We start from the raw sequence: 57,671 nt of genomic DNA, 5'->3' as shown, positions 1-57,671 counted from the left end.
TTGGGGTATTGCTTTTTTAATTTTTCTAGAAAATGTCTTTCCGCCTATACCGTCTGAAATTATTTTAACTTTTGGTGGTTTTATGACTACTAAATCTGATTTAAGTTTTATTGGTGTGACCATTACGTCTACAATTGGTTCAGTTGTCGGTGCAATCGTCTTATACGGAATAGGAGCTTGGATTGGTGAACGCAATTTATATCGTTTTGTTAATCGATATGGAAAGTTTCTTCGTGTAAAAACGAAGGATATTGATAGAACAATACAGTGGTTTGATAAATATGGTTATTGGACTATTTTCTTCTGTCGTTTCGTGCCTTTGTTGAGAAGTTTAATCTCTATACCTGCTGGTTTAACAAGAATGAATCTACCATTATTTATGCTATTTACAACGATAGGAACATTAATATGGAATATTGTTTTAATTTATTTAGGTCAAGCAGTCGGCGGTAATTGGCATGCAATTGTGTACTATATGGATATTTATTCTCGCATTATATATATTGTACTGATTATCCTCGCCATTTTCATTATATGGAAATGGTTTAAGCGCCAACGCAAACATAAGTAAAGATGATAACTTAAGTTTATGAATTGCAATCATTGTTTAAAATGAATGCGTGTTATAATTTAATTGAGATATAAATTGCTTGATTAAGGGGATGTTTTTATGACCAAAAAGAAAATTTCCATAATAGGTGCTGGTAACACAGGCGCTACATTAGCATTTATTGTTGCGCAGCATGAGTTAGCTGATGTAGTGCTCATTGATCGACCAGATAACGAAGGACAAGTGAAGGGTAAGGCGCTAGATATATTCGAAAGCAGTCCGGTATATGGTTTTGATGCGAAAGTGACGGGTTCCGTGAATTACGCTGATACAGCCGATTCAGATATTGTTGTGATAACTGCAGGAAGTCCTCGTAAACCAGGTATGAGTAGAGATGACTTAGTACAAATTAATGAAAAAGTGATGTTCGATGTTACGAAGGAAATTGTAAAGTATTCACCGGATTGCAAAATTATCGTACTTACTAATCCAGTAGATGCGATGACCTATTCTGTGTTAAAAGCGTCAGGTTTTCCGAAAGAACGCGTGATTGGACAGTCTGGTGTATTAGATACTGCACGATATCAATCCTTTATTGCAGAAGCTTTAAATGTGTCAATAAAAGATATTAGAGGGCTTGTATTAGGCGGCCACGGTGATACAATGGTACCTTTAGTAAATTCAACCAATGTCAATGGTGTCCCTTTACATCAATTGTTGAATCAAACGCAAATAGAGCAAATTGTAGAACGTACAAGAAAGGGTGGCGCTGAAATTGTTGCTTTGCTTGGCAATGGTTCTGCATATTATGCCCCTGCGTCTGCAGTTTTTGAAATGATTGAAGCAATTCTAAAGGATCAACATCGTTTATTACCAAGTATCGCATTGTTAGAAGGAGAATATGGATTTTCTGATATCTGTTTAGGTGTACCAACTGTTTTAAGTGAAAAAGGTATCGAAAATATTGTTGAACTAGCACTTTCAGACAATGAACAGGCACAATTGCGCATCTCTGCAGACTCTGTAGAAGAAGTGAAACAAGCTTTGAAAAATCAATGATAAATAGATGACGTACATTAAAATAGAAGTATTTAGACAGCAGTTAAGTAGTAGCAAGTGTAGTATTTTACAGCATCAATTGCGTCTTTTATTGAGAATAAGATTTATTATCTAAGTCATATAAATAACTCCCGTTAAAGTTGACATTGAAAAATGAAAACTTAGACGGGAGCTTTTTTATATCAGTATTTTTAACTAGCACCTAAAAGTAGGCGAAATATCTATTTATATCTCAGACACGTATACTTAATCCTTAGCACATGTAATATTAGAACTGATGATACAATTCATTAACTGTTTACTATGTAAACGATAAATGATTACATTCTAAAGATACAAATGTATAGCGCAACATATTCGAAGAAAGTGAGTATATACATGTATTTTAGTCTGATCTTAACATGGATGGGTATATTCCACTTAGGGAAGCGACGCTCGTAATAAAATAATTGTAGGTAAAACAAACCGATTCCTAAGGGAAGGCACATCAAGATAATGCTGTGCGTATATGAGAATCCTACATCATGTAATAGATGACCAATGATTAGCTGCAATAAAATGAGTATAATAATTAAAATAATAATATTGAAAGTCATTTTGCACTACGCACTCCTTTCGCAAATGCATATATGATAATTTGCAATGCTACAAGTAATAAAATGAAGCACAAAGTATCAAATTTCAGGCTTGCCGCAACTTCATTAAAAATACGGAGTGGTTCATTAATAAGATAAACGGAATGTAAACGCAAGAAGCGACCGATGTAAATACCGAGTCCATTAAGGAACATCATTGCTACGATGATGAGTCGATTTAACCACATACGGTGTGTAAATTGCTCAATTTCTAAAAACATTAAAATTAATAGATACAGTGCGAGTAATACGGCTGCAACTAAAAATGCGAAATAGGCCCATTCAGTGATTAATAAACCCTGATAAAAATTAAATCTAAATTGATTTAAATGGATTAAGTCTGTAACCATATATAATGTATTAGGAACCATAAATACAAAAATAAGTGCAAATATAATAAAGAGCGGCCATTCGTATTTATAAATAGGTTTAAATAAATTCAAGAGTAAGCATAGTTCAAATGGCACATATGCTAGAAATAAATTTAATGTCATAAACGGAAAATAATGATTAAAAAATATTGAAATAATGATTAGAATAAGGAACACAGTTCTAGCAATATATCGAGCCGACATCAATACACCTACTTTCTTTTTAGTATGTCGTTGCTGATGAATGTATTAGTTTAAATGCTTATTATATACAATAATAAATATATCTCTACCTTAAATCGCATAACTTAAGAGAGATGTTAGTTCAATTTGTTGAAATACAAGACTACATGATACATTTTTTGAAAATAAAATTCAACGAAAGTACAAGTTGGATTCATAAAGATAAAATGTATAATTAAATAGTTGGAGAATGAATTCATATAAATTAATTAAACACCATAACATAGCAACTTATGACACGGTTGGATTAAAGCAGTAACGGTTAAATGCTAAATCATGTTTAAATCATATCCCAAATCATCATATTATATATTATAAAAGTAAAGTGAATTTTAATATTAACAAGATCTAAGTCAATAGAGGAGCACATTGCGTATTTTCTGAATTTACACTTTTAAGTGAATTTATGTAAAATAAATGGAAATACAGTTTATAAAAATACGTGTAGTTCAGACAACTACTCCTTAATGGATAAAAGAGTCTGAGGCAGCTATTTATGTCTCAGACTCAAATTAAGCATAATGAATAGTTGCGTATAGCACTTACATTCTTATTGGGTTGCATAGTTAGTGAATGATTTAAAAATAAAGGTAAGCACATTTTATTTATAAATCTAACAGATTCAAACCAATGGTTTCATTGTGTTTACGATTGATGTCTAGATTAGTCATTGTAATGATAATTTCAGCAGTTGCAGATACAACGGCTTTTGTTAAATGACCACTAAGTGTTTCATATTGATTGGTTCCAAATGTTGCGTGTAAATGTGCAAAGGGCTGTTCATCAATATGAGAAATGTTGCCCATTAAACCGATTAATTCAAATGGTTCATCAATTAATTTCTTCTCATATGTTTGTGTTTCTAGATTATAAAAGTTGAGCTCTGCGCTTGAACAAGCGCCAATACCACTGACTGTGCCAAACTTACCATTTTGTTCTCTAGCAATATCAGTTACAGCTTCTACAATATCTTCACCCTGTTCCAATACTAAAACAATCGTTTTGCCGTCTACTTGATAAATCATAAGAAACCTCCGTTCTGAAAATGGATTACACCACTATTATACAAGTTCTTATTAAGAGTTTGTATAATAGTGTTTATAGTAAATATTTTTTATTGTCATTTGCTATAGAACTGTTATAGAATGTTGTAATATTAAGGTTTTATCAATGTTATAAATAGCCAGCAATTTATATATTAAAAAAGAATGGAGTGAGAAACGTGAATAAGCAATTTATTATATTATATTTTAATATTTTTCTTGTCTTTTTAGGTATTGGTTTAGTTGTTCCGGTATTACCGGTTTATTTGAAAGACTTAGGCTTAAAAGGTAGTGACTTAGGTATACTCGTTGCTGTCTTTGCTTTAGCACAAATGATTATTTCACCATTTGGTGGTACGCTGGCAGATAAATTAGGTAAAAAACTGATTATTTGTATAGGTTTGGGTCTTTTTGCTATTTCAGAATTCTTATTCGCTGCAAGTCATACGTTCTCACTTTTAATCGTTTCTAGAATACTAGGTGGATTTAGTGCTGGTATGGTTATGCCGGGGGTAACAGGAATGATTGCTGATATTTCTGTAGGTAGAGATAAAGCGAAAAATTTCGGCTATATGTCAGCAATTATTAATTCGGGATTCATTTTAGGACCAGGGATGGGTGGATTTCTAGCAGAATTTTCACATAGATTACCGTTTTATGTGGCTGGTTTTAGTGGATGTGTGGCATTAATCTTATCGATTGCATTAATCAAAAATCCAAAGAACAGTACGCAAGATGGTTTCACTCAATATCAACCAGAATTACTATCAAAAATTAATTGGAAAGTATTTCTGACACCAATTATCTTGACACTTGTACTCGCTTTTGGCCTATCTGCTTTTGAAACGCTATTCCCATTATACACAGCAGATAAAGCACACTATTCACCATTAGATATTTCATTCGCGATTACTGGTGGTGGGATAGCCGGCGCAATATTCCAAGTGTTTTTCTTTGATAAATTCATGAAACATTTCAAAGAGTTAACATTTATCACTTATGCATTACTTTATTCTGCTATCATTTTATTGGCACTGACATTTGTTCATAGCTATTGGTCAATTATGATTATTAGTTTCATCGTGTTTATCGGATTCGATATGATCCGACCAGCGATTACAAACTATTTTTCTAATATTGCTGGAAATCGACAAGGTTTCGCAGGTGGGCTGAATTCTACATTTACCAGTATGGGCAACTTTATCGGGCCTCTTGTAGCAGGCACATTATATGATATCAATTTCGAATTTCCCTTATATATGTCAGTATTAGTAATGGTATTAGGTATGTTCGTTATATTTATAGAAAAAATGATTAGATCACGCTTCAGTAATATTTAAATTTTAAACAAGAACAAGTTGAATATGCAGATGTACCCTTCAGAGTTGACGTTAAAAAGTGGAAACTGTGAAGGGTTTATTTATGTAAAAAGGGGATAGTGAATGACTGTTTTCAGAAATAAATCATTTAAGTGTTTATGTCATAAGGCTAATACTAAAAACTGAAAACGAATATGACACTTGTATTAAATAAGCTAGACTTACGTAATATTCATGTAACAAAGATTACATTTGTTTTAAATTGTGTTCTATTTAAGTGTTTATAGAATAATCTGTGCTAACATGATAAGAAAAGTAATAAATGTAAGTAAGGGGATGAACTTGAAAAATTTAATGTTAACGATTATGGCGTTCCTTCTTGCTTGCTGTTTAGGTTTTCTTCTTTTTATAGCTACAAACCAACAAGCGCTTGCAAAAGTACATGAAACGATTTCTAGTATTTCAGTTGGAGAACAAAATGCTGAAGCTAAGGACAAAGCAAAACAAAAAGATAAGAATTCAATTAAGGCAGCGATGAAAGAAGAAAAAAATGAAGCGCCATATAATACAACAAACTATCAACCTATTGCCAAATTAACGACGCACGATTTAAAAGAGAACGAAACGGGACAAGCGAACTTACCGCAATTTTCTAAAGCACTAAATAAAGCACAGACGCTTGTGAATCATGACAATCATAAATCTAATCCATATAACGATTATGGTATCGATAGCACTTGCCAAGGTGTATATTATTATATTTTTACATTTAAAAATGAAGCAAAACCAAATACGTATTACAGAGTAACTGTAAGTGAAGACAATCAAGCGAGTATATTTGATAAATCGTATGTAGTGAATGACAATCAATCACCGTTACATTCGAGTATCTCTCCTCAAGAATCTGAAGTGATTGCACAAAAGCATGCTGTAGATAACCTAGGGGAAAATGTCGTTTTGAAAAAGGTTAAAGAATCTAAGGACGGCATGTACTATACTTTTCATGAATATAAAACACAAAGAGATTATAAAGTTGTTGTTAGTAAATCCGGGGATGTTATACAGCAACCTTCATTAAATTAAATATAGAAGTCTGGGACAAATATATATCTCAGGCTTTTTTCATTTAGGCAGTAGATGACTGAATTGAAAATGTAAAGTCCCACTTCTTTAAAGAACTACTTTTTTAATTTATGAAAATTAGTAGTTCTTATGCATGTGCTTTAGCTCAAGTAAACCATTACCATAGTCACCCTTGTCTTGTTTACATAGGTAGGACTACGAATTCTCAATTAAAAAATTTGTTTTCTGTCTCACTTCCTTCTATATTAGGGAAATCAGTATAAAGACACTCATATCAATGTTATGATGATAGTAATGAATAAAAAATAAATTGGATAGTTTATTTTCTGGTAGTAGTCATAAATATTAATAGGAAAAGGATGAGCGTTTTGAGAAAAATAAAGAAAGCAATCATACCAGCTGCTGGATTGGGTACACGTTTTTTACCAGCTACGAAAGCGATGCCCAAAGAGATGTTGCCTATTTTAGATAAACCTACGATTCAATACATAGTAGAAGAAGCGGCACGAGCAGGCATCGAAGATATTATTATAGTGACAGGTAAACACAAACGTGCCATTGAAGATCATTTTGATAATCAAAAGGAATTAGAAATGATTCTTCAGGAAAAAGGTAAAACAGATTTATTAGAAAAAGTTAAATATTCTACAGAACTTGCAAACATTTTTTATGTTCGACAAAAAGAACAAAAAGGACTAGGTCATGCAATATATTCGGCAAGACAATTTATTGGTGATGAACCATTTGCTGTCTTATTAGGTGATGACATCGTTGAATCAGATAATCCAGCTATTAAGCAACTGATTGAAGCTTATGAAGAAACTGGGAAATCTGTCATCGGTGTTCAAGAGGTGGATGAAGCACAAACACATCGTTATGGTATTATTGATCCACTACAAAAGTTTGGTAGAAAATATGAAGTGAATGAATTTGTAGAAAAACCAAAACAAGGCACTGCGCCTTCTAATTTAGCTATTATGGGGCGTTATGTTCTAACGCCTGATATTTTTGATTACTTAGCTACGCAAGGCGAGGGTGCAGGCGGAGAAATTCAACTCACTGATGCCATAGAACGCTTGAACAGAGCAGATCAAGTCTATGCATATGATTTTGAGGGCGACCGTTATGATGTTGGTGAAAAATTAGGTTTTGTAAAAACGACGATAGAGTACGCTTTAAAAGATGAATCAATGCATGATGAGTTAGTTGAGTTTATAAAAAAACTGAAGCTAAATTAAATGACGATGAATTTAAAAAAGCATTAGCTAAAAAGTTTAATGTAATGACGTCTTTTTAAAAGTCATATGGAGTGATTGATAATGAAGCAAAAGAAAACCAATGCAATGAGAATGCTTGACCGAAGTAAAATACCGTATGAAGTTAATACTTATGAAGTTTCAGAAATACATATGGATGGCGAAAGTGTAGCTGAAAAGGTAGGCGTGGATCCCGGTCTTGTATATAAAACCCTTGTACTTGAGAATACAAATCACGCTCATTTTGTGTTTGTTATTCCAGTTCGCGAATCTTTAGATATGAAAGCGGCAGCGCACGCGGTGGGAGAGAAGAAACTGCATTTAATGCCACTTGATGATTTGAAAAAAGTTACTGGATATATCAGGGGTGGTTGCTCACCTATTGGTATGAAACGCGCATTTCCAACGATAATAGATCAACAAGCAATGGACATCGATACCCTTTATGTAAGTGGTGGTGAACGTGGCACACAGATTAAAATAGATGTTAGAGACTTAATTAATGTGACGAAGGCAAAGGTCGTCGAAGTCATACATAAATAAAAGCATGTAATAACAAAGGGGCAGACAGGAATCTGATTATATATAGATTGCTGTCTGTCATTTTTTGTATATAAGTATTTAAGATAACTCAATTTGCAACCACATGATGAACTACAAACGAGTATTAGGTTTTAGATGAGCAAATAGCATGTTTGTTCATATTATACAAACGATAAAAGATTAAGTTTGCGATGATAAAAATTAACGTAGTGCTTTATTTGCTAATAACTAAAAATGACAATTAATAGAACTTTTAAGGTTGTATATGACTGTTTTTGATTGTTTTTGACGAAAAATGATTGAAAAAAGAAAGCGTAAACATTATAATGACATTGAGATGAGGTGAAGCGATGATAACGGAAAAACGCCATGAACTAATTTTGACTGAATTGTCAAAACAAGATTTTTTAACTTTACAAGAATTAATTGAACGCACAGGTTGTAGTGCTTCAACAATTCGGCGTGATTTATCAAAATTGCAGAAATTCGGGAAACTCAAAAGAGTACATGGAGGTGCAACGCTAAATCAATCATCTGCATTAGAACCTAACTTGGCGGATAAAAGAAGTACCAATTTAAGGGAGAAACAAGAAATTGGTAGGCTGGCAGCAAGTCAAATTGAAAATCGAGATTGTGTGTTTTTAGATGCCGGTTCAACAACATTGGAAATGATTCCTTATATCAAAGCGAGTGACATTATTGTTGTTACAAACGGCCTAACACATGTTGAAGAACTATTAAAACATGGCATCAGAACACTGATTATCGGTGGGGAAGTCAAATCTACAACATTTGCAACCGTTGGTGCGAGCGCTTTAGAAACATTGCGTCGTTATCGATTTGATAAAGTGTTTTTAGGAATGAATGGTATTGATTTGAAATATGGTTTGACGACACCAGATGAACAAGAAGCAATTATAAAGCATCATGCCATGCAATTAGGCACACAAGTTTATGTATTGATAGACCACGATAAATACGAAAAAGTTTATTTTGCACATGTACCTTTAGAAGAAGGGGTTTCAATCATTACTTCCAAAAAGGCACAATCACTTAAACAATTTCATCTGTTTGCTGGTCAATATAATTTTATTGGAGGCACATTATGATTTATACGGTAACTTTTAATCCTTCTATTGACTACATTATGTTCGCAAATGATTTTGAACTTAATGGATTAAATCGCGCCATGGAAACATATAAATTTGCAGGCGGTAAAGGCATTAATGTATCAAGAGTGCTTAAAACACTTGATGTATCATCAACGGCACTTGGATTTGCGGGTGGTTTTCCTGGTCAATTTATCGCAGAAACATTAGCTAAATCAGATATAGGTACGAACTTTGTACAAGTTAATGAAGATACAAGAATTAATGTTAAATTAAAAACTGGGAAAGAAACAGAAATTAATGCACCTGGACCGCAAATAACAGATGAACAGTTCGAAACATTGTTAACACAAATTAAAAAAACCACAAAAGAGGATACGGTTATAGTTGCTGGGAGCATTCCGAAAAGTGTACCGAATGATGCATATGAACAAATTGCTCAAATCACTAATGCAACGGGAGCCAAACTAGTGGTTGATGCAGAAAAAGATTTAGTTGAATCGGTATTAGGGTATCATCCTTTATTTATTAAACCGAATAAAGACGAGTTAGAAGTGATGTTCAACACTACGATTGAGACTGATCAAGATGTAATCAAGTATGCGACTGAAATATTAACAAGGGGTGCGCAATCGGTCATTATCTCGTTAGGCGGTGAAGGCGCAGTTTATGTCGATGCACAACAGAGCTTTAAAGCCATTGTGCCTAACGGTCACGTAGTTAATACAGTAGGATCAGGAGATAGTACGGTTGCTGGTATGGTTGCCGGTCTTGAGGCTGGATTGCCAATTAAAGAAGCATTTAAACAAGCAGTGTCTGCTGGAACCGCTACAGCATTTAACGAGGATTTGGCTACAGCAACTGCGATTGAAGATATTAAAAAGCAAGTCGTTATTACGACATTAGGTGGGAGTGAGTAATATGAGAATTACTGAGTTATTAACAAAAGATACAATTGCTATGGATTTATCAGCTTCAGACAAAAATGGTGTTATCGATGAATTAGTCAATCAGCTGAATCAGGCAGGTAAATTGAATGATTTAACAAGTTTTAAAGAAGCGATTCATAATCGTGAATCCCAAAGTACAACAGGTATTGGTGAAGGTATAGCGATTCCACATGCTAAAGTAGCTGCAGTTAATACACCTGCAATCGCATTTGGTAAGTCTAAAATAGGTGTGGATTATCAAAGTTTAGATATGCAACCAGCACATTTATTCTTTATGATTGCAGCACCTGAAGGCGGTGCTCAAACACATTTAGATGCTTTAGCTAAATTATCTGGAATTCTGATGGATGAAAATGTCAGAGCATCATTATTACATGCGGAGTCACCAGAAGAAGTCCTTAACATTATCGATAAAGCTGATGATGAAGCAACGGAAGAAGAAGCCGCAGAAGCACAAGGCACGCCTGCTTCAACTACGGATTCAAACGAGCCATACATTTTAGCTGTAACAGCGTGTCCAACCGGTATCGCGCATACGTATATGGCACGTGATGCTTTGAAAAAACAAGCTGAAAAAATGAACGTTAAAATAAAAGTAGAAACAAATGGCTCAGGTGGTATTAAGAATCACCTGACTGACGAGGATATCCAAAACGCAACAGGTGTCATCGTAGCAGCGGATGTACATGTTGAAACAGATCGTTTTGATGGTAAAAATGTCGTGGAAGTACCTGTAGCAGATGGGATTAAACGTCCAGAAGAATTAATTCATTTAGCGCAAGATACTTCGCGTAAACCATTTGTAGCTAAAGGTGGTAATACGGGAAATAAAGGCGCAGCAAGTAATGAAAAACAAGGTGTAGGTAACACAATATATAAACACTTGATGAATGGTGTTTCTAATATGTTACCACTTGTTATTGCTGGTGGTATCTTAATGGCGATTGCTTTCTTATTTGGCGCAAATTCATTTGATCCAAAGAGTTCTGAATACAATGCCTTTGCTGAGCAATTGTGGAATATAGGTAACAAGAGTGCATTCATGTTTATTATTCCTATTCTTGCCGGTTACATTGCACGTAGTATTGCGGATAAACCAGGTTTTGCATCAGGACTTGTAGGTGGTTTGCTTGCTAGTACAGGAGATTCTGGATTTATCGGTGGTATCATTGCAGGTTTCTTAGCAGGTTACTTAACATTAGGCATTAAGAAATTAACAAGTGGTATGCCACAATCATTAGAAGGATTGAAACCAACGTTAATATTCCCAGTACTGTCTGTGTCTATTACTGGTTTGCTTATGATTTATGTGATTAATCCACCAGCTTCTTGGTTGAATAATACATTATTGAATGGTTTACAAAGTTTATCTGGCACGAATATTATGTTACTCGGATTAGTCGTCGGTGCAATGATGGCAATTGATATGGGAGGACCGTTTAATAAAGCGGCCTATGTGTTCTCAGTAGCTGCATTAACAGAAGGAAATGCAGCACCTATCACGGCAGCAATGATTGGAGGTATGGTGCCACCACTTGCTATTGCGACAGCGATGTTAATCTTCCGTAAAAAATTCACCAAAGAACAAAAAGGTTCTATTGTACCAAACTATGTAATGGGCTTGTCCTTTATTACAGAGGGTGCCATTCCGTTTGCAGCCGCTGACCCACTTAGAGTTATCCCATCAATGATGGTTGGCTCAGGTGTAGCCGGTGCCATTGCATTAGGCCTAGGCTCTTCAATTCAAGCACCACATGGTGGAATTATCGTCATCTTAGGTACGGACTTTAGTCATGTGTTGCAATCACTTATCGCAATAATTGTTGGCGCTATCGTGGCAGCAATCATTTATGGTTTATTAAAACCAAAATTAACGCAAGATGAAATACAATCTTCAGAAGCTATGAATGAGTAAAGTAGATTTATCGTAATAGCTTAGATTAAAAAAGTCAGAAACGTCTCATGTCATGAGTGCGATTTCTGGCTTTTTTGTTTTATGAATTTTAGGATTAAAAACTTTTGAATATAATATTGGCACTTGATTTGGTAAAATGTGAATAAAGACTGCAATAAAGATGCATAGAGTAAATAAACTTAAAGAAGGTTGAAAAAATGAGCGAATATGTTATTGAAAATGGACGGATTTATACTGAGACAGAGACAATAGAGCGAGGCTACCTCGTTATTAACAATGAGAAAATAACTGAAATTAAATCGGGAGACTATCACGGAGATTTAACAACAATTGATGCGCAAGGACAACATATTATACCTGGATTTATAGATATTCATATGCATGGTGGATATGGGGAAGATGCTATGGATGCTTCTTATGATGGGTTGAAACATTTATCTGAATCACTATTGTCAGAAGGAACTACGAGTTATCTAGCGACGACAATGACGCAATCTGATGAAAACATCACGAAAGCATTAGAAAATATAGTGAATTACCAAAAAGCGCAAGATCAATACAATGCAGCAACTATTGTCGGTGTACATTTAGAAGGACCGTTTATATCTGAACATAAAGTAGGCGCACAAAATCCAGCTTATGTTCAAAGACCTACTGTCGCAAAAGTTGAACAATTTCAAACCACAGCTAATAATCAAATAAAAGTAATTACCTTTGCACCAGAAGTTGAAGGTGCGCATGAAACACTAGAGGCATTACATAAAGAGATTCAATTTTCAATTGGACATACAGTCGCTACTTTTGATGAGGTAAATGGTGCTGTTGCACATGGTGCCAAACATGTTACACATCTTTATAATGCAGGAACATCATTTGAACACCGAGAGCCAGGGGTCTTTGGTGCTGCTTGGTTGAATGATCAATTAAGTACGGAATTGATTGTTGATGGTATTCACTCACATCCTGCAGCCGTTAAAATTGCCTATAAACAAAAAGGGAATGCGCGCTTCTTTTTAATCACAGATGCTATGAGAGCTAAAGGCATGCCTGATGGAGAATATGATTTAGGTGGGCAAAATGTAATTGTTAAAGGGTCCGAGGCGCGTTTAGCTTCTGGCGCATTAGCGGGAAGTATATTGAAAATGAATACCGGCTTGAAAAACTTAATCAACTTTACAGGTGATACATTAGATCATTTATGGCGTGTAACGAGTCTAAACCAAGCGATAGCTTTAAATATCGATACACAAACAGGCAGTTTGGAAATTGGGAAAGATGCAGATATTGTCATAGTCAATGACGATATCGACGTGCTAGCAACGATTAAATCTGGTAAGATTCACAAGTTTAAATCAGTACTTTAATGTAATAATAAATCTTTTTGAAAATTGATTTTAAGAATGGATTAATTACAAAAGTTGACTTAAGTTGTCATTTAGGTTTAAATGTTATGTTAGAATATTGATTTTTAAGCATGTAAATAACAAGAACTGTATTCATTATGATAAAATAAAAGAAATGCGTATTTTTAGGGAGGTGTCGCAATGGGGAGGATTTAGTATTCAACATAGTCATGCATAATAAAAAAAATACTTATGTTCGGTCACCTTTTGTGACACGAAATATGGAGGTGAATCCCTAGAAATAGGGAACTAATTGGAAACAGTGACCATAATGAATTTAGTAATATTTTTTCTTTTAATAGCATTAACAACGGTATTCGTAGGATCGGAATTTGCTTTAGTAAAAGTGCGTAGTACAAGAATCGATCAACTCGCTGCGGAAGGTAATGGTAGCGCACGCGTAGTTAAAAAAATGATAAAAAATCTAGACTATTACTTATCGGCATGTCAACTCGGTATAACAGTAACGTCATTAGGTTTAGGTTGGTTAGGTGAACCAACTTTCGACAAATTATTGCATCCATTATTTGAACTGATTCATTTACCAGATGCTTTAACTACTACAATTTCATTTATCGTATCCTTTATTATCGTGACATACTTGCACGTAGTATTGGGTGAGTTGGCACCGAAGACATTAGCGATTCAACATACTGAAAAATTAGCATTGTTATATTCAAGACCACTTTATTATTTTGGTGTCGTTATGAAACCATTAATTTGGTTAATGAATGGTTCAGCAAGGATGATTATTCGTATGTTCGGCGTTGACCCAGATGCGAATAACGATGCAATGTCAGAAGAAGAAATAAAAATCATAATTAATAATAGCTATAACGGTGGAGAAATCAATCAAACAGAATTAGCTTATATGCAAAATATTTTTTCATTCGATGAAAGACAGTCTAAAGATATCATGGTTCCCCGTACACAAATGATTACAATGAATGAGCCATTTAATGTAGACGAATTGTTAGAAACGATTAAAGAACATCAATTCACACGTTATCCAATCACAGCAGATGGAGATAAAGACCATGTGAAAGGCTTTATTAATGTTAAAGAATTTTTAACAGAATATGCTTCAGGTAAACAAATTAAAGTAAGTAACTACATTCATGATTTACCTATGATTTCAGAAACAACACGTATTAGTGATGCGCTGGTACGTATGCAGCGTGAACATGTTCATATTAGTTTGATAATTGATGAATATGGCGGTACTGCTGGTATCTTGACAATGGAAGATATATTAGAAGAAATTGTTGGTGAAATCCGTGATGAGTTTGACGATGATGAAGTCAATGATATTGTTAAAGTAACGGAAAATAGATACCAAATTAATGGTCGTGTGTTATTAGATGATTTAAACGATCAACTTGGCATTGAATTTGAGGATTCAGAAGATATAGATACCATTGGCGGTTGGTTACAAGCACATAATACCAATTTACAGCAAAATGATTATGTGGATACTGAATACGATAGATGGGTTATTTCAGAAATTGATAATCATCAAATTATCACAGTTATTTTAGAATTAGAACATAATAAAACAAGACCAACTATAGAAGAACTTGAAGAAGAAGAAGAAAACGATTAATCTAATTCCAGTTTCAGATGGAATAGTTATACGAAATCCTGACAAAGCATCAATGCTTTGTTGGGGTTTTTTGATTTTTATATATATGAAAAGATGATATAGTGTATTTTAATAACAGTATTGGTAATATGTGCAGGATTTAGAAGCATAAATGAAAAGGGGTTTGAATTATGTTAGAAGACGTATATTATTTAAACAACGGTTATCCTATGCCGAAAGTTGGATTAGGTGTCTATAAAATTACTGATGACGAAATGAATGTTTCAGTAGCAACAGCACTAGATGCTGGTTATCGTGCATTTGATACTGCCTATTTTTATAAAAATGAAATAGCCTTAGGCAATGCATTAAAAAAAGCTGACATTCCGCGTGAAGATTTATTTATCACATCAAAATTATGGAATGATTATCAGGGTTATGACCGTACAATTGAATTTTTTACTAAATCTATTGAAAATTTAGGTACTGATTACTTAGATTTATTTTTAATACATTGGCCATGTGAAGCAGATGACTTATTTATAGAAAGTTATAAAGCTATGGAGGCATTATATGAAGCGGGTAGAATACGTGCGATTGGTGTATGTAACTTTAAACAACACCATTTAGAGAAATTAATGAGTGAAACAGATATCGTGCCAGCTGTGAATCAAATTGAAGTACATCCTTACTTTAATCAACAAGAACTGCAAGCATACTGTGATAGTAAAGATATTGCTGTTACAGCGTGGATGCCGTTGATGAGAAATCGAGGTTTACTTGAACATGAAGTCATTTTAAAACTAGCAGAACGCTATGAGAAGACACCGGCTCAAATTGTGTTACGTTGGCACCTTGCACATAACCGACTTATTATTCCAAAATCAAAGACACCTGAACGTATTAAAGAAAATTATGATATCTTCGATTTTAATCTTGAGCTCACAGATATCGCAGAAATTGATGCAATGAATCGTGATGAAAGACAAGGTAAAGATCCAGATGAAGTACGCATCGGTACATTAAAATAAACGAAAGATGAGTCTGGGACATAAATAGTTGTCCCAGACTCTTTTTCGTTTAGGCAGTAGATGACTGAATTGAAAATACGCTTATATCAAGCTTTTTTCAATCCTAGTCATCCTTGCCGGGGTGGGACTACGAAATCTCTATTAAAAAATTTGATTTCTGTCCCACTCCCTTTATTTATTGTTGCAATGGTTATTGTTTTCAAATAATTCCAATAGTTGATAGACTTAATGTAACAATTTATATCTTTAATCATTTTAAATTTCAGTCAATATGATTAATTGAGTAAAAAATCGTTTTTACTGAGTTTATGAACATTAAATTGACATGAACGTGTTAATTTAAGCAAAGGCAGAAACTAAGCATATACATTAAGTTTTACCATTGAACATTAAGGCTATATAAAGATTGTGTAAATTTAATTGATTTAGATAGCATGATGTAGGTGGGAATTGATAAAGTAAAATTGAAGTAATTGAAATGAAGGTGTTTAGGTATGCAAATGAGAGTTATAGTACCTTGTTATAATGAAGGTGAAGTGATTTTAAAAACGTATGAAAAATTGACTGAGATTTTATCGAAAGATAGTCAGTACCATCACTATGACTACGATATATTATTTGTAGATGATGGTAGTAAAGACAAAACAATTAATTATATACAAGATATGGCTACAAAAGATCATCACGTGAAATTTATTTCATTTAGCCGAAACTTTGGTAAAGAATCTGCAATGATAGCTGGCTACCAACATAGTAAAGACTGTGATGGTGTGATTATGATAGATGCCGATTTACAACATCCGCCGGAACTCATCCCTCAGATGATTGAAGGTTATATGGACGGTTACGATCAAGTGATAGCTAAGCGTGATAGAATTGGTGAAAAGCAATCCAGAAAAGTAATGACTAAAATTTATTATAAATTAATTAATCATTTTGTTGAAGATATTAAACTAGAAGACGGTATTGGAGACTTTAGATTACTGAGTCAACGTGCTGTTATATCACTCACACAATTAGATGAATATAATCGTTTTTCAAAAGGATTATATGAGTGGATTGGTTATAATACCAAAGTGTTTACGTATGAAAATGTAGAGCGTGAAGATGGCGAATCAAAATGGTCATTTAGTAAATTATTAAATTACGGTATAGATGGCTTAATTTCTTTTAATAATAAACCATTACGGGCCATGATATATCTCGGGCTTATCGTGTTCTTTATTAGTTTACTTTATATAGGATACATTTCAGTCGGTATTATGATTCGTGGTGTGGAAACGCCAGGTTATTTCTCTACGATTGCCGCTATCTTATTACTCGGTGGGATACAGTTGATATCCATTGGTATTGTAGGCGAATATATTGGACGTATTTATTATGAAGTGAAACAACGTCCAAAATACATCGTCCAAGCAACGAACTTTAACTATGCGTGTGATAATAATAAACAAAATATAAATCAAGACATTAACCATGAAATCGAACGCAACGATCGACAACATGAAATGTCTGAAAAAAGTAAATCAGAAAAAGAATTAATTAAAAACAGATGAGTTACCTGTTAATTGTTAAGCGTATTGAAAGTTAGTGTGCGTAATGATTTTGCAACACACGCGATACAAGGTGGACACTTGATAAGTGGCTAGCTTGTATCGCTTTTTTATTTATATAAAGTGCAATTAGGACTAATAATATTATGATAAATGGTCTACAAAGACATAGAAAAAAAGCCAATTTCAATTATTCGAAATTGGCTTTTAAAAATTGCGATTATTTTTTACGTAATTTACCAAAAATAAATGATACAACTGCTACTAAGATAATTGTACCGATAAGTGCTGGGAACACAGCGATGCCACCTAAGTGCCAACCCCAATCTCCAAGTAGCCAAGAACCTAATGCTGAACCAACGATACCAGCAATAATATTACCTAAAATACCACCTGGAATATCTTTACCGACGATACCACCAGCAATCCAGCCGATTAAACCACCGACAATTAACATAAGAATAAAGCCCATAATGATTTACCTCCTTTAATAAAAACTTAATTAACTGTTATCATATACCACAAAATATAATATCTTAATCATTTATTAGAAAAAAATATATTCTGCCATAATAAAAACCCGATAAATAGTAAATGAATTATGATGAAAGCATACCAATAAGGTGTTAATAAGGTCATTATCGTAAAGGAAAGTATAATCAATAATTGCCCGACAAAGATAGGGCGCTTAATCCGATTCATAGGTTTAAGTTGTTCTTTTTCTTTTGGCTGAAAGGTACTATAAAATAGTAAAATTGCTCCAATAAGGAAAATAGCTGGCGCTAAATAAGGGATAGACATGTAATAAGAATCATGACTCGTACTATATGTAAGAATGAGTGAAGTACTCAAAATGATTGTGAGTACAACTGCGATAAATTTTTGGTCTGTTACCTTGAAAGCAGCTACTTTTCGGTCTAGATATAATTGTAATAATGTCCAAATTATTAGTTGACCACATGTATAAAATACGATGTAATCATATTCTCCAACTAGAAATATATTAATAATACTGTTGAGACAGATTGCTATTAGTATAGAGCTAAACTTTAGTTGTTTAAAATTCTGACGATATAAATCAATACCAAGTATGATGCATATCGCAGCGATATTTATAATGATATTAATCGGCATGATGCTCTCCTAACCTAGATACTTCATTGAAACATTATATCAATTAAGTTAAAGTTAATCATTTAATTTCGTGTCTTTAATTAAAAATTATCCAATATAGTTTGAATAAGAATAACTTGATATAAATGAATGAAATGATGTCTACAGTGATAATCCACTATATAATATTTGCATCACAAAAAAAGCGATTCGTTATATAGACAAAGAGCATTATACAACGGATCGCATTCAATACTCAATTTAAACACCTTTTTTGTTACTCCAAAGCAGTGTGTGTAATTGAGGTAATACATATACATTATTCATATCACTACTCACCATCACACGGTCTACCAATGTTTCATATAATGATAATAATTTTTCAGTGTGAGCTTCTACATGCTCGCCATCTAAATAGGGATTTCCGACCTGTAAATAGAAAGGCACAGTAGGATAACGATGATGAATCATCTTAGCGAATTGGTAGTCTTCGTCATCAAAGATTACAACTTTCAAGTTCAATGATTCCGGCACACATTGCTCGATGACTTCATCTAGAATAGGGAGATTAGGTTTCATTTTTGAACTTGGTGGTTTGGGGCTAATAGTTAAGTCATCAATTTGAGTCATCCATGGTTGGAATTTGCTACCTTGTGTTTCTAAAGCACTTTGAATCCCTTTGTCATCAAATAAATCTACTAATTGTTGAATGCCTTTAATTAAAGCAGGATTTCCACCAGATATAGTGACATGATTAAATGAATCGCCAGCAATATGATAAAGTTGGTCATATATTTCTTCAGCTGACATCATTCTAATATCTTCTTTAGCACTACCGTCCCAAGTGAAACTTGAATCGCACCAACTACAACGATAATCACACCCTGCTGTACGCACAAACATGGTCTTTCTACCTATCACGCGTCCTTCACCTTGAATAGTTGGGCCAAATATTTCTAAAACGGGTATTTTACTCATGTTTTGTCTCCTTTGGTCGATAAACAACATAACTGGTAGGCGTTTCTCTGACATAGACCTGTAAACATTTAGGTTGGTTGTCACGTTGATTCAACGAAGTTTGAACCATTTCATAAATAGTTTGGGCAACGATTTCGGTAGAAGGGCTTTTGCCTTCAAATTGCGGTAAATCATTAAGTAAATAATGATCAAATTGGCCATGAACCAATTGTTTCAATTCACTAAAATTCACTAAGAAACCATTGTGATCTAAAGTGTCACCAGCAATTGTTAAATTTACAAAGTATGTGTGACCATGTGTACGCATGCATTTTCCTGCATCCTCACTTGGTATGTAATGTGCGGCAGAAAAATTAAAGTCTTTATTTAGTTCGAAGCTATAGGGATGTTGTACGCTTGGATAATTTTGTTGGAACATATTAGTCCACTCCTTTTTCCGCTAGATAAGCATTTAAACCATTTGCTCTTAATTGACAAGCTGGACATTCTCCACAGCCATCTCCAATGACGCCGTTATAACAAGTTAACGTATTGTAACGGATATAATCTAAAACGCCTAAATCATCGCTTAAAGCCCATGTGGCTTTTTTATCTAACCACATTAATGGTGTATGAATGACGAAGTCTTTATCCATAGAAAGTGATAATGTGACATTCATTGATTTAACAAAGCTATCTCTACAGTCTGGATATCCTGAAAAGTCAGTTTCGCAAACGCCGGTAATAATATGTTTGGCATTGGTTTGGTAAGCTAATGCACCAGCAAATGAAAGGAATAATAAATTTCTTGCAGGTACAAAGGTATTTGGAATACCATCATCACCAACCTCGATGTCTAAGTCGTGTTGCGTTAATGCATTGGGTGTAAGTTGTGAAAGTAATGACATATCAAGTAGATGATGCTTCACACCTTGTTCATCTGCAATTTGCTTTGCGACTTCAATTTCGGTGTCATGTCTTTGGCCATATGCGAATGTGACAAGTTCTACCGACTCAAAATGTTTTTTTGCCCAAAATAAGCACGTCGTACTATCTTGACCACCACTAAATACGACGATGGCTTTGTTATTGTCTAATGTTTGTTCTGACATTTGTCTTGCACTCCTTAAAAATAGTCGAACTAACTGGTACAGGGTTTAGATAAGCGCATAAAAAAACGCCTATCTCTATAAAAAAGACAGACGTTGTACATGTGTCTAGTTTTTTATAGAGGGTATCAGCTAGGAACCTCTTTATATTCATTTATAACGTGATTCAGAATAATATATTTAAACTGTAAAATCAAGCTAATATTTGTGATAATAAGTATAACAGACTATTGAACATTTTTAAAAAGAGGCGACAACATGATATTAATTATTGATAATAAAGATTCGTTTACTTATAACATTGTAGACTATGTAAAACAAAGTTATCGTGGCTTAATCGAAGTGATAGACGTTACGTATTTAACAGTAAATAAAATATATGAGCTAGCACCTAAAGCAATTATTATTTCTCCGGGGCCAGGTGCGCCCAGAGATTATCCATTATTAAATGAGGTTATTAAAACATTCTCTGAAGCAATGCCCATACTAGGTGTTTGCCTTGGCTTCCAACAAATTGTGACTTATTTTGGTGGCGATATTATCAAAAGTGATAAACCGATTCATGGGCATACTACTCAAATTCGACATAGTGGCAAAGGTCTATTTCATCAATTACCGGAAACTTTTAAAGTTATGCGCTATCATTCTTTAAAAGCACATGCACAAACTTTTCCGAATACATTAGAAATTACTGCAATCAATGAAGACAATATTATTATGGGATTAGAACATAAAGTATTACCTATATATGGCGTTCAATATCATCCTGAATCAATCCTAAGTGAACATGGGTTAACACAAATACAAACATTTATAAATATAGTGGAGGCGTATCATGCAAATACACTTTAATTATCGTTATACATTAGATGAAGAAAATCATGAAATGCATCAATATTTACTCACACAGTGTACAGATAAAAAAGTAGCTCCGAACATTGAAACGGTTGGGGAAGTGATTTCTTTTGCAGAAGCTAAGCAAAAAGCAGGTTATTATGTTGCGCTTTATATAGCCTATGAAGCGGCACCGTATTTTAATTCTCAAATGTCTACAGTGAAAATTGAAGATGCGTATATATATGCAGCAGCTTATGCGTTTGATCAAGCTACGGATGCTGAAAAACAAAATGACAAACAACCACCGCAACAGAAATGTAATTTTAAATTTAAACACCCATCGTCTCAACTGGTAGAACATATTAAAATGATTCAATCGGCGATTATTGAAGGCAATACATATCAAGTAAACTACACAACACGTTTAACAGATCAAATACGACAACCCATTGCAGATTTATATTATACGTTATTACAACAAAATCATGGTTTTTATGCTGCACTTATAGACACAGAAGAAATACAAATTGCCTCTATGTCACCCGAATTATTTTTCCAACGAGGACCTTTTAAAAACAAAGCAGATGTACTATTAAGTAAACCAATGAAAGGGACAATCGCACGAGGTAAAACGAAAGCAGAAGACCAACTTAACCAAATGACACTGGCACAATCAGCAAAAGATAGAGCGGAGAACGTGATGATTGTAGATTTATTACGTAATGATATGAGTCGAATTGCAAAGACTGGAACCGTAAAGGTCTATAAACCTTTTCATATCGAAACGTATAGCACCGTTTTTCAAATGACTTCAATGGTAACAAGTGAACTTAGTAGCAAGACAGATTTAATAGATGTATTAACTGCTTTATTCCCATGTGGTTCAATTACCGGTGCACCTAAATTGAATACGATGCAATATATTAAAGATTTAGAACAGACACCGAGACATGCTTATTGTGGCACAATAGGCTTATTATTGCCGGAGGGTAAATCTATTTTCAATGTGCCAATTCGCACAATACAATACTTAAATGATGAAGCAATTTATGGAGTGGGTTCAGGGATTACTATTGATTCTATACCTGAAAATGAAGTGCAAGAATTTAAAGATAAAACAAAAATACTGGAGAGATTATAATGCAGCTATTTGAAACTTTGCGTATGGAAGCAGGTAAATTACCAAGATTGTCTTATCATAAAGCACGAATGGAGCGGTCAGCAGCACGATTAGGATTCAAGTTTGATGGTGATTTATGGCAAAATGAGATCAATACCATCATTGAAAAACATCCAGTAGGACATTTTAGAACGAAACTTATTCTAAATCCAGATGGCACAATGCAACATGTCGTTGCAGATTTATCAGATAAAAAGGCATTTACAGCAAAATTTCAACAATTACAAAATCATATACCTAGATCAGTAGTAATCAACAAAACAACGCAAAGAGACCACTTAGCGCACATGCATGAGACAGACCTTATACTACTTTATGATGAAAAGGGTAAAATATTAGAATTTGATATTGGGAATGTAGCTATTAAAGAAAATAATCAACTTTTTACACCTGTTTATGAAGCGGATTTTTTACTCGGTTGTAAGCGACAAGAGATGATCGACAATGGCGCATTGCTAGAAAAAAACTTTTATTTAAACGAATTAAAGGAAAAAGTTGCGCAAGGCAAGGTATCCCTTTTTCTGATAAATAGTTTGAGAGAGGTTGCCGACGTAGAAATTTATCTATAGAATATAAAAAGTATAAACATGGTGTAGTAAATAAAATCATAAAGTGGTTTAATCATGAATTGAGTAAATAAAATAAGGGCAAAATAACAGTAGAATGTGAGTGAAGCAAAATGATGATACTAGCTTGGATACTAGTAATTATTATAATTTCTGTCATTACCAAATGGGTAGTACATTTATTAACACAACGACAAAGCATTTACTTAACTAAGTTGGTCATTACGACATCATGTATCATTCAGTTTATTATTGTCTTTTTTTTGATGAAAGCAATCGTACATTATCTGGCACAAGCATTAGATGTATTTTATCGATAGTAACAAATTATGAGGTGAGCCTATGAAAATATATAGTCAAGGGGACCAAGCTATTGTGGTTTCTATAGAAAAAGAGGTCTCTAAAGATTTAACTGAAGATTTATTAGCTTTGAAAAAGTATTTAGCAGATAAACAATATCCATTTATTACTGAAATTGTGCCGACGGAATCAGATATGATGATTTGTTATGATGCACGTGACATGATCAAGCACCACCATATACAGTCTCCATTCTTATATATGAAAGCATTGATGCAAACTATACAATTAGAGATTAAACATGAAGACGCGCCCGCACCTTCAATAGAAATACCAGTTATTTATGGAGGAGAATATGGTCCGGATTTAGACGCTTTATTAGCACATTATAAATTGGACTTTGAAAAATTTGTAAAATTACATACGCAACCAACATATTTTGTTTCTATGATGGGCTATACACCAGGGTTCCCTTATTTGACTGGCATGTCTAAACGTTTATTCGTCAATCATACTGGAGGTAATAAAACCTTCATACCTGCAGGATCAGTTATTATCGAAGGCAAAAAGACGGGGATTACGACGACAGATACTTATGGTGACTGGTTAGTGATCGGTTATACACCTGTAAAATTATTTAATCCAGAATTAGAAGATTTCACCAAACTTAAGCTTGGTGATAATGTTGTATTTCAAGCAACGACAGAGGAATCGCTGGATTTAGGAGGCTTTGAACCATGTCAATCATAATAGAAGGCGAAGGGTTATTTTCTAGTTTTCAAGATTTTGGACGAAAAGGCTATGAACATGACGGTGTGATTCCAGGTGGTGCCTTAGATCCGCTTTCCCATGAAATAGCAAATAGATTAGTAGCCAATGATAAACATGAAGCTACATTGGAAATGACAAATAGAATGGCAAGCTTTCGTTTTACGGAGCCTACATTAATTGCTATGAGTGGTGGCAGCTTTAAAGCTGAGACAGCACATATGAAAGTCTTGCCAAACAAATTATATTTAATGGAAAAAGGTGACGTCCTAGCATTTACTGAAACGAAGCATACATCTCGGGTGTATTTGGCAATAGGTGGCGGTTTCGAGTTAGATGAATGGTTAGGTTCAACATCAACAGATTTTAAATCGAATATCGGTGGTTTCCATGGACGAAGTTTAAAAAAAGGTGACGAAATCAATATGAAACGTGATTATACCGAGCGTCATCATAAACTTTTTGAGAATTTAGAAGAAACACATCAAACTGACTGGGGAATTGATGGCTACGCATTGTCCTTTAATTATATGTCTGATGTGTTCCATGTTATTAAAAATAAAGGCACAGAAGACTTTGAACAAAAAGCATTAAGTCGATTTACATCTGGTGAATATAAAGTGACGAGTAAAGCGAACAGGGTCGGCATGTATGTAGAAGGTAAACCAGTAAAAGCTTTCTATGAAGATATGCCTGCGCATCAATCAGTACAAATTGGCACGATACAAGTTAAAAGAGATGGCACACCCATTATTTTACTGAACGATCATTATACACTGGGTAGTTACCCCCAAATTGGTACAATTGCAAGCTATCATTTAACTAAATTAGGACAAAAGCATCAAGGTACTAAATTGAAGTTCCAATTTATCGATGTAGAAAGCGCGGAGAAAAATTTAATTAAATACACAAATTGGTTGAATCAACTATTTCATGGTATTGAGTATCGTATGCAATTAGAAATGCTCAAATAACAGTGTTGAACTGAAATTGAACAATTAAACTTTAGTGAGCTGTAATCAACAAGTGTATCTTGTTGGATTGCAGTTTTTTTATTTATATCAGTATCTATCACTGGAGTGAAGATTAAATTATGATGACATACGACTCAAGCCTGATTAATATACATAATATGCAGCGTATAATTAAATGGCATATTAATAATTAATAACCAGTTAACATCGTTTTAATAAGCCGTTAACAAAGTATTTATTTAGTCCTTAAATACATAAAAAAGTGTGTTTTTACTTGATGTTCAACTGGATTTGCTTTATATTTATTAATTGAACTGTGTGCGTTTTGTTACGAATGCATTACAAATGATTGAAGTTTGTAAATGACTCGTAAAACACGACGTTAATTAAATCAATATAGTTTAAATATGCCAACTTAATGGATATTTAAAAAATTAAATTTAAAAAATGAAGTAATACACTGACTTTATTATTAATAAATTATAATCTGATTTGAAGATTTTAATAAATATTAGCCAGAAGTATCATCAACAAACCAAATAAGGACGCAGACTGAGTTAGAGATATCAACATCGCTAACAAGTTTATTGAAAAAAGTAACTTAGCCATTCTATACAAGGTTTGAATTGTATTCCAGCCATTATTAATCTATATCGGGGGATAAAAACATGAAATTGCACAAAAAGAAATTGACTCTTTTTGCGTTTTTTATTTTAACAGTATTAACTGTCACTTTAAAAACGTATTTTTCATACTATGTTGATTTTTCTTTAGGTGTTAAAGGATTAGTTCAAAACTTAATCTTATTAATGAATCCATACAGTTTAATCGCATTAGTACTAAGTATTTTCTTATTTTTCAAAGGTAAGAAAGCATTTTGGTTCATCTTTATTGGTGGCTTTATATTAACGTTCTTACTATATGCAAATGTTGTATACTTCAGATTCTTTTCTGATTTCTTAACATTTAGTACATTGAATCAAGTTGGGAATGTTGAATCTATGGGTGGTGCAGTGACGGCATCATTCAAATGGTATGATTTTGTATACTTTATTGATACAATCATTTACTTATTCGTTTTAATCTTTAAACAAAAATGGCTTGATAAGCGCGTGTTCAGTAAGAAATTTGTTCCAGTCGTGATGGCTGCTTCAATCGCATTATTCTTCTTGAACTTAGCGTTTGCTGAATCAGATCGTCCAGAATTATTAACGCGTACATTTGACCATAAATATTTAGTTAAGTACTTAGGACCATATAACTTCACTGTTTATGATGGTGTTAAAACAATACAAAATAATCAACAAAAAGCATTGGCAAACGAAGATGATTTAACAAAAGTATTGAATTACACAAAACAAAAGCAAACTGAGCCTAATAAAGAATATTTTGGTGCAGCTAAGAAGAAAAATATTATTAAAATTCACTTAGAAAGTTTCCAAACGTTCCTAATTAATAAAAAAGTGAACGGTGAAGAAGTAACGCCTTTCTTAAACAAACTTTCAACAGGTAATGAAGGCTATAGATACTATCCAAACTTCTATCATCAAACTGGTCAAGGTAAAACATCGGATTCAGAGTTTACAATGGATAACAGTTTATTCGGCTTACCTCAAGGGTCAGCGTATTCTCTAAAAGGTGATAATACTTACCAATCGTTACCTGCTATATTAGATCAACAACAAGGTTATACATCTAGTGTTATGCATGGTGACTACAAAACATTTTGGAACCGTGATCAAGTATACAAACACTTTGGTATAGATAAATTCTATGATGCGACATATTATGATATGTCTGAAGATAATATTGAAAACTTAGGTCTTAAAGATAAAGAGTTCTTTAAAGAATCTGCTGACTATTTAGCTAAAGAAAAACAACCGTTCTACAATCATTTAATTACGTTAACAAACCATTATCCATTTACAGTGTCTCCTGAAGACGCATCAATTGAAAAACCAAACACTGGTGACTCAACGGTAGATGGTTATATACAAACAGCAAGATATTTAGATGAATCATTAGAAGAATTTGTAAATGAATTGAAGAAAAAAGGTCTATATGACGACTCAGTTATTATGATTTACGGTGACCACTATGGTATCTCTGAAAATCATAACAAAGCGATGGAAAAATTATTAGGCGAAGATATTACGCCAGCTAAATTCAACGATTTAAACCGAACTGGTTTCTGGTTGAAGATTCCTGGTAAAGAAGGTACCGTTGATAAGACTTATGCAGGTCAAGCAGACGTAATGCCTACGATCTTACACTTAATGGGTATCGACACGAAAAATTATCTCATGATGGGTACAGATTTATTATCTAAAGATCACAATGACACAGTACCATTTAGAAATGGTGACTTTGTAACCAAAGACTATAAATATGTTAATGGCAGAATTTATGATAATAAGAATAATGAACCTATGACAGAAAAACCTAAAGACTTCGAAAAACGTAAACAACAATCTGAAAAAGATTTACAGATGAGTGATGACGTGCTTAACGGAGATTTATTGAGATTCTATGACAACCCAGATTTCGATAAGATTAAACCATCAGAGTATGAATATAAAACAGGTCCAAAAGGACAAGAGAAAAAATAATTTCATTAAAGCGCTCGAGACATCAAAGTCTCGGGCGCTTATTTTTATAACCTAATCGATAAGTACACGCATTGATTACGTATGGGGAATGCGTCACAATGTGCTAAAAATTTTATAAAAGAAAAAAACGTCAATTTCTATGTATAAAAAATAGAAATTGACGTTTTTTACTGGAAATCCTATAAAGTTTGAATAGGGTATGATCGTATGCCTTATCTCTTATCCTAGAGCTACATCAAGTATCATCATGATTATGAAACCAACCATTAAACTTAACGTTGCAAGATCAGTGTTATTACTGGCTTGGGAATCAGGGATTAGTTCTTCAACCACAACGAATATCATTGCACCTGCAGCAAATGCTAACGCATATGGTAGCATGGGTGTAATAATTAATACGGCTGCTGCACCAATCGTTGCAAATATAGGTTCAACGATTGCGGATGCTTGTCCATAATTAAAAGCTTTCCATCTTGAGGCTCCTGCAGCACGTATCGGCATAGATAGGGCAGCACCTTCAGGAATATTCTGAATACCAATACCAATTGCGAGTCCAAGTGCACCTAAAAATGTCGCTTGTCCATTACCAGATACAATACCGCCAAATGCGACACCGATTGATAGGCCTTCAGGAATGTTATGGAGTGTAATAGCTAAAACAAGTAACGTGTTTTTATTGAGTTTTTTAGTACCTACACCTTCGTGGTATTGGTTTGTGTCTTGGGTGTTAGGGTGTATATGTGGGATGACTAAATCTAATCCACGAATGAAAAGACCGCCCAATAGAAAACCGATAGCAGCGGGTAACCATGGTACTGATGAACCTTCGCCATAGTCAATAGCCGGTTGTAAAAGAGACCAAAAACTTGCTGCAATCATTATACCTGCAGCAAACCCTTGCATAGAATTTAATATTTTGTCGTTTACTCTTTTAAAAATAAAGACCGCTGCTGCTCCTAATGCAGTTAGTAGCCAAGTGATAATACCTGCTATTAATGCTTGGATATAAGGAGGTAAGTTTTGGAAATTTTCCGACATAAGCTTCGCTCCTTTGTATCATTTGAGTTCAAAAAGGTGTATAATATATAGAACTGAAATTAAGTTTAACAGAAATAATTATAATTTTCGATATTTAAAAGGATGTTGGACAATGGAAGCATACAAAATTGAACATTTACATAAATCATATGCCGATAAAATCATTTTTGATGATTTGCAATTGTCTATTTCTGAAGGTGAAAAAATAGGACTTGTAGGTATAAACGGTACAGGAAAAAGTACACTACTCAAAGTGATAGCTGGATTAGATGAAGACTTTAATGCTGAAGTCTCGCATCCTAACGCCTATCGCATTAGATATTCTTCGCAAAAGCAAGAATTTGATCGTAATATGACTGTATTTGAAGCTGTATTAACTTCAGAAACGAAAACACTACAAGTGATTCGTGCATATGAATCAGCTTTAAATCAATATACTGCAACACAAAGCGATGATGATTTCAAAAAAATGATGAATGCACAAGAAGAGATGGATAATTATCAGGCGTGGGATTATAGTGCAGAAATTAAAACGATTCTGTCAAAATTAGGTATTTATGACACGACGAAAGAAGTGAGTGCACTTTCTGGTGGTCAACAAAAAAGGGTTGGCTTAGCTAAAACATTAATAGAACAACCTGATTTACTACTCTTAGATGAACCTACCAACCATTTAGATTTTGAATCTATCAATTGGTTAATCAATTATGTAAAACAATATCCGCATACAGTATTGTTTGTAACGCATGATCGTTACTTTTTAAATGAAGTATCGTCACGCATCATAGAACTTGATCGCGGTAAACTCACGACATATACAGGTAATTATGAAGCTTATATTGCTAAACGTGCTGAAAATGAAGTCATAGAACAAAAACAACAAGCTAAGCAACAATCCTTATATAAAAAAGAACTCGCATGGATGCGTGCTGGAGTTAAAGCCCGTTCTACTAAACAACAAGCTAGAAAGAACAGATTTAATGATTTGGAACAAGATGTGAAAGGGCAACAACATCAAGATAAAGCATCGTTGAATTTGGCATATTCAAGACTTGGAAAACAAGTGTTTGAATTAGAGCATTTAACCAAACGGATAAATGATAAAACGCTATTTGAAGACATCACACAAATCATTCAAAGTGGCCAACAAATAGGTATTGTGGGGCCAAATGGCGCAGGTAAGACAACATTACTGAATATATTGAGCGGTGAAGATCAAAGTTATGAAGGTAATCTTAAAATTGGTCAAACCGTTAAGGTCGCATATTTTAAACAAACAGAAGAGCGTCTCGATCGCGACATCAGGATGATTGACTATTTAAGAGAAGAAAGTGAAGTTGCTAAAGAAAAAGATGGCACTTCCGTATCTATAACGCAATTGCTTGAAAGATTTCTATTTCCAAGTGCAACACATGGTAAAAAAATCTATAAATTATCAGGTGGCGAGCAAAAAAGGTTATATCTTTTAAAATTATTAGTCCATCAACCGAATGTGCTACTACTAGATGAACCAACAAATGATTTAGATACAGAGACACTTACAATTCTTGAAGATTATGTTGAGACATTTGGTGGTGCCGTCATCACTGTCAGCCATGATCGATACTTTTTAAATAAAGTCGCTCAGGAATATTGGTATATTCATGACGGAAAAATGGAACGCATCATCGGTACGTTTGAGGATTATGAAGCATATAAAAAAGAGCAAGATCAAAAGATAGAACAACAGGCTAAACAACAATCAAAAAATAAAACAAATAATGAGAAGAAAAAGAAAAAAGGTTTATCATATAAAGAGCAAAAAGAATATGAAACTATCATTGAACGTATTGATACAACTGAACAGAGATTAGAAGAGATTGATGAAGAAATGGTTGCAGCAAGTTCAGATTACGCTAAGATAAAAGCGTTGAATGAAGAACAAAAGCAATTAAATGAACAGTATGAAACAGATATCTCAAGATGGAGCGAACTTGAAGAACTAAAAGAACAATGAGGGATTTTATAACATGGAGTCAACATTATCACATTATTTTGGCTATGATACTTATCGTCCTGGTCAAAAAGAAATCATAACTAGAGTCATGAACCATCAAAATGTGCTAGGTGTGTTACCAACTGGTGGGGGAAAATCAATTTGTTATCAAGTACCAGGATTAATGTTGGGTGGAACGACGATTGTCATCAGCCCATTAATTTCTTTGATGAAAGACCAAGTTGATCAATTAAAGGCCATGGGTATACATGCAGCTTACTTAAATAGTAGTTTGACGCAAAAGCAACAAAAAGAAATTGAGACCCAACTTCGAAAAGGTGAGATTCAATTTTTATATGTTGCACCGGAACGTTTTGATAATGTTTATTTTATAAGATTATTACAACAACTATTTATTCATTTAGTTGCATTTGACGAAGCACATTGTATTTCAAAATGGGGTCATGATTTTAGACCGAGTTATCAAGATGTTATTCATAAAGTGTTTGCATTACCACAAGATTTTACGATTGTAGCACTTACAGCGACAGCCACGATAGAAGTTCAAAAAGACATCATGGAACGTTTGAATATTGGTAAGCATGATGAGGTTAAAACAAGTACAAAACGACGTAATTTAGTTTTTAAAGTAAATCCGACTTATCAACGTCAGAAATTTGTGATGGAGTACGTCAAAGAACATAAAAATGCAGCGGGTATTATTTATTGTTCAACGCGTAAACAAGTAGAAGAATTACATGACGCTTTAGAAAACAACGGCGTAGATAGTACTATATACCACGCTGGGCTTTCTAATAAAGAACGTGAGGCAGCACAGAACGATTTTGTTTATGACCGTGTCCGTGTTGTAGTAGCTACCAACGCATTTGGTATGGGAATTGACAAATCTAATGTTCGTTTTGTGATCCATTACAATATGCCAGGTGATTTAGAATCTTATTATCAAGAAGCAGGACGTGCAGGACGTGATGGTTTAAATAGTGATTGTATATTGCTATTTAGTGAACGTGATATTGGCTTGCACCAATATTTTATTTCATCATCAAAAGCAGACGATGATTACAAAGATAAAATGGGTGAAAAGCTTAATAAAATGATACTTTATACTAAAACTAAGAAATGTCTGGAAGCGACGCTTGTTCATTATTTTGAGCCAAATGAAAAATTAGAAGAATGTGGCCAATGTAGTAATTGTGTCGTTGAAAATAAAACGTACAATATGACGGATGAAGCTAAGATGATTGTCAGTTGTATTGCACGTATGAAACAACAAGAAAGTTATAGTGTGATTATTCAGGTGTTGAGAGGCGAAGAGTCAGATTATATTCGCTATTGTGATTATCATCAGCTATCAACACATGGCATTATGAAAAATTATACAACATCTGATCTCAGTCACCTTATTGATGAACTTAGATTTAAAGGATTTTTAAATGAACACGATGAAATTTTAACTTGTGATAATTCAGTCAAAGAATTATTGAATAACCAAGTAGATGTATATACAACACCATTTAAACGTAAGTCGAAAGAGAAAGTAAATATCAATACGGTCGAAGGTGTAGACCGTGCATTGTTTGATGAATTAATTAACGTACGCAAGCAATTAAGTGAGTCGTTAAGTATTCCACCAGTCAGCATATTCTCAGATTTCACATTAGAAGAATTTGCAAAAAGAAAACCAGAATCTAAACAAGAGATGATTTTGATTGATGGTGTAGGAAGTTATAAATTAAAGCATTACTGTCCGATGTTTTTAGAAAAAATCCAAACATACAAAGCTAAAAGTTAAATGAGCTAAACATTTTAATTTTCAAAAATATATCTATATACTTAATAATATAAATGAAAATGTGTACTTATCATGAACAACATAACTGCGAAGTTAATTTGACAATAATTAATATTTCTATGCAACCATGTATGCCATAGATTTAGTTTTTGTTAAAAATTAACTTCGCTATTTTTATAAAAAGTTTTATAAGATGTATGTTTAATGTTGTTTTGAGTTTTTGATGAATAATACATAAATTATATATAAATAGGGAATAAACTATAATAATTGTAATTTGAGTATATTAAAGTGAAGGTGAAAAAGTGATAGAATTTAAAAATGTAGTAAAACGTTATGGGGATAAAACAGCCGTAGATGATATCAGTTTCAATATACAAAAAGGGGAATTTTTTGTATTGATTGGGCCATCTGGTTGCGGTAAGACGACAACTTTAAAGATGATTAATAGATTAATCTCACTTTCAGAAGGTTACATCTATTTTAATGATAAGCCGATAAGTGACTATCCTGTTTATGAAATGAGATGGGATATTGGGTATGTGTTGCAACAAATTGCTTTATTTCCACATATGACAATTAAAGAAAACATTGCGCAAGTACCACAGATGAAAAAATGGAATGAACAAACAACGAATCAGCGTGTTGAAGAACTCATGGATATGGTTGGTTTAGAACCAGAAACATATAAAAATAGAAAACCTGATGAGCTATCTGGTGGTCAACAACAACGTGTAGGCGTTGTTCGAGCATTAGCAGCCGATCCACCAGTTATCTTAATGGATGAGCCATTTAGTGCGTTAGATCCCATTAGTCGAGAGAAATTACAAGATGATTTATTAGAACTTCAACAACAAATCAAGAAAACGATTATTTTTGTGACACATGATATTCAAGAAGCAATGAAATTGGGAGATAGAATTTGTTTGTTAAATAAAGGTCATGTAGAACAAATTGATACGCCAGAAGGATTCATCAATCATCCTAAAAATGACTTTGTGAAACAATTTATGGGAAATCAATTACAACGTACGGTTAATGATTTAAAATTATCAGAAATCATTGATGGACTTCCTATCCATGAGCAAGATGTGAAAGCAGGTTATCCTGTTATCGATAGTGACAAATACGTGAAAGATATCTATTCAGCGTTAGCAAGTCATGAAGCAATTATCGTTCAAGATATTACAAATGCTACGCAACACGTGTTAAGTCGTCAGGACATTTTTGAAATATTATCGGAACGTAAAGGAGGTCATCATGAATGAATGCCTTCATAGATACACTCATTCAACGTAGGGGAGAATTATTAACCACGATATTTGAACATATTCAAATTTCATTTATTGCTCTGTTGATTGCGGCTTTAATAGGTGTACCATTAGGTATTGCCTTAACAAAGACACGTAAATTGTCTGAAGTTATTATGAATATTGCTGCAGTGTTACAAACAATACCTTCTCTTGCTTTATTAGGTCTTATGATCCCGTTGTTCGGTATTGGTAAAGTACCAGCGGTGATTGCGTTAGTTGTATATGCATTATTACCTATTTTAAGAAATACATATACAGGTATAAACGAAGTGGATCCATCACTAGTGGAAGCGGCAAAAGGGATAGGTATGAAACCTGGACGACGTCTTTCGAAAGTCGAATTACCTATTGCTATGCCTGTTATTATGGCTGGTATTAGAACAGCGATGGTTTTAATTATTGGGACTGCTACACTTGCAGCATTAATAGGTGCTGGTGGTTTAGGTGATCTTATCTTGTTAGGTATCGACCGAAATGATACTTCATTAATACTAATTGGTGCCATTCCAGCAGCATTATTAGCTATACTATTTGATTTAGTTTTAAGATATATGCAAAACATGTCATATAAAAAATTACTTATTTCGCTTGGCGTCATTGTAATTATTTTATTATTAGTGATTATTGCGCCTATGCTAGGTCAAAAGGGTGACAAAGTGACTCTAGCAGGTAAATTAGGTTCTGAGCCATCCGTGATTACGAATATGTATAAGATTTTAATTGAACAAGATACCGAGGATACTGTAGAAGTTAAAGACGGTATGGGAAAAACATCATTCTTATTTAATGCATTAAAATCGGATGACATTGATGGCTATTTAGAGTTTACAGGTACGGTACTAGGTGAACTAACAAAAGAGGATTTAAAATCTAAAAAAGAAGCGCAAGTCTATCAACAAGCAAAATCTAGTCTGGAAGATAAATTTGATATGACAATGCTGAAACCAATGAAATACAACAATACGTATGCTTTAGCAGTTAAAAGAGACTTTGCAGAAGCACATCATATTAAGACGATTGGTGATTTAAATAAAGTAAGTGATCAGATTAAACCTGGCTTTACTTTAGAATTTAATGATCGTGGCGATGGTTATCCTGCCGTTAAAAAAGCATATGACCTTGATTTAGGTGACGTGAAAACAATGGAGCCTAAATTACGTTATCAAGCAATTGAAAATGGAGACATTAATTTGATTGATGCTTATTCAACAGATGCTGAACTTAAAGAATATGATATGGTTGTATTAGAAGATGATAAACATGTCTTCCCACCTTATCAAGGGGCACCTATGTTTAAGGAATCATACTTAAAAGAACATCCAGAAATTAAAAAACCACTGAATAAATTAGAAGGTAAAATTTCAGATGAAGATATGCAACAGATGAATTATGATGTAACCGTTAAGAATAAAGATCCATATCAAGTGGCAAAAGATTATTTAGAAAAACACAATTTAATAAAACATTAGTATACAAAAATATGAGGCTGAGACATCTAATGATGTACTGGCCTCATATTTTAAACTTAATTTGATGATAAGGATGCATTGATTTTCGTTGAACATTGGGTTTATAATGGTTATTAAGTTTTGAAATTTCTGTAAATTCAAGGAGGACCGATACAACAATGAAGAAACAAATAGAGCAATTATCAGCATATGAACCTGGGTTATCACCTAGAGCATTAAAAGAAAATTATGGTATTAAAGGCGAATTACATAAATTAGCATCGAATGAGAATTTATATGGTCCGTCACCAAAAGTTAAAGAAGCAATTCAAGCACATTTAGATGAATTGCAATATTATCCAGAAACAGGTTCTCCATTAATCAAAGAGGCAATTAGCAAACATTTAAATATAGACCCAGCACGCATTTTATTTGGTGCAGGTTTAGATGAAGTCATTTTAATGATTTCGAGAGCAGTATTGACGCCTGGTGATAAAATTGTGACGAGCGAGATGACATTTGGCCAATATTATCATAACGCAATTGTAGAATCTGCAAATGTGGTGCAAGTTCCATTACAAAACGGTGAATTTGATTTGGATGGCATCTTATCAGAAATAGATAATGATACTAAACTGGTATGGTTATGTAATCCAAATAATCCGACTGGTAGATATTTTACACATGATGCGCTTCGCAATTTCTTGGAACGTGTACCAAGTCATATTCCAGTGATTGTAGATGAAGCATACGTAGAATTCGCTACAGCCAAAGATTTTCCAGATACTTTAGCTTTACAACAAGAATTTGAAAACGCATTTTTATTGCGTACATTTTCAAAAGCATATGGCTTAGCAGGCATGCGTATTGGTTATGTAATTGCAGCAAAAGAAGCCATTGAAAAGTATAATATCATACGTCCACCATTTAACGTAGGACGTTTATCTGAATATGCTGCATTAGCTGCGTTGGAAGATCAAGAATACTTAGCTTCTATCCGTGAACGTAATGCAGAGGAAAGAGAAAAATTCTTTGAATTATCACAAAGTGATCACTTTTACCCAAGCCAAACTAATTTTGTCTTTGTTAAGACGGACAAACCACATGAATTATATGAAGCATTACTCAATGTGGGATGCATAACAAGAGAATTTCCGAATGGCGTAAGAATTACGATCGGTTTCCCAGAACAAAATGCAAAAATGCGTGAAGTATTAGCGCAGTTTACTTTATAAAAGGTGTATGAACGAAACGTTCTACGTTACTAAATTTGTAATTTTATTGCAATTTTGGTTTCGTTGAACGTTTTTGCTATACTTAAATAAATATTAACTATTAGATTTAGCCTATATGACGATGTATCGTGTGCTATTTATTTTAGATTATGAATTGAAAAGGGAGTAGAGTGAGACATGACAAAAAAGAAGATTGCGATTGATATGGACGAAGTGCTTGCAGATACTGTAGGTGCATTGATTGAAGATGTCAATCAACGTACAGACTTAGGGATTACGATTGATATGTTAGATGGCATTAAGTTGAGACATGCCATGCCAGAGCATGATGGTTTGTTAACTGAAATTTTAAGGGAGCCTGGCTTTTTTAAGAAATTAAAAGTGATGTCAGATGCGCAAGATGTTGTTAAAAAATTAACAGAACACTATGATGTGTTTATCGCAACTGCAGCAATGGACGTTCCAACGTCATTTCATGATAAATACGCGTGGTTAAGAGAGTACTTCCCATTCTTAGATCCACAGCATTTTGTATTTTGTGGTAGAAAAGATATTGTACATGCAGATTATTTAATTGATGATAACCCAAGACAACTAAGTATTTTCAAGGGTACACCAATTATATATACGGCTACACATAATATTAATGATGATAGATTTACACGTGTTAATAACTGGAAAGAGGTAGAACAATATTTCCTAGGTGATAGTGCATATCATATCTAAACATTGTCATAAAATTGGGTAGAGACATAAATCATTTAGTTTAATAAGAAACGAGTCTGAGACATCTATTTATGTCCCAGACTCGTTTTTGTTTATTGCTATGAAATTAATCCATTATTTTATAAGTTAGAGAGTACTGTAAGTGAAGTCATCTCATATCATTATATCATTTATTCACTTTCTGGTTGGTTCGTTGCTTGTGCTTCAGGCAATGTCAAGATTTGAATAGCATTTGGGATAACTTCAATTTCTAAAGGTGTTTTTAGATTAATTTCTCCATCAATATCCACCTTCATTTGTGGATCTGTTTCAATCGTTATTTTTTTTGCCGGTAAATGTTTAATGCCTTCTGTCATTTTGTTCCAATTCATGCTATCACGTTGTTTAAATACATCATTTAAAACACTTGAACTTTGTTCTTTGAAGATGAACGTATTTAAATAACCATCATTAGGTGATAAATCGGTTAATGGAATACGACTTCCACCTATAAAAGGTCCATTGGCTACGACGAGCATTGAAGTATTACCGTCTACGGTTTGATTATCAACTGAAATTTTATAATCAAAATGCTCTGGATTAAGTAACGTTTTAACTGTAGAACCTACATAACTTAACTTACCAAAGATATCTTTATTACCATTTTGTACATTTTCAGCATTTTGAACAATTAATCCAAGTCCAACAAAGTTGAGTGCATATTCATCATTTATCTTCATGACATCGTAAGGTCTTAATTCCGCATTCATCAGTTGTTGACTGGCCATTTTATGACGTGGATTAAGATTTAAAGTTTTTACAAAATCATTAAATGTGCCTCCTGGAATGATACCAATAGGAAGATTTAATTCACTCTTCATAATGCCATTAACTAACTCATTGACCGTACCATCGCCGCCTAAAATAAAGATAATATCAACATCATCACTGTAACGTTTATCTTTAATTTTTTGGCAGAAGGTAATAATATCTCCTTCATTTTCACTGAGTTGTATTGATAAATGTCTACAAAATGTAGTTAAGGATGTTGCGACATCTCCTAGACCTCTATAGATGTCTTTAATCCCGGTATGTTCATGGTAAAATAATACGCCATGTTTAAATTGTTTTTTAGTCAAGGTGCTCACCATATTTCTTTGATTTTAGATTTGTATCTATATCAGTGTACCCGTTTTTAGTTAAAAATATGTTTAATGTCGTATATATGTATGTAGGGATTCATGTATTAATCAAGTTTATCTGCGAATTGTATTTGAGTATGGTGATAAAAATTTCCATATATATAGGGCCGCAAATCAGCCATTCAATAAAAAATATCTCTATATAAGTGTCACATAGAGGTGAAAAGGGGCTTTCTTACTTTAATCTATGTTGTATCAATGGTTGATACCTAGGATCATTGTATGAGTGAGAGATTTCAAGCTCGAGCCATAAACCATAGACCAATAAGGACATTCAAAATCGTAAAACTTTAAAAAAAGAGGACTCATCCATTTATGGAAGTCCTCTTTTTGAGCATGGGTACGTATGACCCAGATGTTTTTAAAATGAAAATCATCAGAATAAATAGTTTTTTGAAATTGTAGAAACTATTTAATACCGCGCATGCCTTTGACAATTTTTGGTACGAAAGCAAGAATAACAAGGCTGACTACGATTGCAATACCACCTAAAAGTAGGAAGTAATTTTTATGGCCAAGCGGTTCAATCAATTTAACTAAGGTACCGTTAATTGCTTGCGCACATGCATTCGTTAATAACCATAAACTCATCATTTGTGTGTTAAATGCTTTTGGTGCTAATTTAACTGCTGCACTGTTACCTGTAGGAGATAAACATAATTCACCAATAACACAAATAATGTAGGAAAGAATAACCCAGTTAACACTTAAATTATTACCAGATGTGTGACCAATTAAACCAATCATAATGTAAGAAGCACCAGCTAGTGACGCACCGAGTACAAATTTAGTTGCTAAACTTGGTTGACGTCGTGCCATTTTTGCCCATATCAGTGAGATAACAGGTGCTAATAACACGATGAATAATGGGTTAATGGATTGGAATAGTGCTGGACCGAAATCTGTCTTCCAACCAAAGAGGTTTAATTTCATATCACTACTTTCAAAGGCAAATAGGTTAAGTACGTTGGCACCTTGTTCTTGAATAGACCAGAATACAACACCTAAAAGGAAAAGTGGTATAAATGAAATAACACGTGAGCGTTCATCATCAGTAACATCTTTACTACGAATCATAATTGTGAAATAGATAATTGGTAATGCTACACCAAGTATCAATACAGTTGTACTAACGATATTAAATGATAATGTACCAGTTAATGCTGTAATAACAAGCACTGCAGCAATAATTAAAATAGCCACGATAAATATCAATGCATATTTTTTCTTTTCGCTTTGGTTTAATGGATTCGTTGGTTTTGTACCTACATTACCGATATTTTTCTTGTTAAATATCATGTACCAAGCTAAACCAAGCGCCATACCTACAGCTGCAATTAAGAAACCAGCATGGAAATTACCAGTATTTACGAACTGATTTAGAATCAATGGTGAAATAAGTCCACCTAGATTGACAGACATATAGAAAATAACAAAGCCTGCATCAATACGTGTATCATTTTCTGGGTATAATCGACCAACGATATTAGAAATACTTGGTTTCATTAAACCAGATCCAACGATAATGAAGAACATTGAGATAAATAATCCGACAATATCTAATGGTAAACTTAAGAAAATATGCCCGATAATAATGAGTACACCACCATAGAAAGTAGCAGCACGTGTACCCGTAATTCTATCCGAAATCCAACCACCAAGTACCGATGTCATATATATTAGTGCACCGTAAACAGCCATAACTGACTGTGCGGTACCTTTATCCATACCTAATCCGCCATCTTTTATAGCGAAATACATATAAAAGATAAGTAAAGCGCGCATACCATAGTAGCTAAATCTTTCCCAAAATTCTACAAAGAATAGCACCCCTAGTCCTTTAGGATGTCCAAAAAATCCTTTTTGAGGAATTGATTCTACTGCTGAGTCTTGCGCTATGTATTTGTCTTGCATAAAACATTCCCGTCCTTTCTTACTCCCAATAAAAATATATAAAAAAAATTTTACGCTTTATTAAATTAAATTGCAATAATATTCTCAAAATAAGAATATTGAGAATATTCTGTTATTTTATGCAATCAATTTTATGCCATTTAATTTCCTCATTTAAATGATGATAATTAGATGTAATTATAAAATGAATAATATATAGCTTGCTTTGCATCAGTAATGAATGTGAAGAGGGGTATGTTTGTACTCAATGTCCTTATAATAAAAAAACTATTAGGAAATAAAAAAACTGCTCACCCAGCTTTATAAGCTTGGATGAGCAATATTAATTCATTTAAAATCATAAGTTGATTTTAAATAGTAATATGAACGATTAGTATACGCCTTTCATGGCACGTTTTACTTTAGGTGAAATGATTAATAGAAGTATACCGATAACGACTGCAAATAAACCTGAATACATAAAATAGTCACTTTGATTTATTTTTGTATAGACAACAACAAGTTGTGCGTTAAGTCCTTGTGCAGTAGCATTACTTAACATCCACAAACTCATCATACGTGCTGTAAATGTCACAGGTGCTAATTTAGTCGTTGTAGACAAACCAACAGGTGATATACAAAGTTCACCAATTGTAATTAATAAGAAACTGAGTACAAGCCATAATGGATTTATTAATTCAACGCCTGTAGCTAAAGGAATAATCATAACTAAGTAAGACAAACCAGCAACGATTACACCGATAGCAAATTTATAAACGGTAGGTGGATTGTGTTTACCTAATTTCATCCAAAGTGTTGCAAATATTGGTGCAAGTACCACGATAAAGATTGGGTTGAGTGACTGTGCCCAAGCTGATGGTATTGAAAAGTCAATTAAACCATTTGTAAGCACTGACATTTCTAATTGTGTCTTTTTATCTGCGAATGTTGCTAAAATCGTTGAGCCTTGTTCTTGAATCATCCAAAAGGCAACAGATGTGATATATAAAGGTATGTAACTGTAAACACGTGAACGTTCATCTTTCGTTACATCTTTACTCGCAATCATATTAATAAAGATGTAAATCGGTAATACGATACCTAAAATAGTAATTAAGAAACTGAAATTTTCTAAAGTTAAAGCATTATTTAATTGCAGGATAAGTAAGTAAATTAAGAATAATAGAATGATACCACCAGATATCAAACCGAATTTTTTAAGTTCAGGCTTAGTTAGTGGATTAGGAACATTACGACCAGCTAATCCTAAGTTTTTCTTACGTTTAATTGCGTAAACGACTAAACCACAGAACATGCCAATTGCAGCAGCTAAGAAGCCAGCATGGAAACTAATTCTAGTTTGTAAGTAACCCGTTAATAACGGTGCAGTCAAACTACCTAAGTTAATACCCATGTAAAATAATGTGAATGCAGCATCACGACGGACATCGTTACGATCATATAATTCACCAACGGTCGTTGAGATATTTGGTTTTAATAAACCGGTACCAGCAATAATGACTGCGAGTGCTACCATGACTAACGTTAAGTTATTTGGTAGTGAAAGTAAGATATGACCTATCATAATCAAGAAGCCACCATAAAAGACGGCATTCTGGGTGCCGGTAATCCTGTCGGCAATCCAACCACCGATGACACCTGACATGTAGATTAATGTACCGTAGATAGCAACAATTTGCATTGCAACTGCTTGACTTAGACCGAAACCACCCTCAGCAACACTATAGTAAAGATAGTATATGAGTATCGCTTTCATCCCATAGTAACTGAACCTCTCCCAAAATTCAGTGAAGAATAATGTACTTAGTCCTTTTGGATGGCCGAAGAAACCGGTTCTTGGAGTACTTTCCATAATTTCTTCGTGTGTATAATTAATTTTTTTCATAATTTCCCTCCCCCTAAATGGTTGGATTTATTTTATAATGTTTTTACAAAAATAACAAGTGTATATATCAATAGCGCAAAATTAAGTTTGGAATCAATTTAATAAAAATGAAATAATATAAAAATAAACTACCTGCAAGATACTTTAAGATCTTGTGGGTAGTTATTATAATGAAGAAATCTTAACGATTATCTATTTTTTCAGGATAAAGATCATGATTCATTAAACGATGTTCTGCCATTTTTTCATATTTAGAATCTGGACGGCCATAATTGGTATATGGATCAATTGAGATGCCACCACGTGGTGTGAACTTGCCCCAAACTTCAATATAATGAGGGTCCATGAGTTCGATTAAATCATTCATTATGATGTTCATGCAGTCTTCGTGGAAATCACCGTGATTTCTAAAACTAAATAAATAAAGTTTTAAAGATTTTGATTCAACCATTTTGATATTTGGAATATAAGAAATATAAATTGTAGCGAAATCTGGTTGACCAGTAATAGGGCAGAGTGATGTGAACTCAGGGCAATTGAATTTAACAAAATAATCGCGTCCCTGATGCTTATTATCAAACGACTCTAAAACGTCAGGTCTATAATCAAAATCGTATTTGTTATTTTGATTACCGAGTAATGTAATATCTTCTAATTCTTCTTTATTACGTCCTTCTGTCATGGTAAAGCACTCCTTATGTTTTTGGTTTTTGTTCTTCTTTTTGAATTGATAGCGGTTGGCGTCTTGCTTTTTCAAACATGTAGTAGCTTGAAGCTATGATAATGACATAACCCAAGATTGCATAGAAATCTGGTGATTCTCCGAATAATATAAAACCGAAGAATGCAGTAAATATAATCGATGCATAAGTGAATATCGAAATGTCTTTAGCTGGAGCGTAACTATAGGCTAGTGTAATACCAATTTGACCAGCAGCTGCTGCGAGCCCAGCTCCAATTAAATAAATGACCTGCATCATACTCATTGGTTCGAATGTGAAAATCGTAAATGGAATCAATACTACAATAGAAAAGAATGAAAAATAAAATACAATTGTATAGGGTGCTTCGCGAGTGCTCAATGCACGTACACACGTATATGCACTTGCAGCAAAAATACCAGAGAATAAACCGCCAATAGCAGGAATCATAGAGGATGAGAATTCTGGTTTAACCACGAATAACATACCGAATATTGCAATGACCATCGCTATAATTTGATAGTTACGAACTTTTTCATTTAGAAATATCAAACTCAGCAAAATAGTCCAAAAAGGATTGAGTTTCATTAGCGTATCAGCGTCACTTAATATCATATGGTCTATGGCATAGATATTTAATAAAACACCGATTAGACCTAAAGTCGAACGTGAAATTAAAAGTGGCTGACTGCTAAGTTTACCAAACAGGGGTTGCTTATATTTATAAATGAAATATAAAGGGATAAACATAGCTACTAAATTTCGAGCGAGTGACTTTTGAAACACCGGCAAATCACCAGCTAATCTGAAGAAAACAGACATAAAGCTAAAGCCAATTGCTGAAACTAGGATAGCAATGATCCCTTTAACTTTAGGATTCATATGTATCGCCTCGATTATTTTAATTTTTAACGTATTCATATTAGCATAATTATATAGATTATGTATATATGCTTGAAAGTAAAAGGGAAATGAGGTAACATGAAAACACGAACAAACGTTCTGTATTGATTCAATGAAATTCAAGACATATTTCAAAGTATTTTATTGCTTAGATAATTTCAATTGTGAGCAATTTAGTATTAGATGATAAGCTGAGTGACGCTATATCAATAGTTACAAGGTTTTAGAAAAAAGCAACTAAAATAGCTTTAAATTCCGAAAAAAATTTTTTATAAATAGAAAAGTACGAGTTAACGTTGAATTGGTGCCATTTCTGTTTCGAATTCAAACTTTTGTCAAAAACAAAGCCCTTTAAATAACTTTCTGAGTTATGTATAATGAAACACATAATATAGTATTTGTGACCAAGAAAAAACACAATATATTGTGTTTTGGGACGTAGTCAATTTATTTATAATAAATCAAATTTTAAGTAAAATCACACTATTTTGGACGTTTAATCATGACAAATCAAGCATTAATGCTTAATTATTGAGTTTTTACATAATCACATATAGTTAAAAGAAATCACTATATATTGTGGTTACCCAATATGTGCGCTACGGTTACTTATAATACATTTAAAATATAAATACGATGAAAGTACTATTTAATAACGTCAAAGTGAACTTAATAACATACTAGTATTAGAAAGAAGGTGATCCAATGAAGGTTGTTTATTTTTCATTCTCTGGTAATGTACGTAGATTTATTAAAAAAGCAGAAATTACTAACACTATGGAAATTACTCAAAATAATTGTACTGAGAAGATTGAAGAACCATTCATCTTGGTCACTGGAACGATAGGTTTTGGAGAAGTACCACAACCAGTTCAGTCATTTTTAGATATAAATCATGATTTACTAAGAGGCGTTGCAGCTAGTGGAAACCGCAATTGGGGACAAAACTTTGCGAAAGCTGGACGATCTATCTCGGAAAAATATCAAGTTCCTTTACTAATGAAATTTGAAGTTCAAGGTACACAAAATGATATTAGCGAATTTAAAGATAAGGTGGGACAGTTCAATGAAGATTATGGACGAGAAGAAATACAATCATATTGAGTTAAATAACGAAGTAACAAAACGTAAAGATAATGGCTTTTTTAATTTAGAAAAAGATCAAGAGGCGCTTGAAGTTTATTTAGAAGAAATTCAGGATAAAACAATTTATTTCGACACTGAAATTGAGCGTTTGCGCTATCTCGTTGATAATGACTTTTATTTTGATTTGTTTGCAAAATATTCAGAAGCTGATCTACAAGAAATTACAGATTATGCTAAAAGTATTCCGTTTGAATTTGCAAGTTACATGTCAGCAAGTAAATTCTTTAAAGATTACGCACTTAAAACAAACGATAAAAGTCAATATCTAGAAGATTATAAGCAACACGTAGCGATTGTTGCACTTTATTTAGCTAATGGCCATAAAGCGACTGCCAAACAATTTATTTCAGCAATGGTGGAACAACGATATCAACCAGCGACACCAACATTCTTAAATGCTGGCCGTGCACGTCGTGGAGAATTAGTATCTTGTTTCTTGCTAGAAGCGGATGATAGTTTAAACTCTATTAATTTTATTGATTCGACTGCAAAGCAATTAAGTAAAATTGGCGGCGGTGTAGCCATTAATCTTTCTAAACTACGTGCGCGTGGAGAAGCAATCAAAGGAATTAAAGGTGTAGCGAAAGGCGTGCTACCTGTTGCAAAATCTCTTGAAGGTGGCTTTAGTTATGCAGATCAATTAGGTCAAAGACCTGGTGCAGGTGCTGTTTATTTAAATATTTTCCATTATGATGTAGAAGAGTTTTTAGATACGAAAAAAGTGAACGCCGATGAAGATTTACGTTTATCAACGATTTCAACTGGTTTAATTGTGCCATCTAAATTCTTTGATTTAGCAAAAGAAGGAAAAGATTTCCATATGTTTGCACCGCATACCATTTATAAAGAATACGGTTTAACGTTAGATGACATTAATTTAGATGAATACTATGATGAACTTGTTGCAAATCCTAATATTGATAAAAAGAAAAAAGATGCACGTGAAATGTTAAATACGATTGCACAAACACAATTGCAATCTGGTTATCCTTATTTAATGTTCAAAGATAATGCAAATAAGGTACATGCTAACTCAGACATTGGCCAAATTAAAATGAGTAATTTATGTACTGAAATTTTCCAATTACAAGAAACGTCTATCATTAACGATTACGGTACAGAAGATGAAATTAAACGTGACATTTCATGTAATCTAGGTTCTTTAAACATCGTTAATGTTATGGAATCAGGTAAGTTTAAAGATTCAGTTCATACAGGTATGGATGCATTGACAGTAGTGAGTGATGAAGCAGATATTCAAAATGCGCCAGGCGTTAGGAAAGCCAATAGAGAGTTACATTCTGTAGGTTTAGGTGTAATGAATTTACACGGTTATCTAGCTAAAAATAAAATTGGTTATGAATCAGAAGAAGCTAAAGACTTTGCCAATATCTTCTTTATGATGTTGAATTATTATTCTATAGAACGTTCTATGGAAATCGCTAAAGAAAGACAAGAAGTATACAAAGATTTTGAACAATCAGACTATGCTAATGGTAAGTATTTTGAATTTTACACTTCACAAACATTTGAACCTAAATATGAAAAAGTACGCAAATTATTTGATGGTTTAGAAATTCCGACACCAGAAGATTGGAAAGCACTGCAAGAGCAAGTGGAAACAAACGGTCTTTTCCATGCATATCGCTTAGCGATTGCACCGACACAAAGTATTTCATATGTCCAAAATGCTACGAGTTCTGTAATGCCAATCGTTGATCAAATCGAACGTCGTACGTATGGTAATGCGGAAACATTCTATCCAATGCCATTCCTATCACCAGAAACAATGTGGTATTACAAGTCAGCATTTAATACGGATCAAATGAAATTAATTGATTTAATCTCAACGATTCAAACACATATTGACCAGGGCATCTCTACAATTCTTTATGTTAATTCTGAAATTTCTACGCGTGAATTATCAAGATTATATGTATATGCGCATCATAAAGGTCTAAAATCTTTATACTATACACGTAATAAATTATTAAGTGTAGAAGAGTGTACAAGTTGTTCAATTTAATAAATGAAATGTAAACGTGCAAAGTGAACAGCGGTGTTATGAGGCAGCCTTAACCAATGGTTAGATTAGGCTGCATATCACTGCTTAATTAAAAATATTTACTGGATAGGGGACAATAACTAAATGAAAGCAGTCAATTGGAATACGCAAGAAGACATGACGAATATGTTTTGGCGACAAAATATTTCACAGATGTGGGTAGAAACTGAATTTAAAGTATCTAAAGATATTGCAAGCTGGAAAACATTAACAGATCCTGAAAAAGAGGCTTTTAAAAAAGCATTAGCTGGTTTAACAGGATTAGATACACATCAAGCTGACGATGGCATGCCATTGATTATGTTACATACTACGGATTTAAGAAAAAAAGCCGTTTATTCATTTATGGCAATGATGGAACAAATCCATGCTAAAAGTTATTCACATATCTTTACAACGTTACTACCTTCCAGTGAAACAAACTATTTATTAGATAAATGGGTTATTGAAGAACCACATTTAAAATACAAATCAGATAAAATTATCAATAATTATCATAAATTATGGGGTAAAGAGGCTTCAATTTATGATCAATATATCGCACGAGTATCAAGTGTGTTCTTAGAAACATTTTTATTCTATTCAGGTTTCTATTATCCGCTTTATCTTGCTGGGCAAGGTAAAATGACGACTTCTGGAGAAATCATTCGTAAAATCTTATTAGATGAATCTATTCATGGTGTATTTACTGGTATGGATGCTCAAAGTTTACGTAATGAACTTTCAGAAAGTGAAAAGCTGCAAGCAGATCAAGAAATGTATAAATTATTAGATGATTTATATAAAAATGAGGTAGCTTATACGCATTCACTTTATGATGATATTGGTTTAGCTGAAGATGTATTAAACTATGTGAGATACAATGGTAACAAAGCATTATCTAATTTAGGATTTGATCCGTACTTTGAAGAACGTGAATTCAATCCAATTATTGAAAATGCTTTAGATACAACGACTAAAAACCATGACTTCTTTTCAGTTAAAGGTGATGGTTATACATTAGCGTTAAATGTAGAAGCATTAAAAGATGAAGACTTCGTTTTTGACGAGTAGAAGCACTATTAATTATAAAAATGTCATGATGAAAGTACAATTTTAAGCAAGTATTAGTCAACCGTATATAATAAGTAAAAAGCCGAGACATTATGTCTCGGCTTTTTTACTTATGGATAAAATAAACAGGCATGATATTTAAATAGAGATATACATTATATAAAGTCCATTAGAATAAAATTACATAAAAATGAACAATTAAAATAAGAAAGTGTGTTTTTCAAGGTGTGATATTAAATATAACGCTATACATATATAGATTGTATTTAAATACTTTTGTTTAAATTGCTCAAGGCTATTGAATTTACCATTAAAAATGGTAAAATTTTATTATAGGTATTGATAATGATTATCATAACCAATGTAGTTTGAGCATCGCATTTTATAGTGGAAGGGTTAGAGGTAGGTCATTTATGAAATTTTTATTAAATGGTATTGTCTTAGCTATTATATTACTGGTACTTACAATCCTTTCTTTATTTATAGGCGTAAGCAAGGTATCAATTACAGACATTTTCCATCTTACAGAATCACAGATGAATATTATTGTTTCAAGTAGAATTCCGAGAACGGTTAGTATCATCATATCGGGTAGTACATTAGCGCTAGCTGGTTTAATTATGCAACAAATGATGCAGAATAAATTTGTCAGTCCTACTACTGCTGGAACGATGGAATGGGCGAAACTAGGTATTTTATTATCAATGATTTTCTTTCCACAGGAGAATATCATTATAAAGTTAATTTTTGCAGTAGTTTTAAGTATTGCAGGTACTTTCCTTTTCGTTAAATTAGTACAATATATTCGTTTTACAGACGTCATTTTCATACCACTATTAGGCATCATGTTAGGTGGTATCGTATCAAGTTTTGCAACATTTATCGCGTTGAGAACCAATACAGTACAAAGTATAGGAAACTGGTTAAATGGTAACTTCGCCATTATTACAAGCGGTAGATATGAGATTTTATACTTAAGCATTCCTTTATTAATACTTACATATATATTCGCCAATCATTTTACTATTGCTGGTATGGGGAAAGATTTTAGTAATAACTTAGGAGTCAATTATGAAAAAATAATTAATATAGGATTGTTTATCACGGCTACGATTACAGCACTGGTTGTTGTAACTGTAGGCACGTTACCATTCTTAGGGCTTATTGTTCCTAATATTGTCTCAATTTTTAGGGGAGACCATCTGAAAAATGCATTGCCGCATACAGCGATGCTAGGTTCTATATTTGTAATGTTTTCTGATATTTTTGGCAGAATCATTGTATATCCATATGAAATTAATATCGGTTTAACGATTGGGGTCTTTGGCACTGTTATTTTCATAATCTTGTTAATGAAAGGACGACATAATTATGCAAATTAGTGCTAAGTCTAAATTATTTACGTTAATAGCAATTACTGTGGTTATCGCGGGATTGTATCTCATTATAGGTATTGATTTCGAAATATTCCAATATCAATTTACAAGTCGTTTGCGTAAATTGATCCTCATGATTTTAGTAGGTGGTGCCATTGCTGCGTCTGTCGTTATTTTCCAAGCGATTACCACGAACAGACTTTTAACACCATCTATTATGGGGTTGGACGCTGTATATATGTTTGTAAAAGTATTGATTGTTTTTGTATTCGGAGTACAATCCGTATTTGTTACAAATCTATACATTAGCTTCCTTATATCACTCATAGTTATGATTGGTTTTTCATTATTATTATTTCAAGGCATTTTTAGAATCGGAAATGTTTCAGTCTATTTAATATTACTTGTTGGTATTATTTTAGGCACATTCTTTAGAAGTATCACAGGCTTTTTAGAATTAATTATCAATCCAGAAGATTTTTTAGCTGTACAAAGTGCAATGTTTGCTAATTTTGATGCGTCAAATACGAAATTGGTCACTTTATGTGGTGTGATACTTGTCATTTTAATTATGATTACTGTATACGCAATACCTTATTTAGACGTGTTGCTACTAGGTCGAGATCAAGCTATCAATTTAGGGATTTCTTATCAGACATTAACACGTATTTTATTAATTCTAGTTGCAATTTTGGTGTCTATTTCAACGGCATTAGTTGGACCAATTACATTTTTAGGGTTACTGACAGTAAACTTGGCTCATGAATTAATGAAAACGTATCAACACAAATATATTTTACCGGCAACCATTTGTATAAGTTGGATAAGTTTGTTTTTAGCGCAAGCAATTGTAGAGAATTTCTTTGAAGCAACAACGCAAGTTAGTATCGTCATTGATTTAGTAGGTGGCAGTTACTTCATTTATTTATTAATTAAAAGGAGACATGCGAATTGATACGAGTACAAGGGCTTAATAAAACGATACAAGATAAAGTGATTTTGCAAGATATTGATGTAGAGATACGCAAGGGACGACTTACATCGATGATAGGGCCTAACGGTGCAGGTAAAAGTACGCTATTGTCTGCTATTACACGATTAATTGACTTTGAAGAAGGTACCATCGATATAGAAGGCAAAGCGATTACAGATTATAAAAGTAATGACTTGGCTAAAAAACTATCAATTTTAAAACAATCTAATCATACAGAATTGAATATAACGGTTGAAGAATTGGTGAAATTTGGACGTTTTCCTCATTCCAAAGGGCGTTTGAAGCAAGAAGATAGAGATCAAGTTGAGTATGCACTCGAGTTATTACATCTTACTGAAATTAGAGGTCGTTATTTAAAAACACTTTCTGGTGGACAGCGTCAACGTGCTTATGTAGCAATGACTATTGCTCAAGATACGGATTATATTTTACTTGATGAACCGTTAAATAATTTGGACATGAAACATTCAGTTCAAATTATGCAAACTTTGAGAAGATTAGCCAAAGAGTTGGATAAGACGATTGTAGTCGTTATTCATGATATTAATTTTGCCTCTTGCTATTCAGACGATATTATTGCTTTGAAAGATGGTCAACTTGTTAAGGCAAGTACGAAAAATGAAGTCATCCAAACAGATATTTTAAAAGAATTATATGATATGGATGTCAAAATTGAAGAGATTCGTGGACAACGTATTTGTATTTATTACGATGAAGTGACCGAAGTGCCGGAATTATCATTTGCACAGTCGATGTAAGATGATGCGTGGACTTTGAAGGGAGTGATGCAACCGTAACGTTGTTAAACTTTTAGGGACATAGAAGGTAGTACATATTAAAAATTCAGGAGGAGTTAAGCACATGAAAAAGTTAGGGTTATTATTAGTAGTTGGGTTAATGTTTTTATTAGTAGCATGTAGTAATGGCGGATCAGAAGATAAAAAATCTTCAGACACTGATTCGAAGAGTAAAGATTCAAATGAAACTGTAAAAATTGAAAATAATTATAAAGCAAATGGTGAAAAGCGTGATGGTAGTGATGCCAAGACTGTTAAAGAAACAGTTGAAGTGCCTAAAAACCCTGAAAAGGCAGTTGTTTTAGATTATGGTGCATTAGACACAATGAAAGAACTTGGTCTTGAAGATAAAGTTAAAGCGCTTCCTAAAGGTGAAGGTAACAAGTCATTACCTGATTTCTTAAGTGATTTCAAAGATGATAAGTATTTAAATACTGGTAGTCTTAAAGAAGTTAATTTCGATAAAATTGCAGAAGCTAAACCAGACGTAATATACATATCTGGACGTACAGCAAATCAAAAAAATCTAGATGAATTTAAAAAAGCAGCACCTGATGCAAAAGTTGTTTATGTTGGTGCAGACGATAAAGATGAATTGAATTCATTGAAGAAAAATGCAGAAAATCTAGGAAAAATTTATGATAAAGAAGATAAAGCTAAATCATTAAATAAAGAATTAGATGATAAAATTGCTAGTATGAAAGAAAAAACAAAAGATCTAAAAAATGATAAAGCATTATTCTTATTAGTTAATGAAGGTGAATTATCAACATTTGGTTCTGGTGAACGTTTCGGTTCAATGATTTTCGATACAATGGGCTTCACTCCTGCAGATGATAACATTAAAGATAGCCAACATGGTCAAAACGTAACAAATGAATATATTGCTGAGAAAGATCCAAGTATTATTTTCGCAATGGACCGTGGTCAAGCAGTAAGTGATAACGCTACAGCTAAAAAAGCATTAGGTAATGACGTTATTAAAGATGTTAAAGCAATCAAAGACAATAAAGTGTATGAATTAGATCCAAAACTTTGGTATTTTGCTAGTGGATCAACAACAACAGCGATAAAACAAATCGATGAAGTTGAAAAAGCGATGGAAAAATAAAAAAGCATTAAAATGTGGGGATATTGATTGAAAAAAGCGTCTGGAATTTATTCCAGGCGCTTTTTTGTTGAAAAGAAAATAAGTTAAAACGTTAAATTATTCATCACTATCATACTAATGTTATAATATTTTTATCATCATACTTTCGAGTAAATATATAAATGCTAGATAGAGCGTTTTAAAGAAATAGTAGGGGGACAAAGTACATGATATTAGATAATGTAAATCCAAATGATTTATTTCCAACTGAGAAAAAAGGACCAACTGTTCTAGGCACAATAGAGTATTCAGTACAAGGTTCGACTGAATTTGAGGGTGCTTTTATAGCTACAAATGAGAGAATCATTTTAAATGTTGATATGAACGGTGAATTTTATTATAGAAGTATTGCATATAATGAAGTTGAAAAAATTGAATATGATGGAGAAAAAATTAATTTCACTTTTAACATTGGGCCTATGCCTATGAAAAATATTCAAAAAGGTGACGTTGCTACATTTGTACAATATGTTAGTGATAAAATTGACCAATAGTTCACTGGGAATATGAGATACAAACAAATAAAGAAATAACAAAAAGCGTAGATGCACACCATGGCATCTACGCTTTTTAATATGACAAAATTAAGTTTTATATCGTTTCTTTATTAAATTTCAAAGTATAAATGATAATGATACTTACAGCTATTATTAAAATGGGCATCGCATTTTGGACAAGCTTCTATCATCATGTAGTCATTAATTGTCATTTCATGATTACAGACACCACATAAAATAGCTTTTTCGTGAAATTCATTTGCTTGCCATCGCTGAATCTTATGTGATTCATGTTCATTGTGGCATTTATAACAAGGATAGTATTTATTACAACATTTAAACTTAATGGCAATAATATCTAAAGGTGTTTGATAATGTGTACAGCGTGACTCATTATCTACAGTGGATCCATATACTTTTACCATAGTGATTTCTCCTATTGTTCATTGAGTGGGTGTTCTCCGATAATTCTAACTTCAGGGTGCAGCTCAACATCAAATTTTTCTTGTACTATTTTTTGAACGTAATGAATTAAATCTTCATAATCTGTTGCCGTTCCTTTATCTACGTTAACCATAAAGCCAGCATGTTTTGTTGAAACTTCAACGCCACCAATGCGATGACCTTGCAAATGAGCATCTTGAATCAACTTACCAGCGAAATGACCAGGCGGACGTTGGAATACACTACCACATGAAGGATACTCTAGTGGTTGTTTTGATTCTCTTCTTTCTGTTAAATCATCCATAGAAGCTTGTATTTCTTGTTGATCGCCAGGTGCTAAGGTAAAGGCAGCTTCTAATACAACGAGATGTTCTTTCTGAACAATACTATTACGATAGTCCAACTCAAGTTCTTTATTGGTTAACGTGATTAATTCACCTTTGTTATTAACGCAAAGTGCATAATCAATACAGTCTTTTACTTCACCGCCATAAGCACCAGCATTCATAAATACAGCGCCACCGATGGAACCGGGTATGCCGCATGCGAATTCAAGACCAGTTAAGCCATGGTCTCTTGCAGCACGTGAAACATCGATGATTGCAGCGCCACTACCTGAAATGATAGCATCGTCGGACACATCAATGTAATCAAGTGAAAGTAAACTAATCACAATACCGCGAATACCACCTTCACGAATAATAATATTAGACCCATTACCTAAATACGTCACAGGTATATCATGTGTGTAAGCATAATGCACAATGGCTTGCACATGTTCGTTGTGGGTTGGGGAAAGATAATAATCGGCTTTACCCCCTGTTTGAGTGTATGTATATTTTTTTAGAGGTTCATCAATTTTAATAATTTCTTCTGGGACAATTGCTTTTAATTCTTTTAAGATGTCATCCTTATGCAACTATAGAACATCCTTTCCTGTTGAATTCATTTATTCATTATACCAATGATTTGGAGTCTTTGCTAAATACTATGGTAATTAATTTTGTTAAATTATTAATACAATGATCATCGTGTGTTTAATATTGATGTGTGGCTATATTTCATAATCCATATTTAAGTTAATTTACTGTGTGAGAGAATGAATCAAATAATTGTTGTTTCTTGTTTTCATATGCACGTATAGATCGAACTTCATTAGCTAACATCAATTTCTTAGAACCAAATCGTGTAGCGGTGTGTTGATCATGAGACAATTGATGATGCGTTTGAATATACGCTTTGTATAGGTTAGAATCTTTTTGAATAATATGTAAACGTGCTATTTGTTTTAAATCTATTAAATTATTAAATTGTGCCATAATTACTTTTTTCTTATATGAATGGTGTAAACGATAAAAACCTTCATAATTCAAACGTTTTTCATCTAAAGCGGTGATATCATGTAAATTATCTACGCCTACTAATATATCTAAAATGGGTTCAGTAACGTAATTGAAATGTGATGTTCCACCGATATGAAGTGTAGTTTTAACAGGTGTGTCGAGCAGGTTAAAAAGCATTTTTTTCAAATTTTGATATTGGTCTGCAAAATAATTATCTTTGTCCTCAGAAATAAATGCTTGGATGTTTGAATTCATATAGGTTGTTCACTCCTTTCTTTATTGTGATATAACTGTTAAACTGTAAATTCTGAAATAATATATCACATATTATTTTCAAGTTAAATAAGTTTCTGTATAATACTGAATGATAAGGAGTGCAGAAATGAAAAAATTACTTTGCATTGTTTTGTTGTTTGGCTTTGTGATAACCCTTGGTGCATGCGGTAATGAAGGTGCTAACGAATTCAAAGATTTTGATAGCTCACTGAATGATGTGAAAAATAAGGAAAAAGAACTTAATCATGTCATGGATGACATTTCATTGAAGCAATTAGATGATTTAAGTAAAACAGATACGACTGATAAGGATAAAAAAGCATTTAATGACTTACAAAATAACATTAATCGCAAATTAATCCCTAAGTTAGAGGAATATGAGACAGCAGCTAAAAATTTACCGGCAGAATCTGAAGAAACGAAAAACTTAAAATCTACCTACTTAAAGTCAGTCAAAGATAAGAAAGCAGCTATTAACGATTTGAAAGTATTTGTTGATTTATGCAATCAAGCAATTAAAGCAAATGAAGATATTTTAGAATATACGAAGTTATTTGAGAAAAGTAGATCTCAAGTTGAAGCGCACATGCAAGACGCAAATGATGCAGGCGCACGCACAGATGTTAATAATTTCAAACATAAATTAGAAGAAAACAACAAAGAATTGAGACATACAGCAGAAAAAGAGTTGGATTCAACAGATTCAGCTAAAGTTAAGCAATCGATTGAAAAAGACATCATGCCTTTAATTAATAAACAAATTAAAGATTTAAACAAAGCTGAAATTACGAATAACTATGTAAATAGTGCGCGTAAAAATGCGATTGAAATGTATTACAGCTTGCAAAATTATTATGAAACACGTGTAGAAACAATTGATATTAGTGATGAGTTATCAAAAATAGATCATAAAACTTTACCTAAAGAAAGTGAAGATTTAGAAAAATATGATGCCGTATTTGATAAACAATATAACAATGTAAAAGAAGACTATAATTAACAAAGAAATTTGTATTGTTATAAAAATTTAAATAAACGGTTAACAACAAAAAGAGTATTGTGTATAATTGGAAACAATGATATGAGTATATCCTGGAGATTTCACACTTTTTGAAACAATTTGGGTGTGTTAAATATTTTTAGAGGTGAATAGAATGGCTATAAAGCTGAGTTCGATTGACCAGTTTGAGCAAATTATAAAAGAAAATAATTATGTATTTGTATTGAAGCACAGTGAAACGTGCCCAATTTCAGCAAATGCAATGGATCAATTTAATAAATTCTTATATGAACGTGATATGGATGGTTATTATTTAATTGTGCAACAAGAAAGAGACTTATCGAATTATATAGAAGAAAAAACAAATGTAAAACATGAATCGCCACAAGCATTTTATTTTGTTAAGGGACAGGCGATTTGGAATGCGAGTCACAGTGATATTAACGTTACGACTTTAGCTAACGCTGAAGAGTAAAACATAACAGAATATGCAAAAAAACGCTTGTTAACCGCTTCTCTAAATGAAAGTGATTAGCAAGCGTTTCTTATAATGTGAAAAATGTTCATCTGACATGTATAATAAATAGTTGAATATGAAATATAGACTACTACTTTATTGGGAATGACTATATGTGGCTACTTATAGATACAGGTAGTGAGGTTAGGATAGCTAACACATGCTATAAATAGACTTCGCAGACGATGGCCAACATATTTATCTGTTGCCTACTTCATTAACCAAGACCACAAATTTTTGTGGTTCAATCTGGTTGAAAATGACTTTATAATAGTTTATGTTTCATTATACAAAAATACAAAAATGAATTGATAAAATACTTGAGGTGACAATATGAAAGTTTTAGTGGCGATGGATGAATTTAATGGAATTATTTCGAGTTATCAAGCAAACCGCTATGTGGAAGAAGCAGTAGCAAGCCAAATTGAGAAAGCAGATATCGTTCAAGTGCCATTGTTTAACGGACGCCATGAATTAATGGATTCTGTCTTTTTATGGCAATCAGGAACCAAATATAGAGTGCCTGCACATGATGCTGATATGAATGAAGTAGAAGCCATTTACGGTATTACAGATAGTGGTATGACTGTGATTGAAGGTAATTTATTTTTAAGTGGTCAAAAACCGATAAATGAGCGCACGAGTTTTGGTATGGGTGAAATCATTGCTGATGCACTTGAAAATGATGCAGACCATATTGTTATATCATTAGGCGGTATCGCAAGTTTTGATGGTGGTGTAGGCATGTTACAGGCCTTAGGTGCTAAATTTTATGATGATGAAGCTCAAGAAGTTGATATGCGTGAAGGTAGTCGTATGTTGA

54 protein-coding genes (2 of these 54 only partly in view) are annotated in these 57,671 nt (G+C 33.2%); 37 read left to right on the top strand and 17 right to left on the bottom strand.

All coding sequences use genetic code 11. The features are described from left to right. Both L987_RS02440 and mdh read left to right on the top strand, forming a co-directional pair. A protein-coding gene (locus tag L987_RS02440; protein WP_002483969.1) for a DedA family protein crosses the window boundary here: on the top strand, nt 1-571 show its 3' portion. The gene continues 41 nt to the left of window position 1, outside the view; only the last 571 of its 612 coding nucleotides appear in the window; its start codon lies off the left edge, out of view; it ends in the stop codon at nt 569-571. A gap of 99 nt (nt 572-670) precedes the next feature. Continuing rightward, nucleotides 671-1,609, top strand: a complete 939-nt coding sequence (mdh, locus tag L987_RS02435; RefSeq protein WP_002483968.1) for a malate dehydrogenase — start codon at nt 671-673, stop codon at nt 1,607-1,609. A gap of 320 nt (nt 1,610-1,929) precedes the next feature. Here the strand turns inward: mdh and L987_RS14015 are convergent, their stop codons facing one another. The 3 genes from L987_RS14015 to L987_RS02425 form a co-directional block, all read right to left on the bottom strand. Continuing rightward, the gene (locus L987_RS14015) at nt 1,930-2,205 is read right to left on the bottom strand and encodes a hypothetical protein (RefSeq protein ID WP_011303679.1); all 276 of its coding nucleotides are present in this window, start codon (nt 2,203-2,205) and stop codon (nt 1,930-1,932) included. Continuing rightward, entirely contained in the window at nt 2,202-2,819 is a 618-nt protein-coding gene (locus L987_RS02430) for a DUF1361 domain-containing protein (protein WP_011303678.1), read from the bottom strand. The genes L987_RS14015 and L987_RS02430 overlap by 4 nt, the downstream gene beginning before the upstream one ends. Before the next feature lie 644 nt (nt 2,820-3,463). Continuing rightward, nucleotides 3,464-3,883, bottom strand: a complete 420-nt coding sequence (locus tag L987_RS02425; RefSeq protein ID WP_047502748.1) for a PPC domain-containing DNA-binding protein — start codon at nt 3,881-3,883, stop codon at nt 3,464-3,466. A gap of 197 nt (nt 3,884-4,080) precedes the next feature. Between L987_RS02425 and norA the strand changes: the two genes are divergently transcribed. The 11 genes from norA (at nt 4,081) to L987_RS02370 (ending at nt 17,648) form a co-directional block, all read left to right on the top strand. Continuing rightward, on the top strand, nt 4,081-5,241 hold the full coding sequence (norA, locus tag L987_RS02420; protein WP_011303676.1) for a multidrug efflux MFS transporter NorA: 1,161 nt from the start codon (nt 4,081-4,083) through the stop codon (nt 5,239-5,241). Between the two features lie 321 nt (nt 5,242-5,562). Then, nucleotides 5,563-6,303, top strand: coding sequence for a hypothetical protein (locus tag L987_RS02415; RefSeq protein WP_011303675.1), 741 nt, complete (start codon nt 5,563-5,565; stop codon nt 6,301-6,303). A 368-nt stretch (nt 6,304-6,671) separates the two neighbouring features. Continuing rightward, nucleotides 6,672-7,541 carry a UTP--glucose-1-phosphate uridylyltransferase GalU gene (gene galU, locus L987_RS02410; RefSeq protein WP_011303674.1) on the top strand — a complete coding sequence of 290 codons (870 nt, stop codon included), beginning with the start codon at nt 6,672-6,674 and terminating at the stop codon, nt 7,539-7,541. An 81-nt stretch (nt 7,542-7,622) separates the two neighbouring features. Next, nucleotides 7,623-8,102: a Cys-tRNA(Pro) deacylase gene (gene ybaK, locus L987_RS02405; protein ID WP_011303673.1), complete on the top strand. Its 480-nt coding sequence runs from the start codon at nt 7,623-7,625 to the stop codon at nt 8,100-8,102. 350 nt (nt 8,103-8,452) lie between these two features. Further along, nucleotides 8,453-9,211, top strand: a complete 759-nt coding sequence (locus L987_RS02400; RefSeq protein WP_011303672.1) for a DeoR/GlpR family DNA-binding transcription regulator — start codon at nt 8,453-8,455, stop codon at nt 9,209-9,211. Beyond that, entirely contained in the window at nt 9,208-10,131 is a 924-nt protein-coding gene (gene pfkB / locus L987_RS02395) for a 1-phosphofructokinase (RefSeq protein WP_047502744.1), read from the top strand. The genes L987_RS02400 and pfkB overlap by 4 nt, the downstream gene beginning before the upstream one ends. 1 nt (nt 10,132) lies before the next feature. Continuing rightward, complete coding sequence (locus L987_RS02390) at nt 10,133-12,076, top strand: PTS fructose transporter subunit IIABC (RefSeq protein WP_011303670.1); 1,944 nt, start codon at nt 10,133-10,135, stop codon at nt 12,074-12,076. 197 nt (nt 12,077-12,273) lie between these two features. Then, nucleotides 12,274-13,440: an N-acetylglucosamine-6-phosphate deacetylase gene (gene nagA, locus L987_RS02385; protein ID WP_047502741.1), complete on the top strand. Its 1,167-nt coding sequence runs from the start codon at nt 12,274-12,276 to the stop codon at nt 13,438-13,440. A 292-nt stretch (nt 13,441-13,732) separates the two neighbouring features. Continuing rightward, a complete protein-coding gene (locus L987_RS02380) occupies nt 13,733-15,082 on the top strand; it encodes a hemolysin family protein (RefSeq protein ID WP_047502739.1) in 1,350 nt (449 codons plus the stop codon). Nucleotides 15,083-15,252: 170 nt separating this feature from the next. After that, nucleotides 15,253-16,092, top strand: coding sequence for an aldo/keto reductase (locus tag L987_RS02375; RefSeq protein ID WP_002483956.1), 840 nt, complete (start codon nt 15,253-15,255; stop codon nt 16,090-16,092). A gap of 494 nt (nt 16,093-16,586) precedes the next feature. Further along, nucleotides 16,587-17,648: a glycosyltransferase family 2 protein gene (locus L987_RS02370; RefSeq protein ID WP_011303667.1), complete on the top strand. Its 1,062-nt coding sequence runs from the start codon at nt 16,587-16,589 to the stop codon at nt 17,646-17,648. A gap of 217 nt (nt 17,649-17,865) precedes the next feature. Here L987_RS02370 and L987_RS02365 read toward each other — a convergent pair whose 3' ends face one another. The 5 genes from L987_RS02365 to queC all read right to left on the bottom strand — a co-directional run bounded on the left by L987_RS02365 (nt 17,866) and on the right by queC (nt 20,827). Next, nucleotides 17,866-18,117 carry a GlsB/YeaQ/YmgE family stress response membrane protein gene (locus L987_RS02365; protein WP_002483954.1) on the bottom strand — a complete coding sequence of 84 codons (252 nt, stop codon included), beginning with the start codon at nt 18,115-18,117 and terminating at the stop codon, nt 17,866-17,868. A gap of 68 nt (nt 18,118-18,185) precedes the next feature. Beyond that, nucleotides 18,186-18,779, bottom strand: coding sequence for a hypothetical protein (locus L987_RS02360; protein WP_011303666.1), 594 nt, complete (start codon nt 18,777-18,779; stop codon nt 18,186-18,188). Between the two features lie 240 nt (nt 18,780-19,019). Next, complete coding sequence (gene queE / locus L987_RS02355; protein WP_002483952.1) at nt 19,020-19,736, bottom strand: 7-carboxy-7-deazaguanine synthase QueE; 717 nt, start codon at nt 19,734-19,736, stop codon at nt 19,020-19,022. After that, entirely contained in the window at nt 19,729-20,154 is a 426-nt protein-coding gene (queD, locus tag L987_RS02350; protein ID WP_011303665.1) for a 6-carboxytetrahydropterin synthase QueD, read from the bottom strand. The genes queE and queD overlap by 8 nt, the downstream gene beginning before the upstream one ends. Nucleotide 20,155: 1 nt before the next feature. Then, the gene (gene queC / locus L987_RS02345; protein ID WP_002483950.1) at nt 20,156-20,827 is read right to left on the bottom strand and encodes a 7-cyano-7-deazaguanine synthase QueC; all 672 of its coding nucleotides are present in this window, start codon (nt 20,825-20,827) and stop codon (nt 20,156-20,158) included. A 255-nt stretch (nt 20,828-21,082) separates the two neighbouring features. On the opposite strand from queC, the gene L987_RS02340 reads away from it, so the two are divergent. The 7 genes from L987_RS02340 to ltaS all read left to right on the top strand — a co-directional run bounded on the left by L987_RS02340 (nt 21,083) and on the right by ltaS (nt 28,058). Then, nucleotides 21,083-21,676: an anthranilate synthase component II gene (locus tag L987_RS02340; protein WP_011303664.1), complete on the top strand. Its 594-nt coding sequence runs from the start codon at nt 21,083-21,085 to the stop codon at nt 21,674-21,676. After that, complete coding sequence (pabB, locus tag L987_RS02335; protein ID WP_011303663.1) at nt 21,660-22,802, top strand: aminodeoxychorismate synthase component I; 1,143 nt, start codon at nt 21,660-21,662, stop codon at nt 22,800-22,802. The genes L987_RS02340 and pabB overlap by 17 nt, the downstream gene beginning before the upstream one ends. Beyond that, nucleotides 22,802-23,410 carry an aminotransferase class IV gene (locus L987_RS02330; protein ID WP_011303662.1) on the top strand — a complete coding sequence of 203 codons (609 nt, stop codon included), beginning with the start codon at nt 22,802-22,804 and terminating at the stop codon, nt 23,408-23,410. Before pabB ends, L987_RS02330 begins: the two co-directional genes overlap by 1 nt. Before the next feature lie 110 nt (nt 23,411-23,520). Next, nucleotides 23,521-23,727 carry a hypothetical protein gene (locus tag L987_RS14010; protein ID WP_011303661.1) on the top strand — a complete coding sequence of 69 codons (207 nt, stop codon included), beginning with the start codon at nt 23,521-23,523 and terminating at the stop codon, nt 23,725-23,727. 22 nt (nt 23,728-23,749) lie between these two features. Next, a complete protein-coding gene (gene pxpB / locus L987_RS02325; protein WP_011303660.1) occupies nt 23,750-24,457 on the top strand; it encodes a 5-oxoprolinase subunit PxpB in 708 nt (235 codons plus the stop codon). Further along, a complete protein-coding gene (locus L987_RS02320) occupies nt 24,445-25,449 on the top strand; it encodes a biotin-dependent carboxyltransferase family protein (RefSeq protein ID WP_002483945.1) in 1,005 nt (334 codons plus the stop codon). Before pxpB ends, L987_RS02320 begins: the two co-directional genes overlap by 13 nt. A gap of 668 nt (nt 25,450-26,117) precedes the next feature. Then, nucleotides 26,118-28,058, top strand: coding sequence for a polyglycerol-phosphate lipoteichoic acid synthase LtaS (ltaS, locus tag L987_RS02315; protein WP_047502736.1), 1,941 nt, complete (start codon nt 26,118-26,120; stop codon nt 28,056-28,058). A gap of 219 nt (nt 28,059-28,277) precedes the next feature. On the opposite strand, the gene L987_RS02310 is transcribed toward ltaS, so the two are convergent. Beyond that, nucleotides 28,278-29,096 (bottom strand): ZIP family metal transporter, encoded by an 819-nt coding sequence (locus tag L987_RS02310; RefSeq protein ID WP_011303658.1) that lies wholly within the window; start codon nt 29,094-29,096, stop codon nt 28,278-28,280. A gap of 112 nt (nt 29,097-29,208) precedes the next feature. Here L987_RS02310 and L987_RS02305 point away from each other — a divergent pair, with 112 nt between their 5' ends. The 6 genes from L987_RS02305 to L987_RS02280 all read left to right on the top strand — a co-directional run bounded on the left by L987_RS02305 (nt 29,209) and on the right by L987_RS02280 (nt 37,606). After that, nucleotides 29,209-31,092, top strand: coding sequence for an ABC-F family ATP-binding cassette domain-containing protein (locus L987_RS02305; protein WP_011303657.1), 1,884 nt, complete (start codon nt 29,209-29,211; stop codon nt 31,090-31,092). 13 nt (nt 31,093-31,105) lie between these two features. Beyond that, complete coding sequence (recQ, locus tag L987_RS02300; RefSeq protein WP_047502733.1) at nt 31,106-32,884, top strand: DNA helicase RecQ; 1,779 nt, start codon at nt 31,106-31,108, stop codon at nt 32,882-32,884. A gap of 305 nt (nt 32,885-33,189) precedes the next feature. Next, complete coding sequence (locus L987_RS02295) at nt 33,190-34,152, top strand: ABC transporter ATP-binding protein (RefSeq protein ID WP_011303655.1); 963 nt, start codon at nt 33,190-33,192, stop codon at nt 34,150-34,152. Beyond that, nucleotides 34,149-35,666, top strand: a complete 1,518-nt coding sequence (locus L987_RS02290; protein ID WP_002483939.1) for an ABC transporter permease/substrate-binding protein — start codon at nt 34,149-34,151, stop codon at nt 35,664-35,666. Before L987_RS02295 ends, L987_RS02290 begins: the two co-directional genes overlap by 4 nt. Before the next feature lie 158 nt (nt 35,667-35,824). Then, complete coding sequence (hisC, locus tag L987_RS02285; protein WP_011303654.1) at nt 35,825-36,880, top strand: histidinol-phosphate transaminase; 1,056 nt, start codon at nt 35,825-35,827, stop codon at nt 36,878-36,880. A 177-nt stretch (nt 36,881-37,057) separates the two neighbouring features. Next, nucleotides 37,058-37,606, top strand: a complete 549-nt coding sequence (locus L987_RS02280) for a 5' nucleotidase, NT5C type (protein WP_002483937.1) — start codon at nt 37,058-37,060, stop codon at nt 37,604-37,606. 170 nt (nt 37,607-37,776) lie between these two features. Here L987_RS02280 and L987_RS02275 read toward each other — a convergent pair whose 3' ends face one another. From L987_RS02275 to L987_RS02255, 5 genes are all read right to left on the bottom strand, one after another. Beyond that, nucleotides 37,777-38,736: a diacylglycerol/lipid kinase family protein gene (locus L987_RS02275; RefSeq protein WP_041784836.1), complete on the bottom strand. Its 960-nt coding sequence runs from the start codon at nt 38,734-38,736 to the stop codon at nt 37,777-37,779. A 459-nt stretch (nt 38,737-39,195) separates the two neighbouring features. Further along, on the bottom strand, nt 39,196-40,701 hold the full coding sequence (locus tag L987_RS02270) for a peptide MFS transporter (protein WP_011303651.1): 1,506 nt from the start codon (nt 40,699-40,701) through the stop codon (nt 39,196-39,198). Between the two features lie 370 nt (nt 40,702-41,071). Beyond that, complete coding sequence (locus L987_RS02265; protein ID WP_011303650.1) at nt 41,072-42,586, bottom strand: peptide MFS transporter; 1,515 nt, start codon at nt 42,584-42,586, stop codon at nt 41,072-41,074. Between the two features lie 181 nt (nt 42,587-42,767). Then, nucleotides 42,768-43,268, bottom strand: coding sequence for a preQ(1) synthase (queF, locus tag L987_RS02260; protein WP_002483932.1), 501 nt, complete (start codon nt 43,266-43,268; stop codon nt 42,768-42,770). 13 nt (nt 43,269-43,281) lie between these two features. Then, on the bottom strand, nt 43,282-44,169 hold the full coding sequence (locus tag L987_RS02255) for a DMT family transporter (protein ID WP_011303649.1): 888 nt from the start codon (nt 44,167-44,169) through the stop codon (nt 43,282-43,284). A gap of 726 nt (nt 44,170-44,895) precedes the next feature. Here L987_RS02255 and nrdI point away from each other — a divergent pair. The 8 genes from nrdI to L987_RS02215 all read left to right on the top strand — a co-directional run bounded on the left by nrdI (nt 44,896) and on the right by L987_RS02215 (nt 53,265). After that, nucleotides 44,896-45,294, top strand: coding sequence for a class Ib ribonucleoside-diphosphate reductase assembly flavoprotein NrdI (gene nrdI / locus L987_RS02250; protein ID WP_002483930.1), 399 nt, complete (start codon nt 44,896-44,898; stop codon nt 45,292-45,294). Further along, nucleotides 45,257-47,362: a class 1b ribonucleoside-diphosphate reductase subunit alpha gene (gene nrdE, locus L987_RS02245; protein ID WP_047502731.1), complete on the top strand. Its 2,106-nt coding sequence runs from the start codon at nt 45,257-45,259 to the stop codon at nt 47,360-47,362. Before nrdI ends, nrdE begins: the two co-directional genes overlap by 38 nt. A 123-nt stretch (nt 47,363-47,485) precedes the next feature. Beyond that, nucleotides 47,486-48,454, top strand: coding sequence for a class 1b ribonucleoside-diphosphate reductase subunit beta (nrdF, locus tag L987_RS02240; RefSeq protein WP_002483928.1), 969 nt, complete (start codon nt 47,486-47,488; stop codon nt 48,452-48,454). 413 nt (nt 48,455-48,867) lie between these two features. Then, nucleotides 48,868-49,836, top strand: coding sequence for an ABC transporter permease (locus tag L987_RS02235; RefSeq protein WP_011303647.1), 969 nt, complete (start codon nt 48,868-48,870; stop codon nt 49,834-49,836). Then, nucleotides 49,826-50,785, top strand: coding sequence for an iron chelate uptake ABC transporter family permease subunit (locus tag L987_RS02230; RefSeq protein ID WP_047502728.1), 960 nt, complete (start codon nt 49,826-49,828; stop codon nt 50,783-50,785). Before L987_RS02235 ends, L987_RS02230 begins: the two co-directional genes overlap by 11 nt. Beyond that, nucleotides 50,782-51,582 (top strand): iron ABC transporter ATP-binding protein, encoded by an 801-nt coding sequence (locus tag L987_RS02225; protein ID WP_011303645.1) that lies wholly within the window; start codon nt 50,782-50,784, stop codon nt 51,580-51,582. Before L987_RS02230 ends, L987_RS02225 begins: the two co-directional genes overlap by 4 nt. A 103-nt stretch (nt 51,583-51,685) precedes the next feature. After that, nucleotides 51,686-52,732: a ferrated catecholamine ABC transporter substrate-binding lipoprotein SstD gene (locus tag L987_RS02220; RefSeq protein WP_011303644.1), complete on the top strand. Its 1,047-nt coding sequence runs from the start codon at nt 51,686-51,688 to the stop codon at nt 52,730-52,732. A 206-nt stretch (nt 52,733-52,938) separates the two neighbouring features. After that, the gene (locus tag L987_RS02215; RefSeq protein WP_002483922.1) at nt 52,939-53,265 is read left to right on the top strand and encodes a PH domain-containing protein; all 327 of its coding nucleotides are present in this window, start codon (nt 52,939-52,941) and stop codon (nt 53,263-53,265) included. Nucleotides 53,266-53,378: 113 nt separating this feature from the next. Here L987_RS02215 and L987_RS02210 read toward each other — a convergent pair whose 3' ends face one another. The 3 genes from L987_RS02210 to L987_RS02200 all read right to left on the bottom strand — a co-directional run bounded on the left by L987_RS02210 (nt 53,379) and on the right by L987_RS02200 (nt 55,310). After that, on the bottom strand, nt 53,379-53,693 hold the full coding sequence (locus tag L987_RS02210) for a CHY zinc finger protein (protein WP_047502725.1): 315 nt from the start codon (nt 53,691-53,693) through the stop codon (nt 53,379-53,381). An 11-nt stretch (nt 53,694-53,704) separates the two neighbouring features. Then, on the bottom strand, nt 53,705-54,631 hold the full coding sequence (gene murB / locus L987_RS02205; protein ID WP_002483921.1) for a UDP-N-acetylmuramate dehydrogenase: 927 nt from the start codon (nt 54,629-54,631) through the stop codon (nt 53,705-53,707). Between the two features lie 160 nt (nt 54,632-54,791). Further along, a complete protein-coding gene (locus L987_RS02200; RefSeq protein ID WP_011303642.1) occupies nt 54,792-55,310 on the bottom strand; it encodes a GrpB family protein in 519 nt (172 codons plus the stop codon). A 127-nt stretch (nt 55,311-55,437) separates the two neighbouring features. Here L987_RS02200 and L987_RS02195 point away from each other — a divergent pair, with 127 nt between their 5' ends. The 3 genes from L987_RS02195 to L987_RS02185 form a co-directional block, all read left to right on the top strand. Then, on the top strand, nt 55,438-56,331 hold the full coding sequence (locus L987_RS02195) for an EMYY motif lipoprotein (RefSeq protein ID WP_047502721.1): 894 nt from the start codon (nt 55,438-55,440) through the stop codon (nt 56,329-56,331). A gap of 154 nt (nt 56,332-56,485) precedes the next feature. Beyond that, nucleotides 56,486-56,806: a bacillithiol system redox-active protein YtxJ gene (gene ytxJ, locus L987_RS02190; RefSeq protein WP_011303640.1), complete on the top strand. Its 321-nt coding sequence runs from the start codon at nt 56,486-56,488 to the stop codon at nt 56,804-56,806. Nucleotides 56,807-57,181: 375 nt separating this feature from the next. Continuing rightward, a protein-coding gene (locus L987_RS02185) for a glycerate kinase (protein WP_047502719.1) crosses the window boundary here: on the top strand, nt 57,182-57,671 show its 5' end (the start). The gene runs 632 nt beyond the window's last position; the window shows 490 of its 1,122 coding nt (coding positions 1-490); it begins with the start codon at nt 57,182-57,184; its stop codon lies beyond the right edge, outside the window.

Source organism: Staphylococcus sp. ZWU0021 (assembly GCF_000798895.1).
Taxonomy (GTDB): domain Bacteria; phylum Bacillota; class Bacilli; order Staphylococcales; family Staphylococcaceae; genus Staphylococcus; species Staphylococcus saprophyticus.
Note: the sequence above shows the minus strand (reverse complement) of the source record. Positions and strands in the feature narration are given on the sequence as shown.

Bases quoted from the DNA above. Each gene is read 5' to 3' on its own strand.
- mdh (WP_002483968.1), top strand. From the start codon at position 671: ATGACCAAAAAGAAAATTTCCATAATAGGTGCTGGTAACACAGGCGCT.
- L987_RS14015 (WP_011303679.1), bottom strand. From the start codon at position 2,205: ATGACTTTCAATATTATTATTTTAATTATTATACTCATTTTATTGCAG.
- L987_RS02430 (WP_011303678.1), bottom strand. From the start codon at position 2,819: ATGTCGGCTCGATATATTGCTAGAACTGTGTTCCTTATTCTAATCATT.
- L987_RS02425 (WP_047502748.1), bottom strand. From the start codon at position 3,883: ATGATTTATCAAGTAGACGGCAAAACGATTGTTTTAGTATTGGAACAG.
- ybaK (WP_011303673.1), top strand. From the start codon at position 7,623: ATGAAGCAAAAGAAAACCAATGCAATGAGAATGCTTGACCGAAGTAAA.
- L987_RS02400 (WP_011303672.1), top strand. From the start codon at position 8,453: ATGATAACGGAAAAACGCCATGAACTAATTTTGACTGAATTGTCAAAA.
- pfkB (WP_047502744.1), top strand. From the start codon at position 9,208: ATGATTTATACGGTAACTTTTAATCCTTCTATTGACTACATTATGTTC.
- L987_RS02390 (WP_011303670.1), top strand. From the start codon at position 10,133: ATGAGAATTACTGAGTTATTAACAAAAGATACAATTGCTATGGATTTA.
- nagA (WP_047502741.1), top strand. From the start codon at position 12,274: ATGAGCGAATATGTTATTGAAAATGGACGGATTTATACTGAGACAGAG.
- L987_RS02375 (WP_002483956.1), top strand. From the start codon at position 15,253: ATGTTAGAAGACGTATATTATTTAAACAACGGTTATCCTATGCCGAAA.
- L987_RS02370 (WP_011303667.1), top strand. From the start codon at position 16,587: ATGCAAATGAGAGTTATAGTACCTTGTTATAATGAAGGTGAAGTGATT.
- L987_RS02365 (WP_002483954.1), bottom strand. From the start codon at position 18,117: ATGGGCTTTATTCTTATGTTAATTGTCGGTGGTTTAATCGGCTGGATT.
- L987_RS02360 (WP_011303666.1), bottom strand. From the start codon at position 18,779: ATGCCGATTAATATCATTATAAATATCGCTGCGATATGCATCATACTT.
- queE (WP_002483952.1), bottom strand. From the start codon at position 19,736: ATGAGTAAAATACCCGTTTTAGAAATATTTGGCCCAACTATTCAAGGT.
- queD (WP_011303665.1), bottom strand. From the start codon at position 20,154: ATGTTCCAACAAAATTATCCAAGCGTACAACATCCCTATAGCTTCGAA.
- queC (WP_002483950.1), bottom strand. From the start codon at position 20,827: ATGTCAGAACAAACATTAGACAATAACAAAGCCATCGTCGTATTTAGT.
- L987_RS02340 (WP_011303664.1), top strand. From the start codon at position 21,083: ATGATATTAATTATTGATAATAAAGATTCGTTTACTTATAACATTGTA.
- pabB (WP_011303663.1), top strand. From the start codon at position 21,660: ATGCAAATACACTTTAATTATCGTTATACATTAGATGAAGAAAATCAT.
- L987_RS02330 (WP_011303662.1), top strand. From the start codon at position 22,802: ATGCAGCTATTTGAAACTTTGCGTATGGAAGCAGGTAAATTACCAAGA.
- L987_RS14010 (WP_011303661.1), top strand. From the start codon at position 23,521: ATGATGATACTAGCTTGGATACTAGTAATTATTATAATTTCTGTCATT.
- pxpB (WP_011303660.1), top strand. From the start codon at position 23,750: ATGAAAATATATAGTCAAGGGGACCAAGCTATTGTGGTTTCTATAGAA.
- L987_RS02320 (WP_002483945.1), top strand. From the start codon at position 24,445: ATGTCAATCATAATAGAAGGCGAAGGGTTATTTTCTAGTTTTCAAGAT.
- ltaS (WP_047502736.1), top strand. From the start codon at position 26,118: ATGAAATTGCACAAAAAGAAATTGACTCTTTTTGCGTTTTTTATTTTA.
- L987_RS02310 (WP_011303658.1), bottom strand. From the start codon at position 29,096: ATGTCGGAAAATTTCCAAAACTTACCTCCTTATATCCAAGCATTAATA.
- L987_RS02305 (WP_011303657.1), top strand. From the start codon at position 29,209: ATGGAAGCATACAAAATTGAACATTTACATAAATCATATGCCGATAAA.
- recQ (WP_047502733.1), top strand. From the start codon at position 31,106: ATGGAGTCAACATTATCACATTATTTTGGCTATGATACTTATCGTCCT.
- L987_RS02290 (WP_002483939.1), top strand. From the start codon at position 34,149: ATGAATGCCTTCATAGATACACTCATTCAACGTAGGGGAGAATTATTA.
- hisC (WP_011303654.1), top strand. From the start codon at position 35,825: ATGAAGAAACAAATAGAGCAATTATCAGCATATGAACCTGGGTTATCA.
- L987_RS02280 (WP_002483937.1), top strand. From the start codon at position 37,058: ATGACAAAAAAGAAGATTGCGATTGATATGGACGAAGTGCTTGCAGAT.
- L987_RS02275 (WP_041784836.1), bottom strand. From the start codon at position 38,736: ATGGTGAGCACCTTGACTAAAAAACAATTTAAACATGGCGTATTATTT.
- L987_RS02270 (WP_011303651.1), bottom strand. From the start codon at position 40,701: ATGCAAGACAAATACATAGCGCAAGACTCAGCAGTAGAATCAATTCCT.
- L987_RS02265 (WP_011303650.1), bottom strand. From the start codon at position 42,586: ATGAAAAAAATTAATTATACACACGAAGAAATTATGGAAAGTACTCCA.
- queF (WP_002483932.1), bottom strand. From the start codon at position 43,268: ATGACAGAAGGACGTAATAAAGAAGAATTAGAAGATATTACATTACTC.
- L987_RS02255 (WP_011303649.1), bottom strand. From the start codon at position 44,169: ATGAATCCTAAAGTTAAAGGGATCATTGCTATCCTAGTTTCAGCAATT.
- nrdI (WP_002483930.1), top strand. From the start codon at position 44,896: ATGAAGGTTGTTTATTTTTCATTCTCTGGTAATGTACGTAGATTTATT.
- nrdE (WP_047502731.1), top strand. From the start codon at position 45,257: ATGAAGATTATGGACGAGAAGAAATACAATCATATTGAGTTAAATAAC.
- nrdF (WP_002483928.1), top strand. From the start codon at position 47,486: ATGAAAGCAGTCAATTGGAATACGCAAGAAGACATGACGAATATGTTT.
- L987_RS02235 (WP_011303647.1), top strand. From the start codon at position 48,868: ATGAAATTTTTATTAAATGGTATTGTCTTAGCTATTATATTACTGGTA.
- L987_RS02230 (WP_047502728.1), top strand. From the start codon at position 49,826: ATGCAAATTAGTGCTAAGTCTAAATTATTTACGTTAATAGCAATTACT.
- L987_RS02220 (WP_011303644.1), top strand. From the start codon at position 51,686: ATGAAAAAGTTAGGGTTATTATTAGTAGTTGGGTTAATGTTTTTATTA.
- L987_RS02215 (WP_002483922.1), top strand. From the start codon at position 52,939: ATGATATTAGATAATGTAAATCCAAATGATTTATTTCCAACTGAGAAA.
- L987_RS02210 (WP_047502725.1), bottom strand. From the start codon at position 53,693: ATGGTAAAAGTATATGGATCCACTGTAGATAATGAGTCACGCTGTACA.
- L987_RS02200 (WP_011303642.1), bottom strand. From the start codon at position 55,310: ATGAATTCAAACATCCAAGCATTTATTTCTGAGGACAAAGATAATTAT.
- L987_RS02195 (WP_047502721.1), top strand. From the start codon at position 55,438: ATGAAAAAATTACTTTGCATTGTTTTGTTGTTTGGCTTTGTGATAACC.
- ytxJ (WP_011303640.1), top strand. From the start codon at position 56,486: ATGGCTATAAAGCTGAGTTCGATTGACCAGTTTGAGCAAATTATAAAA.